Here is a 57,671-nt window from a genome sequence, read left to right on the forward strand (position 1 = left end):
ACGCGAAAACCTGGCCCGGCCGCGGCTCGCTGACGTCGGTGAGCGAGACCGTGCGCCCGTCGACGATGAGCGAGCCCTCGCGCTGGAGCCGGGAGACGTCCGGGCCGCGCACCCCGGCCGCGGCCAGCGCTTCAGGCAGCATGCGGACGCCGTCCGGCTCGGCGAAGCGGTAGCCGTAGCAGTCGATGCGGTGGTCGAGGGCGTACGCCGACAAGGGACCGTCCAGCAGGCCCTCGCCGGTCACCGGCAGCTCGACCAGCTCCGCGCGCTCGTGGAACGACGTCGAGTGCCGCAGCCGGTCGAAGTACACCTGGCCGGACGCCGGGTAGTGACAGCGCACCGGGTGCGCGACGGCGTCCATCGAGAAGCGCTGGATGACCCCGGCCAGGCCGAGGCTGTGGTCCCCGTGGAAGTGGGTGACGCAGACCCTGGTCAGCGCGTTCGCGGCGACGCCGGCGTGGATCATCTGCCGCTGCGTGCCCTCGCCGGGGTCGAAGAGCACCCCCTCGCCGTCGAACCGCAGGAGGTAGCCGTTGTGGTTGCGGTGCCGCGTCGGCGTCTGGCTGGCCGAGCCGAGCACCACGAGCTCGCGCCGTGACATCCCGACATCTTCCCCCGGCGCGCCCCGGCCGGCCACAGAATTGATCTTCGAACGACGACGGCCGCCCGGAGTTTATTCCGGGCGGCCGTCATGATCGAAATTGCGGTGCGAATGCGAGCGGATACCAGAAGTGACCGCCCGCGCAATTATTGTTAAATCCGCGCTACCGATTCCTTAATACCCAGTACTTCCCGATACCAATACGCGGCTTCGGCCAGCCGGACGTCCAGGCCCGGCCCCGGGGACTCGCCGGTGCGGGCCCAGACGCGGCTGCTCTCGTACCAGTGATCCCGCGTGAGCAGGGAGTACTGGTGCTCGCTCAGCCAGGCCAGCGCGGCTCGGGTGCGGGCGCGGTGCTCGTCGAGCCGCAGGTCGGCCGCGGGAAGCGGCAGGTCGAGCGCCTCGCAGACCGAGGTGAGCAGGCTCCGCACCCGCACCGGGCGCGGGTCGGCCGCGTGGAACACCTCACCGGCCCGCCCCAGCCCCGGGTCCAGCGCGAACGCGGCGATGACCTTGGCCAGGTCGCCGGCCGCGATCACCGACGTGCGCGCCGACCCGCCCTCGGCCCAGGCCGGCACCGCGCGCAGCCACCGCACCAGCGTGGGGACCACGTGCCGATCCCCCGCGCCGTAGACCAGGTGCGGCCGCAGGACCACCCCGCCCGCCTCCCGGACCAGCCGCTCGGCCGCCAGCCTGCTCCGGCTGGTGGCCGACGACGGGTCCGTGACCAGCGCCGATCCACCCGGGGCAGCCACGTCGTCCGGCAGCCGCACCGATTCGGTGGCTCCGCGGTGGTCGCCGTCGCGGTAGACCGCGCAGGTGCTCAGGTAGAGCGGCCGCCGCACGCCGGCACGGCGGGCCTCCGCGAGCAGGTTCCGGGTGCCGTCTTCGTTGACAGCGGTGCACAGGTCCGCGTCCCCGCCGATGTGGGAAGCCAGGTGCACCAGGGTGGTGACCCCGGTGCACACGCCGGCCAGGCCGGTGGCGTCGGTGAGGTCACCGCGCCACTCGGCCACGCCCGCGCCGGCCATCCACGCCGGCATCGGCCGCCGGACGAGCACGCGCAGCCGCGCGCCCGCCCCGCGTTCCACCAGCTCCCGCACCACGGCCGCGCCGATGAAGCCGTTCGCGCCCGTGACCAGGATGTCCGTCTTACTGTCCGCCCCCAGGCCGGCAGTCATGACAAGCGCATCGCCAGCGTGCCGACGGCCGCGGTGTCCCCGTTCTGCTCGAACACCACCCGCACCACGCGGGCGCCGTCCGCGGCCACCTCGAGCTCTTCGGCCGTGATCAGGCAGTCGGCGTCGAACTCCACGTACGACTCGAACTCGAACTCGGCCCGCACGGGCAGCGCGGCCGGGTCGCCGACCTGCAGCAGGGCTGTCTGCCGGGCGGCCTCGGCCAGCACCATCGCCGGCACGTGGTCCACCACGTGGTCGAACAGCACCGCGTGGTCCGGGTCGAACCGCAGGGCCAGCACCCCGGGCACCTCGGTCTCCGCGACCAGCACGTCCCCGGTCCGGTCCCGGCCGACCAGCGCCGGCTCGACCGTGGGCAGCACCCCGGCCTGGAACGGCGTCGCGGCGAAGTGCTCACCCCGGACCCGCCGGTAGACGGCCGAAGACACGCAGCGCCAACGGTCCGACGCGGTGCCGATGTGGTGGCCGTCGCGGAAGCAGTCGAAGTCGAAGCGCATCCCGGCGACGTTCTTCCCGCGCGCCTGGACGTCGTGCGCGGTGGCCCGCAGGACCACGTCGACCGGGCGGCCCACGGTGGCCAGACCGGCCTGGTCGACGTCGTAGGTCTTCCAGTCGGACAGGAAGCTGTAGCCCATCGGGACGCCGTACGCCCGGTGCGCGATCAGCAGGCCCGCCTGCCGGACCGTCTCGGCGTACAGCAGCGGGTCGTGCGAAGCCGGTGTGAGCGGGCCGAAGAAGCTGTGCCGGCGCGGCCACTGCGCGCCGATCTCGAAGCGGCCCTCGCCGAGAATGTTCAGATCGGTGACGAAGACTTCCGAGACGGCCGCGCGGTGGACGAGATTGCGCGGGATCGTCTGCTGGAAATCCACCGACCGTCCCGGCGGCAGTTCGTCACCGGTAGTGGCCAATTGTGTGCGGACAGGATGGGTCAAAGTGTCGACCATGTCAGTCCTCCCAGAAAGCTTTCCCCAGTTTCCCCAGTACCTTTCAATTTCTAGCCGAATCGGCCGCACAAAACCATACCTACCTACCGGTTTTTTTCTCTGGCTCTCCGCGCCTCGGCGTCGTAGACTGTTCACTTGACGTCGGGGGCGGCACCGCCGGTCCCGACCACGCAAGCACGGAAGGGGCAGGACGTGGCTCGCCAGGAACGCGCGGAGCAGACTCGCAAGGCCATCCTCGAGGCAGCGGCCTCACGGTTCGACGCGGTCGGCTTCCTCGGCGCGAGCCTGTCGGACATCCTCGCCGAGGCCGGGGTGACCAAGGGCGCGCTGTACTTCCACTTCAAGTCCAAAGAGGACCTCGCCGAGGCGCTCATCCAGGAGCAGTTCGGCGTGCTGGACGGCGTGCCGGAGATGGACGACCCGGGCCTGCAGACGGTGATCGACTGGTCCCGCGACGTCGCGATGGGCCTGCAGTACGACGTCCGGGTGCGAGCGGGCATCCGGCTCGTCATCGAGCAGGGCACGTTCGTCGCCCCCGCCGGCAACGCCTACAAGCAGTGGATCGACACGCTCCACGGCTGCCTGCTCGCGGCGCGCGCGGCGGGCGACCTCCGCAAGGAGGTCAACCCGCACGACCTCGCCCAGCTCGTGGTCGCGTCCTTCACCGGGATCCAGCTGAGCTCACAGGTGCTGACCGGCCGGGCGGACCTGCTCGAACGCGTGACCTTCATGTGGCGCACCATCCTCAGCTCCGTGGTGCCCCCGCGCCGGCTGCACAAGTTCCACCTCGAGGGCACTCCCCAGCCGGCGGAAACCGCTTCCGCCTGAGGCGCACCGGAGCCGCCCGGCCTGTGCTCAGCCGCGAATGCCCGGCGCCACCGCGGAAAGCCACCCCGGCGAGGCCGGATCGATCAGCCGCCACAGCTCGATCAGCGTGCGGGCCAGGTCGACGTCCGGGTCGATCGTCCCGCTCGCGACCACCGCCTCCAGCCCCACGCAGGTGACGACCAGCAGCAGGGCCACCGTGTCGGACGGCGCCTCGCCGGCCAGCTCGCCCGCCTCGTGCGCGTCGGCCACGTACTGGCGCACCCGGGCGAACCAGGCCCGCGAGAACGCCACGTACCGCTCGTCCTTCGAGCCCATCTCCCGGGTCAGGCGGAAACTCGCGCCGACCTTCGGCTCGGTCTCGAGCCAGCCCATCAGCGCGTGACCGAGCACCGCGAGCCGCCGCAGGGCGGGCAGCGAAGCCTGCTCCCGGTGTTCGACGTGCTCGTTCAGCACCGTGACGGCGGCCTGCTGGACCTCGTCGCAGATCTCGTCCTTCGAGGAGAAGTGGAAGTACAGGCCACCCTTGGTGATGCCGGCCTCGCGCGCGATGTCCACCATGCTGGTGGCCGCGTAACCGTCACGGTGCAGCAGCACGGCCGCGGCGTCCAGCAAGAGGAGCCGGGTCTGCTCCGCGCGCGCCTGCTTGGTCACCGTCGTTCCCATCTCCTCGGGCCGGCCCGGGGGCGAACCCTGGCCAGCTCAGCCCTGCCATAATTACATACCAACCGCCCGGTTTACAAGCAGTCAACGGCGAAATACCGGTCACAACCGGCACTTCCTTCAGGCTAACTGCAGGTAAACAGACCGACCTCCCGGTTTTGTATTGAAAACCGACCTCCCGGTTTGATACGCTGCGCCGGTGGGACCAGTCACACGGCCGGCGAGATGGGGGCGCTGGGGGCGCCGCCGGCCGGGTCCCCGCCGACGCGGACACCGGAGGACAGCACTCATGATGAACTACGAAATACTCGGGCAGATCAGAGTCAGCGGCCGTCCCGGTGTCAGCGCGCCACGGGCCCGCAAGATCGAGACGCTGCTGGCGGCATTGCTGGCCAAGAACAACCAGGTGGTGACCACCGAGCACCTGATCGGCGAGATCTGGGGCGAGAACCCGCCGGCCCGGGCCAGCGCGGCGCTGTACGTCTACGTCTCGCAGCTGCGGAAGCTCCTGCGCGGCACCGGAGAATCCGATGAGAGCCCGGTGGTCACCAGCCCTCGCGGCTACTCGCTCCACGTCGGCATCGACGAGCTCGACGCCGACCGCTTCACCCGCCTGTACCAGGAAGGCCGGGCCTTGCACTGGGACCGCAGCTACGGCCAGGCCGCCAAGGTGCTGCGCCAGGCCGCGGACCTCTGGCGGGGCGAGGCCTTCGGCGGCTTCACCGACTCCCCCGACGTGCAGGCCTATGCCGCGCTGCTCGAAGAGAGCCGGCTGGAGTGCCTGGAACTGCTGATGGAGACCGAGCTGCTGATCGGGCGGCACCGCGAGGTGGTCGGGCAGCTCTCCGCGCTGGCGAAGGAGCACACGCTGCGCGAGACCTTCTACGAGTACCTGATGACCGCGCTCCTGCGGTCGAACCGGCGGGCCGAGGCGCTGGAAACGTTCGCCTCCGCGCGGCAGAACCTGGTGCAGCAGCTGGGCATCGAGCCCGGCAGCTCGCTGCGGAAGCTGCACCACAGCATCCTCGTCGGCGAGCTGTCGGACGCGGTATAACCAACCGCGATACCCACGGCCCGGCTCCCGCCACCAGCGGAGGGCCGGGCTGTTTTCGTTGCGCGCCAGGACTCGTGAGTGTTTATGCCGGTTAGAACCGGCATAAACACTCACGAGTCAGCTGCGGAACACCGACACCACGGGGCCGCCGCACTCGACCGGCTCGCCGTACCAGCCGCCCCAGCGGCTGTCGAGCGCCAGGTCGGCCAGCTCCGCCATCAGGTCCAGCTCCGCGGGCCAGACATACCGGGCGGGCACCTTCGCGCCGGTGAGCAGGATGGTCTGGCGGATGCTGTCGACCCCGGCCACCCAGACGTCCGCGGCCCAGCGTTCCGGATCCGGCTGCTGTCCCTGGACCACCAGCGCGCCGCCGGGCCGCAGCAGCCGGCTCAGGCGCCGCATCAGGCGAAGCTGCTCGCGCTGCACGGAAAACCGGGTGAGCGCATCCGCGGGGACGTACACGACGTCGTACCGCAGGCCGGTCGGCAGGCCGTGCCCGAGATCCGCGGCGGTGACCGCGTAGCCCTCCCCGGCCATCGCGTCGGCGACCGAGCCGCCGCCCAGTGCCAGCACCCGCCCGCCGTGGCGGGCCACGCGGTCGGCGACCTCGGCGAGGAACGCCACAGCGCCCGCGGGGTCGTCGGCCAGCGGCGCCAGCCACGCTTCGAGCACGTCGGCCGGCTTCTCGTCGATGCGGGTCGGCATCACGCCACCTCACTTCACGGAACTGGTCTTCTCTTCACGAAGTCCCTTGGTCACCCAGCGTGCTCCAGCGACCTAAAGTCGACCTTGTGGGCGCACGCCAAAGGGCGGCCCGCGCGTGGCGGGCCGCCCTTCGCCGGTGGTGCCGGGAGATCAGCCGTTGGAGCGCTGGTGGAACTTGCGCACCGCGAAGAACGCGGCGAGCGCCGTGATGCCCACCCACCAGGCCAGCGCGAGCCAGCCCGTGGAACCGAGCGCCGTGCCGTTCATCAACGCGCGGACCGCGTCGATCAGCACCGTCACCGGCTGGTTGTCGACGATGACGCGGAGCACCCCGGGCATCGACGCCGTCGGCACCAGAGCGCTGGTGGCGTAGGGGATGAAGACCAGGATCATGCCGAGGCCGCTCGCGCCCTCGACGGTCTTGGCGATCGAGCCCAGCAGCGTGGCGAGCCAGAAGATGCCTGAGGCGAACAGGGCCAGCAGGCCGATCGCGCCGAGCCAGCCGAGCACGCCGCCGCCCGGGCGGAAGCCGATCGCGAGGCCGATCGCGACCATCACCACGAGCGAGAGCAGGCTGCGCAGCACCCCGGCGACGACGTGGCCGACGAGCACGGCCGGGCCGGCCATCGGCATCGAGCGGAACCGCTCCACCAGCCCGTTGGTCAGGTCGGAGGCGACGCCGACCACGGTGGTGGTGGAGTTGAAGCCGATGCTGACCACGACCAGGCCCGGCACCAGGTAGTCCACATAGGCCATGCCGGGCAGGTTGATCGCGCCGCCGAACATGAAGCGGAACAGCAGGAGCAGCACGATCGGCAGCGAAACCGCTTGGATCAGCATCTCCGGGTTCCGGGTGATGTGCTTGACGTTGCGGCCGATCAGCACCCGGTAGTCGGACAGCGCCAGCGCGAGCGGGGACCGCCGATCCGGCGTGTCGGGGATCTGCTTCCCCACGGTCTCCTCGGACAGGGTCTGGGTCATCGCTTCTCTCCCGCGGTTCCGGTAAGGGTGGTGAAGACGTCGTCCAGGGTCGGTTCGGACAGCTCCAGCCCGATGGTCTCCAGGCCGGCGTCGGCGACCTGGTTGAGCACCCGCCGGACCTCGGCGGGCTGGTCGATGGCGATGCTGACGGCGGTGTCCAGCAGCACGCCGCCGGCCACCTGGTGGGCCCGGGCGGCCTCGGCGGCCGTCGCGAACTCGAGCTTCAGCCGCTCGGAGCCGACCTTGCGCTTGAGCTCCGCCGCGGTGCCCTCGGCGACCACGCGGCCCTTGTCGATCACCGCGATCCGGTCGGCCAGCTGGTCGGCCTCGTCGAGGTACTGGGTGGTGAGCAGGATCGTGGTGCCGCTCTTGAGCAGCTCCCGGATCGCGTCCCACATCGCCGAGCGGCTGCGCGGGTCGAGGCCCGTGGTGGGCTCGTCCAGGAACAGCACCGGCGGTGAGGTGATCAGGCTGATCGCCAGGTCGAGCCGGCGGCGCATGCCGCCGGAGTAGGTCTTGACCTGCCGGTCGGCCGCGTCGACCAGATCGAACTGCGCGAGCAGCTCGACGGCCCGGGTCTTCGCGGCGGCGCCGGACAGGTGGAACAGCCGCGCCATCATCTCCAGGTTCTCGCGGGCGGTGAGCAGTTCGTCGACGGCGGTGTCCTGCCCCGTCAGGCCGATCTGCTCGCGCACCTTGCGCTTGCGCCCGGCGACGTCGTGGCCGTTGACGGTCACGGTGCCGCCGTCGGCGTCCAGCAGGGTGCTGAGGATCCGCACCGTGGTGGTCTTGCCGGCGCCGTTGGGCCCGAGCAGCGCGAACATCGTGCCGCGCTCCACGTTCAGGTCGACGCCTTCCAGGACGTCGACGTCCCCAAAGGACTTGCGCAGCCCCCGCGCTTCGATCGCATAGCCGGTGACCATCGGTTTACCTCTCCTCGTTCGGGTCGAGATCGAAAACGAACTTCTCGCGTCGGAAACCGGCAAGGAGCCCGGAAAACTGTCCGTGCCAGTGGACCCCACCGCGCCGGGGCGCGGCAATAATGGCCGGGTCGCGCGGATCTAGGGGTGGACTAGTCATCGTCGCCGCCGCCGATCGCCATGCTGATCAGCGCGTCGGCGTCGAGATCGTCGATCGTGGCCGCCTCCACGGCCTCGGGCTCCGCGCCGGTGTCTTCCGGCAGCCGGACCCCGGCCAGCTCCAGCAGGCCGTCCAGGAGCCCGGCAGAGCGCAGCTGTTCCAGCGACAGGCCCGCCAGTGCGTCGCGGACTCCTTGCTCGGTAACGGTTCCCGCCGGTTCGGCGGTCTCCTCGCCGACCAGCTCGCCGGCCAGGTGCCCGGCCAGGATCCGCGGGGTCGGGTAGTCGAAGATCAGGCTGACCGGCAGCTTCAGCCCGGTGACGAGGCTGAGCTTGTTCCGGAACCCGGTCGCCGACAGGGAGTCGAAGCCGACCTCGTTGAACGAGCGGTCCGGCTCCACCGCCTCCGGCCCGGCGTGCCCGAGCAGCGCGGCGGCATGCGTCCGCACCAGGGTGAGCACGGTCGGGACCCGCTTGTTCACCGGCAGCCCGGCCAGCTTCTGCGCGAGGGACTCGCTTTCCTCGGCCGTGTCCTGGGCCGCACGACGGCCGGGTGTGCCGGCGAGGCCGCGCAACACGGCCGGGAGGTCGTCCTCGCCCGTGCCCGCCAGCACCCGGGTGTCGAGCGCGATCGGGACCAAGAGGGCCTCGGCCGAGCCCGTCGCCGAATCCAGCAGCCGCAATCCATCCTCAGTGGACAGTGGGGTGATGCCGGTCTCGCCGATGCGGTGCGCGTCCGCGTCCTCCAGCGCCTCGCCCATGCCGTCGGCCCAGAGGCCCCAGGCCAGTGAGCTGCCGGCCAGTCCTTCGGCCCGGCGGCGGACCGCCAGCGCGTCGAGGAAGGCGTTCGCCGCCGCGTAACTGCCCTGGCCCGGCGCGCCGAGCACCCCGGCGGCCGAGGAGAACAGCACAAACGCCGTGAGGTCGGCTTCGCGGGTCAGCTCGTGCAGTGTCAGTGCCGCGTCGGCCTTCGGCCGCAGCACGGTGTCCAGGCGTTCCGGCGTCAACGACGTCAGCACGCCGTCGTCGAGCACACCGGCGGCGTGCACGACACCGCGCAACGGCGCGTCCGGGGAAACCTGGGCCAGCAAAGCCGTTGCCGCATCACGGTCGGCCACGTCGCAGGCAGCCAGGGTGACGTCGGCGCCCAGGCCGGCCAGTTCGTCCCGCAGTTCCGCCGCGCCCGGGGCATCGGCCCCGCGACGGCTGGCGAGCAGCAGGTGCCGCACGCCGTGCTCGGTGACCAGGTGCCGGGAGACGGCGCGGCCCAGCGCACCGGTGGCGCCGGTGACCAGCACCGTGCCCTCGGCGTCCCAGACCGGCTGCCCCGCCGCGTCGGCCGCCCGGGCCAGGCGCGGCACCAGCACCGCGCCGGAGCGCAGGGCCACCTGCGGCTCGTCCGACGCCGACACCGCGGCCAGCGTGCGGCCGGTCGGGGTGCCCGGGCCGAGGTCGACGAGGGCGATGCGGCCCGGGTGCTCGGCCTGCGCCGAGCGCACCAGACCGGCCACCGCGGCACCGACCGGGTCGGGGTTCTCCCCCTCCTCGGCCGCCACCGCACCGCGGGTCACGACGAGCAGCGATCCGTCCGGGCGGCCCAGGAATCCCTGCAGCAGAGCCAAAACCCGGTACAGCTCGGTGTGCACGTCGTCGCCACCCGCCGGCAGCACGAGCAGGCCGCTGGCCCCGGCGAAGTCCGCCGAAGCGTTCGCCCCCAGCGCGTCGGTGAGGCCGAACAGGTCGGCGCCCACCACGGTCCAGTCGGTGACCTCCGCGACGGCGTCGAGGTCGGTCTGCTCCCAGGCCACGCGGAACAGCGAGTCGCCGCCGCCCGCCGCGACCGGCTGCGGGACCGCGGACATCGGCCGCAGCAGCAGCGAGCCCACCGAAGCGACCGGCGCACCGGCCCCGTCGGCGATGTCCAGCGACACCGCGCCGGTACCGACCGGCCGGACGTGCACCCGCAGGGTGGTCGCCCCGACCGCGTGCAGCCGGACGCCTTCCCAGGCGAACGGCAGCGCCGGCTCGTTCCCGGCCGCGCCGGAGACGCCGATGGTGTGCAGCGCCGCGTCGAGCACCGCCGGGTGGATGCCGTAACGGTCCACATCGGACACACTGGCGGGCAGCTGGATCTCGGCGAACGCCTCACCGTCACGCTTCCAGGCGGCGACCAGACCGCGGAACGCTTCCCCGTACGCCAGGCCGTCGGCGGCCAGCTCCTCGTACGTGCCCTCGAGCCGCACCGGCTCGGCGCCCGCGGGCGGCCAGGCGGTGAGGTCGAACTTCTCCGCCTTGCCGGCCTTCGCCAGCCGTCCGGTGGCGTGCCGCGTCCACGGAACGCCCTCGGCCGCGCCTTCCGGCCGCGAGTGCACGCTGAACGCCCGCTCACCGCCCGCCGCGGCCGCGCCGACCGCGAACTGCACCCGCACGCCGGAGCGCTCGGGCAGGACCAGCGGGTACTCCAGGGTCAGCTCTTCCAGCCGCGGGCAGCCGGCCTCGTCGCCGGCGCGGATCGCCATCTCGACGAACCCGGTGCCGGGGAACAGGATCGAGCCGCCGACGACGTGGTCGGCCAGCCACGGGTGGCTGCCGACCGAAAGCCGGCCGGTGAACAGCAGCCCGTCGGCGTCGGCCAGGTCCAGGACCGAGCCCAGCAGCGGGTGGTCCTCCTGGCCGGGTGCCGACGCGGTGCTCTCCATCCAGTAGCGGCTGCGCTGGAACGGGTAGGTCGGCAGCCCGACCGGACGGGCGCCGGTCGGCTCGTACACCGCGGCCCAGTCGACGTCGACGCCGCTGACGTGCAGCTGAGCGAGGCCGGTCAGCGCGGCCACCGCCTCGTCCTGTTCCTTGTGCAGCAACGAAGCGAGCACCAGTCCTTCGGGACGCTCGTCGAGGCAGCCGTCGGCCATCGCCGTGAGCGTGGTGTCCGGGCCCAGCTCCAGGAAGCGGGTGACGCCGTCGGCCGCGGCGCGGGTGACCGCGTCGAGGAACCGGACGCCGGCGCGCACCTGCCCGACCCAGTACTCCGGCGACGTCAGATCGGCGGGCGCGCCGGTGACGGTCGAGAGCACCGGGATTCGCGGCTCGGCATAGCTGAGTCCTTCGGCGACGGCACGGAACTCCGCCAGCATCGGGTCCATCAGCCGCGAGTGGAACGCGTGCGAGACGCGGAGTTGCTTGGTGCGCTCGAACTTGGCAGCCACCGCGGCCACGGCTTCGGCCGCACCCGAGATCACCACGGCGCTCGGCCCGTTCACCGCGGCGATGTCCACGGTGTCACCGGCGGCCTCCCGCACGGCCTCCGGTGTCGCGTCGATCGCCACCATCGCACCTCCCGCGGGAAGCGCCTGCATCAGCGCGCCGCGGGCGACCACGAGCTTCGCCGCGTCGGCCAGCGAAAGCACCCCGGCGCAGTGGGCCGCGGCGACCTCGCCGATCGAGTGCCCGGCCAGCACGTCGGGCTTGACGCCCCACGACCGGGCCAGGCGGAACAGCGCGACCTCCAGCGCGAACAGCGCGGGCTGGGTGTACCGCGTCTCACCCAGTTCCTCACCGCCGTTGATGATCTCGCTGATCGGGCGGTCGAGGTGGTGGTCGACAGCAGCGCAAGCCTCGTCGTACGCCGTGGCGAACACCGGGAACTGCTCCGCGAGCCGCGCGCCCATCCCGGCGCGCTGCGAACCCTGGCCGGCGAACAGGAACGCGGTGCGCCCGCCCGCGGTGGCGACACCGCTGACAACGCCGCGCGTCTCCTCCTCGTCCACCAGCGCCGCGAGGCCGCGGACGAACTGCGGCGAGCGGCTGCCGATCAGCACGGCGCGACGGTCGAACGCGCTCCGCGTGGTGGCCAGCGAGAGGCCGATGTCCGCGAGGCTGCCGTCCGGCTCCTCGTCCACATAGGACATCAGCTGCTCGGCCTTGGCCTTCAGGGCCGCGGCGCCGCGACCGGAGACCGGCCAGGCGACCGGGCCGTCGTGCTCGGGCACGCCGCCGCCGGTGACCTCGCGGCGGTCGCCCTCCTCCAGGATCACGTGGGCGTTGGTGCCGCTCACGCCGAAAGACGAGACGCCGGCCCGGCGGGTGTGCCCGTTCGGCAGCCACTTGACCGGCTCGGCCAGCACCCGGACCGCGCCCGAGGACCAGTCGATCTCGGTGGACGGCCGGCCGACGTGCAGCGTCGCGGGCAGCTCGCCCTGGCGCATCGCCATCACCATCTTGATCACCCCGGCCGCGCCCGCCGCGGCCTGGGTGTGGCCGATGTTCGACTTGACCGAGCCGATCCACAGCGGACGGTCGACGGCGGCCTCCTTGCCGTAGGTGGCCAGCAGCGCCTGGACTTCGATCGGGTCGCCCAGCTTGGTGCCGGTGCCGTGTGCTTCGACGGCGTCCACATCGGACGGAGCCAGCCCGGCGTCGGCCAGTGCCGCGCGGATCACGCGCTGCTGGGCCGGGCCGTTGGGCGCGGTCAGGCCGTTGGACGTGCCGTCCTGGTTGACCGCGCTGCCCTTGAGCACCGCGAGCACCGGGTGGCCGAGGCGGCGGGCGTCACTCAGGCGCTCCAGCACGACCACGCCGGCGCCCTCGGACCAGGTGGTGCCGTCGGCGTCGTCGGAGAACACCTTGCACCGCCCGTCGGCCGCGAGGCCCTGCTGGCGGCTGAACTCGACAAACGTCTCCGGCGTCGCCATCACGGTGACGCCGCCGGCCAGCGCCAGCGAGCAGTCCCCGCTGCGCAGCGCCTGCGCGGCCATGTGCATCGCGACCAGCGACGACGAGCAGGCGGTGTCCACGCTGACCGCGGGGCCCTCCAGCCCGAGGGTGTAGGACACCCGGCCGGTGACGATCGAGCCGGCGCTGTTCGCGCCCACGTAGTCGTGGTACTGGACGCCCGCGTACACGCCGGTCGGGCTCCCCTTGAGCGAGGCCGGGTCGATCCCGGCGCGCTCCAGCGCCTCCCAGCACGACTCGAGCAGCAGCCGCTGCTGCGGGTCGATCATCGGGGCTTCCTTCGGCGAAATCCCGAAGAACGTCGGGTCGAAGTCTCCCGCGTCGTAAACGAAACCGCCGCGGGCGACGTACGTGGTGCCGGGCCGCCGGCCGCTCGGGTCGAGCAGGCCGTCGATGTCCCAGCCGCGGTCGGCCGGGAAGTCGCCGATGGCGTCGCGGCCCTCGGCGACCAGCTCCCACAGCTGCTCCGGCGAGCTGACCCCGCCGGGCAGCCGGCAGGCCATGCCGACGATCGCGATCGGCTCTTCCGTCAAGGCCTCCTTACCTACCTTGGACGCGGGTAAGGAGTCCTTGACGTCAGTGAACCCAGCCACCTCCGAGAGCAGGTGGCCCGCCAAAGCCGACGGCGTCGGATGATCGAAGATCAGCGTCGCGGGCAGCCGCTGGCCGGTGGCCGCGGTGAGCCCGTTGCGCAGCTCGATCGCGGTGAGCGAATCGAAGCCGAGCGACTGGAACTGGGCCGACGGCTCGATCTCGTGCGCCCCGCGGTAACCGAGCACAGTGGCGGCGTGGCCGCGCACCAGCTCCAGCACGGCGTCACCGCGGTCCGCCTCGGGCAGGGCCAGCAGCCGGGACGCGAACGAGTCCTCGGTCGCCGTGGCAGCACCGGCGGCGACCCGTCGCCCGGCCCGGCCGACCAGCTCTTCCAGGATCTTCGGGATCCGGTCGAGCCGGCGCAGCGTGGGCAGGTCCAGCTTCGCCGGGACCACGGTGGCCTGCCGGACGACCAGCGCCCGGTCGAACAGCGCCAGTCCCTCCACAGTGGACAGCGGCACGACCCCGCTCGACGCGAGCCGCGTGACCTCCTCGGCCGAGAGCGTGCCGCCCATGCCGCCGACCTCGCCCCACAGGCCCCAGCCCAGAGACAGCCCGGGCAGGCCGTGGGCGACGCGGTGCGCGGCGAGGGCGTCGAGGAACGCGTTCGCGGCGGCGTAGTTGCCCTGGCCGGGCGCGCCGAGCACGCCGGAGACCGAGGAGAACAGCACAAACGCCGAGAGCGCGGTGTCGCGGGTCAGCTCGTGCAGGTTCAGCGCGCCGTCGACCTTGGGCCGCAGCACGGTGTCGACGCGCTCGGGCGTGAGCGCGGTGACCACCCCGTCGTCGAGCACCCCGGCGGCGTGGACCACCGCGGTGAGCGGGTGCTCGGCCGGGATGGTGGCCAGCACCGCGGCGAGCGCGGCGCGGTCGGCGACGTCGCACTGCGCGACCTCGACCGCCACCCCCAGCTCCCCGATTTCGGTGGCCAGCCGCGTCAGCTCCGGTGTGCCCCGGCGGCTGAGCAGCAGCAGGCGGCGCACGTTGTGCTCGGTGACCAGGTGCCACGCGAGCTTGCCGCCGAGCGCGCCGGACGCGCCGGTGACCAGCACGGTGCCGTGCGGGCAGAAGTACGCGGGCTCGGTCTCCGGCGCCGCGCGGACCAGCCGCGGCGCGAGGAGCGCCCCGAGGCGGACCGCGGCCTGCGCCTCACCGGCCGCGAGTACCTGCGGCACCACGGCTTCGGCGACGGATTCGGCGTCGAGGTCCAGCAAGACGAACGCGTCCGGGTTCTCCTCCTGCGCGGAGCGCACCAGGCCCCAGGCGGCGGACGCGGCCAGGTCGGTCACGTCCGCGCCGCCCACCGAAACCGCGCCGCGGGTGACGACGACCAGGCGGGCGTCGTCGGCGTGGCCGGTCGCCAGCCAGTCCTGCAGCCGGGCGAGCACGCGGTGGGTCAGCGAGTGCGTGTCCTCCGTGCTTTCGTTGGTGCACTCGAAGATCTCGACGTTCGAAGTGTCCACAGTGTTCATCATGGGCTCGGGCACGAGCGCCCGCTGCCACTCGACGCGGTACAGCGGCGGACCGGCGTCGACCGGCGTGGTGAACGGGCGGAACACGGCCTCCGCGACGGCGGCGACCGGCGCGCCGGTGGCGTCGGCCAGCGTGATCTCGAAGCCGTCATCGGTGGTCGGCACGAACCGCACCCGCAGTGCGGACGCGCCGGTGGCGTGCAGCTCGACCCCGGTCCAGCAGAACGGGACCAGGCCGACGCCGCCGTCACCGCCGCCGGCGACGCGCAGGGCGTGGGTGCAGGCGTCGAGCGCGGCCGGGTGCAGGCCGAAGCGCTCGGCCTCGCTGTCCTCGGGCAGCGCGACCTCGGCGAACACCTCGCGGCCCCGGCTCCACACCGCGCGCAGCGAGCGGAACAGCGGGCCGTAGCTGAGGCCGGTGTCGGCGAAATCGTCGTACAGGCCGTCGATCGTGACCGGCTCGGCCCCGACCGGCGGCCACTCGGTCAGCGCGGAGCCACCGCGCTGTGACTGCGGCCCCACCGTGCCGGCGGCGTGGGAGGTCCACTCGCCGGCTTCGTCCTCCAGTCGCGAGTGGACGGTCACGGGGCGGAGGCCGTCGTCGCCCGCGGCGCCGACGGTCACCTGCACCTGCACCCCGCCCCGGTCCGGGACGACCAGCGGGCTGCCCAGCGTCAGCTCTTCGATCCGGCCGGCGCCGACCTGGTCGCCGGCACGGACCACCAGCTCCAGGAACGCGGTGCCGGGCACGGTGACGACGTCGCCGAGCCGATGCCCGGCCAGCCACGCGTGCGTCTCGACCGACAGCCGGCCGGTGAGCACCACCCCGTCGGTGTCGGCGAGCGCGACCGCGGCACCGAGCAGCGGGTGCCCGGCCGAGGTCAGGCCCGCGGCGGCCATTTCGTCGCGGTTGGCGCGGGCGTCGATCCAGTAACGCTGGCGCTGGAAGGCATACGGCGGCAGGTCGACCCGCTGGGCGCCGCGGCCGGCGAAGACCGCGGCCCAGTCCGGCACCAGGCCGCTGACGAACAGTTCGGCGAGCGCGGTCAGCGCGGTGGGGGCCTCGGGCCGGTCCTTGCGGAGCACCGGGACCACCACAGCACTCTCGGTGCTCTGGCGCACCAGGGCCGACAGCACCCCGTCCGGCCCGACCTCGACGAACCGGCCGACGCCCTGGGCAGTCAGCGTGGTGATGCCGTCGTGGAAGCGGACGGCGGCGCGGACCTGGTCCACCCAGTAGCCCGGGGTGGCCAGGTCGACCTCCGCGCCGACGGTGGAGACGATCGGGATCACCGGCTGGGCGTACGTCAGCGTCTCGGCCACCGCGCGGAACTCCGCCAGCATCGGCTCCATCAGCGGCGAGTGGAACGCGTGCGAGACCTTCAGCTTCGAGGACTTGCGCCCCTCGAACTGCGCGACCACGGCGGCGACGGCGTCCTCAGTGCCGGACAGCACCACCGAGTCCGGGCCGTTGATCGCCGCGATGCTCACGTCGGCGGTCAGCACCGGCGAGACCTCGTCCTCGGTCGCCTGCAGCGCGACCATCGCGCCTCCGGACGGCAGCGCCTGCATCAGCTTCGCCCGCGCCGCAACGAGTTTCGCGGCGTCGGCCAGCGACAGCACGCCGGCGGCGTGCGCGGCCGCCAGCTCGCCGATCGAGTGCCCCAGCAGGAAGTCCGGCTTGATCCCCCACGAGGCGAGGAGCCGGAACAGCGCGACCTCGATCGCGAACAACGCGGGCTGGGTGTAGCCGGTCTGGTTGATCAACCGGGGCTTGCCGTCAATCACTGTCTTGAGTGGACGGTCGAGGTGCGGGTCCAGCTCGGCGCAGACCTCGTCCAGCGCCTCGGCGAACACCGGGAACGCGGCGGCCAGCTCGGCCCCCATGCCGGGCCGCTGGGCGCCCTGCCCGGAGAACAGGAACGCGGTCTGCCCTTCGACCTGGGTGCCGGTCACCAGGCCCGGCGCGGTCTCGCCCGCCGCGAGCGCGGCGACGGCGGCCTTCGGGTCGTCGGACAGCACCACTGCGCGGTGCGAAAGCGGCGAACGGGAGGTGGCGAGGGAGAAGCCCAGGTCCAGCGGCGACTGCGCCAGCGCTGACATCTTAGATGCCAGTCCGGTCGCCGCTGACATGTTAGATGCCACTTCGGCGGCTGACATCTTAGATGCCAACCGGCCGGCCTGGGCCTTCAGCGCGGCGGACCCATGGCCGGAGAACGGCATCGGCACGGGCAGGTCCGCGGGCCAGCTCGGTGCGGTGGGCTCGACAGTTCCGGTCTCCGTGGCGTCGGGCGAGGGGGCCTCTTCGACGATCACGTGCGCGTTGGTCCCGCTCACGCCGAACGACGAGATCCCGGCCCGGCGGGGACGGCCGTCCGCCGTCCACTCGCGCGAGGAGCGCAGCAGCTCGACATTGCCCGAAGCCCAGTCGACCTCGGTGGACGGCTCGGTGACATGCAGCGTTTCGGGCAGCAGCCCGTGGCGCAGGGCCATCACCATCTTGATCACGCCGCCGACGCCGGCCGCGGCCTGGGCGTGGCCGATGTTGGACTTGATCGAGCCCAGCCACAGCGGGGCGCCCGGGCGGTCCTGGCCGTAGGTCGCGAGCACGGCCTGGGCCTCGATCGGGTCGCCCAGGGTGGTGCCGGTGCCGTGGCCCTCGACCGCGTCCACATCGGACGCCGAGAGCTGCGCGTTCGCCAGCGCCTGCCGGATCACGCGCTGCTGCGAGGGCCCGTTCGGCGCGGTCAGGCCGTTGGACGCGCCGTCGGAGTTCACCGCGGAGCCGCGGACGACCGCGAGGACCGGGTGGCCGTTGCGGCGGGCGTCGGAAAGCCGTTCGAGCAGCAGGGTGCCCGCGCCCTCGGCCCAGCCGGTGCCGTCGGCGCTGTCGGAGAAGGCCTTGCACCGGCCGTCGGCGGCCAGGCCGCGCTGGCGGCTGAACGCCAGGAACGGGCCGGGGCGCGACATCACCATGACGCCGCCGGCCAGCGCCAGCGAGCAGTCCCGCTGCCGCAGCGACTGCACGGCCAGGTGCAGCGCGACCAGCGACGAAGAGCAGGCCGAGTCGATCGTGACGGCGGGGCCCTCCAGGCCCAGCGCGTAGGCGATCCGGCCGGAGATGACCGAGCCGGCGTTGCCGGTGCTCAGGTAGTCCTCGACCTCACCGGCGAGCACCGAGGGCGGCAGCTCGTCGTAGTAGTCCTGCCCGCCGCTGCCGATGAACACGCCGACCTGCTGCTTCGCCAGCGAGTGCGGGGCGATGCCACCGCGTTCGATGGTCTCCCACGCCAGCTCCAGCACCAGGCGCTGCTGCGGGTCCATGGCCAGCGCCTCACGCGGCGAGATGCCGAAGAACGGCGCGTCGAACCGGCCCGCGTCGTGGACGAAACCGCCCTCGCTGACGTAACTCGTGCCGGGCGCGTCCGGGTCGGCGTCGAACAGCGTGTCCAGGTTCCAGCCGCGGTCGGCCGGGAAGCCGCCGATCGCGTCACGGCCCTGGGCCACCAGCTCCCAGAGGTCCTCGGGCGAGCGCACGTCCCCGGGGTACCGGCAGCCCATCGCGACGATCGCGATCGGCTCGGCCCCGGCGGCCTCGACCGCGCGCAGCCGCTCCCGGGTCTCCTGGAGGTTCGCGGTCACCCGCTTCAGGTAGTCGACCAGCTTGCTTTCGTCAGTCATCTTGGGAACCCTCTTGTCGCTCCGGTGGTCCTGCTGGGTGGAATGCAGCGGATGACGCTTTCGCTTCGCTGAGTGCGGGGGAAGCGTCATCCGCTGCACCCGGCGCGGCGCTCAGGCGCCTAGCTCGTTGTCGATCAGGGCGAATAGTTCGTCGGTGGTGGCGGATTCGAGGGCGGCGCCGGCGCTGCCGCCGGCGAGCGTCTGGTGCAGCGTGGTGACCATCGCCTGCAGCCGGGCGACGATGCGGGACCGGTCGATCTCGGCCGCGTCCAGCCCGGCCGCGACGGCCTCCAGCCGGTCCAGCCCGACCTCCAGCGGAACCTCCACGACGCCCTCGCACAGCTGCGTCCACAGGTGCTCGGCCAGCGCCTGCGGGTTGACGTGGTCGAACGCGACGGTGGCCGGCAGCTTCAGCCCGGTCGTGGCGCCGAGCCGGTTGCGCAGGTCGACGGCCGTCACCGAGTCGAAGCCCAGCTCCTTGAACGCGCGGGCCGGCTCGACCGCCGAACCGGCGTCGTACCCGGCGACCACGGCGACCTGGCCGCGCACCAGCTCCAGCAGCGTCCGCTGCTGCTCGGCCGGGGTGAGCGAGGCCAGCTGTCCCTTGAGATCGCCGGTCGGCTCGGCCGGGCCGGCCTCGCCGGTGTCCGCGGCCACCTCGGGCAGCCCGCGCAGCAGCGGCCGCGGCCGGGCGAGCTGGTAAACGGGCGCGAACGCGGCCCAGTCGATGTCCGCGACCACCAGCTGGCTCTCGTCGTGGTCCAGCGCCTGGCCCAGCGCCTCGGCGGCGAGCCGCGGGTCCATCTCGGCCAACCCCATGCGGCGCAACAGATCGCTCGCCTCGGGATCGACCATGCCCCCGCCGCCCCAGGAACCCCAGGCGATCGAGGTCGCGGTCTTCCCGGCCGCACGACGGCGGCGGGCGAGCCCGTCGAGATAGGCGTTGCCCGCGGCGTACGCGGGCTGACCCGAGGTGCCCCACACGGCGGCGCCCGAGGACATCAGCACAAACGCGTCCAGCTCGGTGTCGCCGAGCAGCTCGTCGAGCAGCGCGGCACCGGTGACCTTGGCGCGCGTGGCGGCGGCGAACTCGGCCGGGGTGACGTCGGCCAGCAGCGGCTCGCCGGTCAGCACTCCGGCCGCGTGCACGACGGCGGACGGCGGGTGCTCGGCCAGCAGGGCTTCGAGCGCCGTACGGTCCGAAACATCACAAGCCGCGACGGTGACCCGCGTGCCCGAAAGCTCTTCGACCAGTTCCCGCGCGCCAGGCGCGTCGAGCCCGCGGCGGCTGGTGAGCACGAGGTGTCCGGCGCCGCGCCCGGCGAGCCAGCGGGCGATGTGCGCGCCGACCGCGCCGGTGCCGCCGGTGACCAGCACGGTGCCGCTCGGCTGCCACGGCTCGGCCGCGGTGCCGGCGAGCGGCGCCCGCACCATCCGCCGGGCGAACACGCCGGACGGCCGGAGCGCCACCTGGTCTTCACTGTCCACACCGGACACGACGGCGGCCAGCCGGGCCGCGTCGTCGGCGCCGGTCACGTCGACCAGACCGCCCCAGGTGCCCGGCCGGTCGAGCCCGGCGACCGTGCCGAGTCCCCACACCGCCGCGGCGGCCGGGTCGGCGTCGGAGAACGCGTCCACCGCGACGGCGCCGCGGGTGACGACCCAGGCCGGGGCGTCGACGGCGGCGTCCTGCAGGGCCTGCAGCAGCGTGATGGTCGCGGCCACCGGAGTGGTCAGCGCCGGGCCTTCCGGGTGCTCACGGGTGTCGAGCGCCAGCAGCGACAGCACGCCGTCGAACGGCCGGAGCGCGGTTGCCTCCGCGACCGCCTCGGCCAGCTCGGCGCGTCCGGCGGGCGCGATGACTCGCACGACGTCACCCTGCTCGGCGAGCGCATCGGCCAGCTCGGCCGCCTCGGGCACCCCGGCCGGCAGGAGCACGAGCCACGCGCCCTTGAGCCCACCGGAGACACTTCCCAGCGGGGCCCACGAAACGCGGTAGCGCCAGGAGTCCACCGTGGACAGTTCGGTCCGGCGGCCGTGCCAAGCGGCCAGCGCCGGGACGACCTCGGCGAGCGGCGCGGCTTCGACGCCGAGCCGGGCCGCGAGCGCGTCGACATCGCCACCGGTGACGTCCGACCAGAACTCCTGATCGGCCACCGGAGCGACGGCCGGCGGCTCGGCGGCGGACTCCTCCTCGAGCCAGAAACGCTTGTGCTGGAACGGATAGGTCGGCAGATCGGCCAGCCGGCCGGCGGGCACCAGCGAGGTCCAGCCGACGGAGCCGCCGCGAACCGCGTACTCGGCCATCGACGTGGCGAACCGGACCAGGCCGCCCTCGTCGCGGCGCAGGGTGCCGACGACGGCGCCGGCGTGCCCGGTCTCGTCCAGCGTCTCCTGGATGCTCATCGCCAGCACCGGGTGCGGGCTGACCTCGATGAACCGGGCGTAGCCGGCCGCGGCGAGCTTCGCGACGACCGGGGCGAAGCTGACCGTCGTGCGCAGGTTGGTGAACCAGTAATGCGCGTCCACAGTGGATTCACCGACCGGCTCTTCGTTCACCGTCGAGGTCATCGCGACGGTGCCGAGACGGGGCTCGATCGGGCCGAGGTCGGCCAGCAGCCGATCGGACAGGTGCTCGACGTGCGCGGAGTGCGAGGCGTAGTCCACCGGCACCCGCTTGGCGCGGAAGCCCTCCGCGACCAGCTCGTCCCGCAGCTGGTCGAGCGCCTCGCCGTCACCGGACAGCACGGCCGAGGTCGCGCCGTTGTCGGCGGCCAGGGAGATCCGGCCGTCCCAGGCGGCCAGGCGGTCGCGCAGGTCGGCCGCGGACAGCCCGGCGGCGAGCATCCCGCCGCCCCGGCCGCCCAGCACGTCGCCGATCGCCTTGCTGCGCAGCGCGACCACCCGGGCACCGTCCTCAAGCGACAGTGCACCCGCGACACTCGCGGCGGCGATCTCGCCCTGCGAGTGGCCGATCACCATGTCCGGTTCGACGCCGTGCGCGCGCCACAGCGCGGCCAGCGAGACCATCACCGCCCACAGCATCGGCTGCACGACGTCCACCCGGTCGGCGGGCGGCGTGCCCGGCTCCCCGCGCAGCACGGCCAGCACCGACCAGTCCACGAACTTCCGCAGCGCCGCGTCGCATTCGGCCAGCCGCTCGGCGAACACCGGCGACTGCCCGAGCAGCTCGATCGCCATGCCGGTCCACTGCGAGCCCTGGCCCGGGAACACGAACACGGTCTTGCCGCGCACGTCGGCGGTGCCGGTGACCACGTCGGGCCGCGACCCGCCGGCGGCCAGCGCGCGCAGGGCTTCGGCAGCCTGCGCGCTGTCTTCGGCGAGCACCACGGCGCGGTGGTCGAAGGACGCGCGCCCCGCGGCCAGCGTGTACGCGACGTCGTCGAGAGAACCGCTGACCTGCTTGGGAAGCTCAGTGGAAAGCTGCCCGGCGGCCTCGGCCAGCGCGGCCGGGGTCTTCGCCGAGAGCACCAGCGGGGACACGACGGACGACGGGCGCTCGTCGATCTCGCTGTCGGTCGCCTGCTCCAGGATGACGTGCGAGTTGGTGCCGCTGACCCCGAACGACGACACCGCGGCCCGGCGGGCCCGGCCCACCTCCGGCCACTCGCGCGGCTCGGTGAGCAGCTCGACCGCGCCCGCGGTCCAGTCGACGTGGGTCGAGGGCGTGCCGACGTGCAACGTGCGCGGCAGCCGGCCGTGCCGCAGCGCCTGCACCATCTTGATCACCCCGGCGACCCCGGCGGCGGCCTGCGGGTGCCCCATGTTCGACTTGATCGAGCCGAGCAACAGCGGCTCGCCCGTGGTGCGCCGGCCGTAGGTCTCCATCAGCGACTGGGCCTCGATCGGGTCGCCGAGCGCGGTGCCGGTGCCGTGCGCCTCCACAGCGTCCACATCGGACAGTGACAGGCCGGCGTCGGCCAGCGCCGCCTCGATCACGCGGACCTGCGAGGGCCCGTTCGGGGCGGAGAAGCCGTTGCTGGCGCCGTCCTGGTTCACCGCGGAGCCACGCAGCAGCGCGAGGATCCGGTGCCCGTTGCGCCGGGCGTCGGAAAGGCGCTCCAGCACGAGGACGCCGACGCCCTCGGCCCACGACGTGCCGTCCGCGTCGTCGGAGAACGACCGGCTGCGCCCGTCGGCCGCGAGCCCGCGGCGGCTGCAGAAGTCGACGAACATCTCGGGGGTGCCCATCACGGCGACGCCACTCGCCAGCGCGAGCGTGCAGTCGCCGCGACGCAGGGCCTGCGCCGCCAGGTGCAGCGCGACCAGCGAGGACGAGCACGCGGTGTCGACCGACACGGACGGGCCCTCGAGCCCGAGCGTGTAGGAGACCTGGCCGGAGACCAGGCTGCCGTCCGGGCTGCCACCGCTGTAGTCGTGGTACATCACGCCGGCGTAGACGCCCGTCGGACTGCCCTTGAGCCCGTGCGGGTCGAGCCCGGCGCGCTCGAACGCCTCCCAGGAGGCCTCCAGCAGGATGCGCTGCTGCGGGTCGGCGCGGCGCGCGTCACGCGGGCTGATGCCGAAGAAATCGGCGTCGAAATCCGGTGCGTCGTAAAGGAACCCACCGTGCCGCGTGTAGGTCTTGCCGGGGCGCTCGGGGGTCGGGTCGTACACGCCCTCGACGTCCCAGCCCCGGTCGGCGGGGAACTCCCCGATCACGTCGCGGCCCTCGTCGACCAGGTCCCACAGGTCGTCCGGCGTGCGCACGCCCCCGGGGTACCGGCAGCTCATCCCGATGATCGCGATGGGCTCGGTGTCCCTGGCCTCCAGCTCGTGCACCCGCCGGCGGGCCTGCTTCAGGTCGGCCGTCGCGCGCTTGAGGTAGTCGCGGAGCTTGTCCTCGTTCCCCATGGGTTGCCCGTTCATGAGATGCCCAATTCGTCGTCCAGCACGGCAAAAAGCTCGTCATCGGTGGCACCGCCGAGGTCTTCGGCAGCGCCTTCGGCAGCAGCGTCGTGTGCGTCGGCCCACTTGCGGACCAGTGCGTCGAGCCGGGCGGTGACCTTCGCGGTCGACCCGTTGAGCGAACCGGCGGCGCCGCCGAGCAGCGCTTCGAGCCGGTCGATCTCGGCGAGCAGCGGGTCCGCCGCGCCGCGCGCCGGGCCGAGCAGCTCGTGCAGCCGCCGCGCGAGGCGGGACGGCGTCGGGTGGTCGAAGACGATCGTCGCGGTCAGCTTCAGCCCGGTCAGGGCTCCCAGCTGGTTGCGCAGCTCCACCGAGGTCAGCGAGTCGAAACCCATCTCCTGGAACGCGCGGTCCGGCTCGACCGACGCCGCGGAGCCGAACCCGAGCACGGCCGCGACCTGATCCGCGACCACGCTCAGCAGGAACGCCTCCCGTTCGGCCTCCGGCAGCTTGCCCAGGCGAGTGGCGACCGAGCCGCCCGGGCGGGCCGCGCGTCGAGGCGCCGCCGGGCGGACCAGGCCGCGCAACGTCGGCGGCAGCGCATCCGTGCGGGCGCGCAACGCCGCGAAGTCGAGCTTTACCGGCGCCAGCACCGGTTCCCCGGCGACGAGGCAGGCGTCGAGCAGAGCCAGCGCGTCGGCCGTCGCCATCGGCGGGGTGCCGAGACGGCGCAGCCGGCGGAAGTCGGCCTCGTCGAGTTCGCCGGCCATGCCCCCGTCTTCGGCCCAGGCGCCCCAGTCCAGCGACACCGCGGCCTGGCCCTGGGCGCGACGGTGATGAGCCAGCTCGTCGAGGAACGCGTTCGCGGCGGCGTACCCGGACTGCCCGGCGGCCAGCACCGTGCTCGCCGCGGAGGAGAACAGCACAAAGGCGTCCAGGTCGCGGGTCAGCTCGTGCAGGTGCCAGGCGCCGTCGACCTTCGGGGCGAACACGCGGTCCAGCTCTTCGGCGGTGAGCGCCTCGACGCGCCCCGCGGCCGGAACCCCGGCTGCGTGCAGGACTGCGGTCAGCGGGGCGTTCGCGGGAACGCCGTCGAGCAGGCTCGCGACGGACGCGGCATCGGTGACGTCACAGCTCGCGATGGCGACCTCGGCCCCCAGCGCCGTCAGCTCCTCGCTCAGCTCGGCCGCCCCCGGCGCCCCAGCGCCACGACGGCTGGTGAGCAGCAGGCGGCGGACGCCGTGCCGGGTCAGCAGGTGCTTCGCGACCACCGCACCGAGACCGCCGGTGCCGCCGGTGATCAGCACGGTGCCGTCGGGATTCCAGCCCAGCTCGCCCGGCTGGGCGGCCGCGGCGGCGAGCCGGGGCACCAGGACCCGGCCGTCGCGCACCGCCGACTCGGGCTCCCCGGTGGCCAGTGCCGCTTCGAAGTCCGCACCGTCGATCAGCACGAACCGGCCGGGGTTCTCGGCCTCGGCCGCGCGGACCAGGCCCCACACCGGGGCGATCGCCGGGTCGACGTCCTCACCGGCCACCGAGACCGCGCCGCGTGTGACGACCGCCAGGCGCGCTTCGCCCTCCTCGGCGAGATGCTGCTGAATCGCGGCCAGCACCGACTCGGCGGCCTTGCGCGCGGCAACCGGCACCGGCCCGTCCGGAGTGGACACTTCGAAGACTTTGGCGGCCGCGGGATTTCCGGCCTCGGCAGCGGGCTCCCACCTCAAGTGGAAGAGCGAAGTCGGCGCCAGCTTGTCGAGTGAGACCGGGCGGGCGGCCAGCGACTCGACCGACAGCACCGGGCCGCCGGTGGCGTCGGCGATCTGCAGCGTGATCGTGTCGGCCCCGGTCGGCGACACCCGCACCCGCAACGCCGAAGCGCCCGTCGAATGCAGCGTCGTGCCGCTGAAGGCGAACGGCAGCATCGGCCGGGCCTCACCGTCCCGCGGCGCCGGGCCGAGCAGCTGCGCGTGCATCGCGGCGTCGAGCAACGCCGGGTGCAGGCCGTAGTCGCGGGCCTCGGCGCCCTCGGGCAGGGCGACTTCGGCGTACACGTCATCGCCGTCGCGCCACATCGCGCGCAGGCCCCGGAAGGCCGCGCCGTAGTCGTATCCCAGCTCGGCGAGCACCGAGTACGGGTCGGCCAGCTCCACCTCGACGGCGCCGGCGGGCGGCCACTCGGTGAGGTCGAACGACGGCGTCACGGCCTCGTTGCTCACGAACCCGGTGGCGTGCCGGGTCCAGGCGTCCTCGCCGTCGGGTCGCGAATGGACAGTGACGCGCCGGCGTCCGGTGTCCTCGGCAGCTTCCACAGTGACCTGAAGCGCCGCGCCCGCGCCCTCGGCGAGAGTCAGCGGCGCCTCCATCGTCAGCTCTTCGAGGCGCGTGCAGCCGACCTCGTCCGCCGCGCGGTGGGCCAGCTCGACAAACGCGGTGCCGGGCAACAGGATCGTGCCGAGCACTACGTGATCGGCCACCCACGGCACGGTTTCCGCGGACAGCCGCCCGGTCAGCACCACGGCGCCGGTGTCGGGCACGCGGACGACGGCACTGAGCATCGGGTGCCCGGCGGGCAGCTGGCCGTGGTCACCGGCGTCCCCGGTCACGCTCGTGACCGGCAGCCAGTAGCGGGTGCGCCGGAAGGCGTAGGCCGGCACTTCGACACGGCGGGCACCGGCGTAAAAAGCGCTCCAGTCCACCGGAATCCCACGGGTGTGCAGGGTCGCGAGCGCGGTGACCACGGTGCGGGCCTCGTCCCGGTCGGCGCGCTGGGCCGGGACGAAGGCCAGTGCCTCGTCGTCCAGCGCGGTCCGGCCGGCGGCGGTGAGCACGGCGCCGGGCCCGACCTCGAGGAAGGTCTCGACCCCCTCGCCGGCCAGCGTGCACAGGCCGTCGTGGAACCGGACCGCCCCGCGGACCTGGTCCACCCAGTACTCCGGCGTGTTCAGATCCGCCCCGGCGCCAACCGTCGAGACGATCGGGATCACCGGCTTCGCGTAGCCGAGTTTCCGCGCCACCGCGCCGAACTCGGCCAGCATCGGCTCCATCAGCGGCGAGTGGAACGCGTGCGAGACCTTCAGCTTCGAAGACTTGCGACCCTCGAATCGCGCCACCACGGCGGCGACGGCGTCTTCGGCGCCGGAGAGCACAATGGACCCCGGGCCGTTGATCGCCGCGATGCTCACCTCGGCGGTCAGCAACGGCGTCACCTCGGCCTCGGTCGCCTGCAGCGCGACCATCGCGCCACCAGGCGAGAGCGCCTGCATCAGCTTCGCCCTGGCGGCCACGAGAGTGCAAGCGTCGTCGAGCGAGAACACCCCGGCCACGTGCGCGGCCGCCAGCTCACCGATCGAGTGCCCCAGCAGGAAGTCGGGCCTGACGCCCCACGACTCGAGGAGTCGGAAGAGGGCGACTTCGACGGCGAACAACGCGGGCTGGGTGAAACCGGTCTGCCGCAGGGCTTTGCCGTCTTCAAGAACCGTCCGCAGTGGACGGTCCAAGTGCGGGTCCAGCCCGGCGCAGACGGCGTCCAGCGCCTGCGCGAAGACGGGGTACTTCGCGGCGAGCACCGTGCCCATTCCGGCGCGCTGGGCGCCCTGGCCGGTGAAGAGGAAGGCCGTCCGGCCGGAGCGACGCCGGTCGCGGACCACACCGGGCGCGTCGGCGCCGGCGGCGAGCGCGGTCAGCCCGGCGAGCAGCTCTTCCCGATCGGCGCCGGTGACCACCGCCCGGTGGTCCAGCGCCGAACGGGTGGTGGCGAGGGAGAAACCGATGTCCGCCAACGAGTCCGCGGGGTGCGCGGCGAGCCGCTCGGCCTGCGCGGCCAGGGCGTCGGCGGAGTCCGCGGACAGCGGCCAGGCCGCCACCGGCACCTCGGCCGGCGCCGTCACCTCCGGCGAAACCGGCTCGGCCTGCTCGATGATCACGTGGGCGTTGGTCCCGCTGATCCCGAACGACGACACCGCGCCCCGCCGGGGACGGCCCGTCTCGGGCCATTCCCGGGCCTCGGTCAGCAGCTCGACGGCGCCGGCGGACCAATCGACGTGCGGCGAGGGCGCGTCCACGTGCAGCGTTTTCGGCAGCACGCCGTGGCGGAGCGCCTGCACGACCTTGATCACCCCGCCGACCCCGGCGGCCGCCTGGGTGTGGCCGAGGTTGGACTTGAGCGAGCCGAGCCGCAGCGGCTCACCAGGCCGGTCCTGCCCGTAGGTCGCCAGCAGGGCCTGGGCCTCGATCGGGTCGCCGAGTTTCGTGCCGGTGCCGTGGCCTTCGACCAGGTCGACGTCGGCGGTGCTCAGGCCCGCGGACGCCAGCGCCCGGCGGATCACCCGCTGCTGCGCGGGTCCATTGGGGACAGTCAGGCCGCTGGACGCGCCGTCGGAGTTCACCGCGCTGCCGCGCACGACCGCGAGCACCTCGTGGCCCAGCCGCCGGGCGTCGGAAAGGCGCTCGACCACCAGCACGCCGACGCCCTCACCCCAGCCGGTGCCGTCGGCACCGGCCGCGAAAGCCTTGCAGCGGCCGTCGTCGGACAGGCCGCGCTGTTCGCTGAAGTAGACGAAGGTCTCGGGTGTCGCCATCACCGTCACGCCGCCGACCAGCGCCATCGAGCAGTCGCCGCGGCGCAGCGCCTGCGCGGCCCAGTGCAGCGCGACGAGTGAGGACGAGCAGGCGGTGTCCACCGAAACCGCGGGGCCCTCGAGCCCCAACGCGTACGCGACGCGGCCGGAGACGACGCTGCCGGCGGCGGCGTGGCCGAGGTAATCGTGGTACATCACGCCGGCGAACACCCCGGTGCTGCTGCCGCGCAACGTCTCGGGCACGATGCCGGCGCGCTCCAGCGCGGTCCAGGACGTCTGGAGCAGCAGCCGCTGCTGGGCGTCCATCGCGAGCGCCTCGCGCGGCGAGATGCCGAAGAACTCCGGGTCGAATTCCGCGGCGTCGTAGAGGAAACCGCCCTCACGGGTGTTCGTGGTGCCGGGCCGTTCCAGCGACGGGTCGTACAACGCGCCGAGCGGCCAGCCGCGGTCGGCCGGGAAGCCGCCGATCGCGTCGGTGCCGGTGGCGACCAGCTCCCAGAGGTCCTCGGGCGAGTCCACCCCGCCGGGGTACCGGCAGGCCATGCCGACGATCGCGATCGGCTCGGCCTCGCGCTGCCTGGTCTCCTGCAGGGCCAGCTTGGCCTCCCGCAGGTCCGCGGTCGCGCGCTTGAGATAGTCGAGCAGTTTGCGCTCGTTTTCGGCACTCACGCCATTACCCCCATTCCGGCGGATCGCCGATCAATGGCGGTACGGAAAACGCCGCAGGAGCAGAAATCGATACTCACGTAATCGACCACCTAACCGCGAGACCTCGTGAACGGCTACCGCGCCACGTCGAAAACGCTACCGAGGTCCTTTTGGCGGCCCCACCCCTAACGGCCCCACAATCAGCGGGTGAGCTGCGCCGCGATCTCGCGAGGAGCGGGCAGCGCGGTGATTTCGTCCCGCAGGGCGCTCGCCCCGGCACGCAGCGTTTCGCCGGCCACCAATTGCCGGATCAGGCCGGTGGAAGGGGCCTCGTCGACCAGCCCGGCCCCGGCCGTTTCCACGCGCCGGGCGAGTACTGACCCGGTGAGCGAATGCTGCGGCAGCCCGTGCGCCGCCGCGGCCAGCGCCAGCTCCGGATCACCGTCGTGGATCACGGCCGCACACGTCGGCAGGAGCGCGGCCGGCGGCGCGGAGTCGACCAGCCGCACGTTCGCGGGCACCGTCGTCCCGGCGGGCAGGTTCGCGGTGTCCGCCGCGCAGACCACCTCCAGGTCGGTCCCCGCGACGGCGTCGAAGACAGTTCCGAAGAGCGCGGCGTCGGACAGGGACAGTAGCACCCGGGCGCGCCTTGCCTTGCGGCGCAACCAAGTCGGCACCTCGACCGGGCCGAAGTACGGCACATGCCGTACCGGGTGGACGGCACCGCCGCCGGCGCGGAGCGAAGCGGGAACCGTGTCGAACGTCGTGTCGGCGTCACTCGCGTCCGGCTCGTCCAGCGCGCCGAGCAGACGCACCGCGACCGCGTCGACGGCGCGGGCGGCAGCCGTTCCGGCGGGCGCCTGGCCATCGGAGACCACCACCCCGGGCCGCCACAGCTTCGCGAATTCGGCGAGCGCGGCCGATTCGGCGAGCGTGGCCTCGTCCCCGCTCTCGAGGTCCACCGCCACGGTGGCGGTGCGCAGGATCTCCTCGACGAACGACGGCCGTCCGGCGATCTTCACGTCGTGGCCGGCGGTGCGCAGCGCCCAGGCGAGCGGCACCAGGTTGCGCAGACGGGCGGGCGACGACGGAGCGGCCAGCAGTACTCGCATGGAATTCACTCCAGAAAAGGAAACCGGGCCGCACCCGGTGCGGATAGTCGAATTCGAGACTATCCACGCCGGAGCGGCCCGCGTACCCCTACAAAAATCACTGCCCGGGCAGGGTGACCGCCTCGATCGGGCTGCGCCGCATCGCCAGCCGCGCGGAAAGCGCGGTGACCGGCCAGACGATCAGGAATACCGCGAGCACCACGCCCAGGAATACCCAGATCGGGCCGGACGGGATGATCTCGCCGGTGCTGATCGCCATCGGCAGCACGGTGAACAACGAGATGACGATGCCGAGCACCAGCCCGGTCACCGCGACGATGCCGCCCTCGATGAACAGCATCCGCCGCACCTGCCCGCGGTCCGCGCCGGCCAGCCGCTGGGCGCCGAACTCCCGGCGGCGGGCGAGCACGGCCACCGCCAGCGTGTTCACCGCCGCGATCGCCGCGTAGGCGATGGCGAGCACGGCCAGCAGATAGTTGATCATCGCCTCGACGTCGGCGCTGGCCTGGAAGTTCTGGGTCAGCGCGCTGTCGTCGCCGACGCTCACGCCCGGCCAGCCCTTGGCCTTGTCGCCCAGCGCGGACACCAGGTCGGCCGGGTCCGTGCCACTGGCCGCCTTGACCAGCACCTGCGCGGGCAGGCCGCTGGTGGTGTGCGCGGTGAGCAGGTCGGCCGGCAGCACCATGCTCGCGTAACTCGACGGGCTGTCGAGCAGCGCGACCACGCTCACCGGGGCCTGCGCCCCGTCGCCGAGCCGCATGGTGATCTTGTCGCCCAGCTTGATGCCCAGGTCGTCGGCGACGCTCTCGGGCAGCGCCACCGTGGAGCCGATGAGGTTCTTCAACGACCCCGACGTCACCGTGGTGGACAGCACCGAGCCGGCCTGGTTCTCGGCGGAGACGCCGAGCAGGCGCAACGGGTCGCTGCCGTTGCCGTCGTAGGGCTGCTCGATCCAGCCGGAGCTGGTGACCAGCGGCGAGGCCGTGCCGACCCCGGGTGTGCTGCGGATCTGCGCGACCAGGTCCGGCGAGATGCCGCCGGTGCCGGTGCTGACCACGGCGTCGGCCTGCAACTGGTCGGCGTACGCCGCCACCTGGGCCTTCTGCGCCGTGGTCTCCGAGTACACGTTGCCGAGCGCGACCGCGCTGGCGAGCGTGATCGGCGTGAGCGCCGCGGCGAAGGCCACCGCGCGGGCCCGGGAGTTGATCACCGCGAGCGTGGCGTCCTTGCCCGCGACCCGGCGGATGAACGGGCCGAACCGGTCGGCCACGTACGCCATGATCTCCGGCCCGAACAGCGCCACCGCGATCGCGCCGGTCAGCACGGCCGGGCCGCCGATCGCCGACGCCGTGTCGGCGGGCATGAACACCGTGGTGGCGGCGAGCAGCACCGTGGCGGCCGCGAACACCAGCGCGCCCATGCGGCGCAACGGATTCACCTTCGCCCCCGGGATCGCGGCCTCGGCCAGCGCCTGGATCGGCCGGGCCCGCGCCGCGGCCAGCGCCGCGAACCAGGCCGCGCCGTAGGTGATCGCGAGCGTGGCGACGATCCCGCCGGCGAACGCGATGATGTCCTGCCGGAACGCCAGCTCCCCGGGCACGATGCCGATCGACTGGCTGGTCGAGAAGATCTGGTTGCCGATCAGGCTGCCGAGGAACGCGCCGCACACCGCGGCGACCGCGCCGACCGCCATGGTCTCGGCGAGCACCATGCGGTGCACCTGCTTCGGCGTCGCCCCGGTCGCGCGCAGCAAGGCCAGCTCCTGCTGCCGTTGCCGCACGGTCAGGCTGATCGTCGCCGAGACCACCAGCGCCATGACCACCAGCACCATGCCGCCGAACACCGCGGCGAGCAGGATCAGCGGCAGCTGGCTGGCGTCCACGCCGAGGAACTCGGCCGCGCCGCGGTCGTCCCCGGTCAGCACGCTGACGCCCGGGACCTGGTCCGCGATGCGCCCGGCCAGCTCACCGGCGTCCACGCCGTCGGCCGGGAACACCCCGACCAGGCCGACCCGGCCCTGGTGCGTGGAGAAGCGCTGGACGTCGCCGGCCGAGAAGAAGAACGCGGGCGCGGTCACGGTCTGCGCCGGCTCGGCGATCCCGGCGACGGTGAAGCTCTGCTTCTGCCCGTCCACGGCGAGATCGACGGTTCCGCCGGACTTGACCCCGGCCGCGCCCGCCGTGGCTGAATCGAGCACGACCTGGCCCGGCGCCTGGGGCTGGCTGCCTTCACGAAGCTGGTAGCCGCCGAGCGCGGCGGAGTCCCAGCCGTGTCCGGAAAGGACGGACGAGCCGGAGTCCTGTTGCGGGGCACCGCCTTTCAGCAGCGCGGCGGCGAAAGACACGTCCGGCACCGCGCTGCGCACCCCGGGCACGGCGGCGATCTTCGCCACCTGGTCCTCGGGCAGCCCGGCGCGCTCGGCGTACGGCACCACCTGGGACTCTTCGTCCGGCAGCTTGAACCCGGCCGAGCCGCCGACCACCACCGGCACGGACGCCAGCCGCTGCGGCTGGGCCTGCAGCACGATCGCCGTTTCGAACAGCCCGGCGCACGCGATCAGCAGCCCGCAGCCGATCAGGATGGCGACGAACGACGCCAGCGACGCGGCCGCGCGGAACCTCAGGCTCGACAGCGCCAGGTTGAGGATCACCCGCCGCGAACTCATCCCTGCCCCCGGGCCTGCTTGGCCTGGGCGCCGAGCTGCGCCAGGGTGGCCGCGACCGCTTCGACGCTCGGGGTGGCCATCTGCGTCACGATGCGACCGTCCACCAGGAACAGCACAGTGTCCGCATAGGACGCCGCCACCGGGTCGTGCGTGACCATGACGATGGTCTGGCCCGCGCTCACCAGCTCGCGCATCAGCGTGAGCACCTCGAGCGCGGTGTTCGTGTCGAGCGCGCCGGTCGGCTCGTCGGCGAACACCACCGACGGGCGGGCGGCGAGCGCGCGGGCGATCGCCACGCGCTGCTGCTGGCCGCCGGACAGCTCGCCCGGGCGGTGCTTGACCCGCTGGGACAGCCCGACCCGCGCGATCACCTGGTCCACCCAGGCCTGGTCCGGCTCGCGGCCGGCCAGCAGGGTCGGCAGCGTGACGTTCTGCTCCACGTTCAGCGCGGGCATCAGGTTGAACGACTGGAAGATGAACGCGACGTGCTCACGGCGCAGCACCGTCAGCTTGGTCTCGCTCTTGCCCTTCAGGTCGGTCCCGACCAGCGTGACGCGGCCGGAGGTCGGCTTGTCGAGCCCGGCCGCGCAGTGCAGCAGCGTGCTCTTGCCGGAGCCGGACGGGCCCATCACCGCGGTGAAGGTGCCCGCCGGGAAGGAGACGGAGACGCCGGCGAGCGCTTCGACCGCGCTGTCGCCGGAGCCGTAGGTCTTGTGCACCGCGTCCAGCTGGACCGGCGACTCGACTGAGGTCATCGTGGGCACGTCGTTCACTCCGTTCCGCCCCGCGCGCCGCGGCGAGCCGGGTCGAGGTACCACCACAGGGCGAGGGCCGCGCCGCCGATCCCGATCGTCCACAGCCAGAACGGCGATTTGAACGACATGCTGATCACGGTCATGAGCAGCCAGATGATGAACTGCACACCACTGACCACGGCCCAGATCACGGTGACGATCCGCCGGGCGGCGCCACTCGACGAGCGGGTTTCTTCGGTGCTCTCCGGCATGAGGCCCCCCATATCGGCGACGGCGGAGTGGACGGACTAATTGTGTAAGGCTTACACAGTTTAGCGGACCCGGGCCGATCAGGGAAGCCACCCCACCGCGGCCCGGTTCAGCGGGTGTCGCCGGCCGTCGCGCGCAGGCGGCGGTCCCAGTCGCGCACGCCCCAGATGCCCGCGACCAGCACGCCCCCGCCGAGCAGCACCCAGATCAGCCAGAGCGGGTCCCACTGGCCGCCGATCGCGCCGATGAACAGCCAGATCAGCACGTTCACGCCGCCGACCAGCGCCCACAGCCGGGCCGCGAGCCCCGGCGCCGCCTCCAGCAGGGCCGGGGCGGCCTCGCCGGAGCGGCCCTCGACCGCCACTCGCAACGCCGTCCTGGTGGTGGCCAGCCGGACGCGCGCCAGCCGCCGGGCCGCCTCCTGGCCGTCCAGCTGCCCGGTCGAGCGGGCGTGCTCGATCTCGGTCTCCGCCAGCTTCCGGTCCAGCTCGGTCACCCGGCCCAGCCCGAACCGGTTGGTCTCGCTCACGTCCGCTCGCCCCCAGCCCCGATTAGTGTAAGACTTGCACAGTTTACTGAAGGAGACTGCGGAGCGATAGATGCCGACTCAAGACGATCCCGTGGACCTGCCACCGGGGCTGCGTCCCGCGTGGCTCGCCGCGCCGCGGCCCCGGCGCGGGCCCAAGCCGGCGCACACCGTCGCGCAGGTCGTGGCCGCGGCCGTCGAGCTGGCCGACGAGGAGGGCCTGGCCGCCGCGTCACTGCCCAACATCGCCGCCTCGCTCGGGCTGAGCACCAACGCGCTGTACCGCTACGTCGGGTCGAAGGACGAGCTGGTGGTCCTGCTGGCCGACGCCGGCTTCGGGCCGCCGCCCGACGGGCTGGTCTCGGCCGGCGACTGGCGGGCCACCATCCGGGCCTGGACCCGGGCCGCGCTGGAGCGCTACCGCACCCGGCCGTGGCTGCTGGACGTGCCGTTCCGCGGCGGCGCGGTCACCCCGCACCGGCTCCGCTGGACCGAGCTGCTGCTGGCCGCGCTCGACGGCGCCGGACTGTCCGATGTGGACGCACTGGGCTGTGCCCAGCTGGTGGCCGACTTCGCCCGCACCACGGCCGAGCGCCGGCGCGCCCTCGACGACCCGGACTCGGCCGACGCCCCCGCGCGGACCGCGCAGCTGCGCGAGTTCCTGCAGCCGCTGCTCGCCGAGCGGGACTACCCGCGGCTGGCCGCGCTGGCCTCGGCGGGCCGCTATCCCGCGACCAGCACGGTGGAGTTCGGGCTCGACCGCGTGCTCGACGGCATCGCCGGGCTGCTCGCCCCGTCCCGGCCCTGACCCCCGCGCCGCCCAGGCTGCTCAACCAGAGCCGAGCTGGACGAGGCCGGCTGCCGACATCGGCAGCCAACTCCGCCAACCACACAGAGCACGACGGCCCAGCCACGACCACCGGCACCCAACTCCGCGAATCAAACAGAGTCGAGCCAGCCGCCGACGGCCTCGGCGGTCGTCCCGGCGTCGGCGTCGACCAGGCTGAAGTGGTCGCCCGGCACGGTGACCACCGTGTCCGCGCGGTGCCAGGTCGTGCGCCAGGTGCCCGGGTCCTCGCCGTCGCGCGCCGGCTCGCCGCCGGTGGTGAAGCGGCGGTCCGGCCGGACGAGCACGGTCGGCGCCGCGACGTCGGCCAGCTCGACCTCCTCCAGCAGGCCCAGGTAGTGGGCCATCGCGGTCAGCTTGTCGCGGTCGAACGGGCCGTACTGCTCCTCGCGCTCGATCATGCCCGCCGCCATGTCGGCCACGGTGTCCGCGGTAGCCTCGCCGCCGCCGTCCATTTCGTAGCTGTCGAGCAGGACCACGGCCGCCGGCGCGAGGCCGGCCTTCTCCAGCCGCGAAGCCAGCGCGTACGCCAGCACACCGCCGGAGGAGTAGCCGAGCAGCGCGTACGGCTGTCCGTCCGCGCCGAGCCGCACGCTCTCGGCGAGCACGTCCAGCATGGCTTCGACGTCGGCCGGCACCAGCTCACCGGTCAGGAAGCCGGGCGTCGGCAGGGCCGAAAACGCCCGGCTGCCACGGAACTGGGCCGCGAGTTTCGCGTACTGGTACGCGCCGCCCATCGCCGCGGGCGGCGGCACCGCGAGCAGGCGCGGCGCCGCCGGTCCGGCGGCCAGCTCCAGCGGCCGGGGCGGCTCGGCCAGGTCGGCGACTCCGGCGAACTTCGGCCGGAGGTTCGCCGCCGCGCCGAGCAGCGCGATGCCGTCCTCCACCCGGCCGCCGCGGACCGCGTCGAAGAACATCTCCTTCACCGGGTCGCCGGCGGCCGGGGCGGTGCCGGTTCCGGTGAGCAGGCCCAGCAGGTGCTCGGCCAGGCCCGCCGGGGTCCGGTGGTCGAACACGACCGACGCCGGCAGCTCCACCCGGGCCATCTCCGAGATCACGTTGCGCAGCTCGACGGCGGTCAGCGAGTCGAAGCCGAACTCCAGGAAGTGCGCGTCCGGGTCGATCACGTCCGTCCCGTCGTACCCGAGCAGCGCCGCGGCCTGGTCGAGCACGAACTGCCGCAGCCCCTTCTCGGTCAGCTCCAGCGCGCCGGTCTCCTCGACCGGTGCCTCCACGACCGCCCGCCGGGTCCGGGCTGTGGCCCGCTTGGCGGTCCCGGCCGTCTCCGAAAGCTCGGCCCGCCGCAGCACCACCGACCCGGCGGCGGCGACCGGCGCGCCCGCACGGTCCGTCAGCAGCAGGGAAACGGCGTCGTCGCCGATCGGCGTGAGCCGGGCCCGCAGCCGGGCGGCGCCGGTGGCGAAGAGCCGGAAATCGGTCCACTCCGCCGGAACCCCGTCGATCGCGGCCACAGTGGACAGTGCGGTGGCGTGCAGGGCCGCGTCGAGCGCGGCCGGGTGCAGCCCGAACCGGTCGGCGCCCATGCTGGCGTCGAGGTCGAGCTCGGCGAACACCGAGCCGTCCGCGACCCAGGCGGTGCGCAACCGGCGGAAGCCGCGGCCGTAGTCCAACCCGGCGTCGGCGAGCAGGCCGTACAGCTCGGTGACATCGGCGGGGACCGCGCCGGCCGGGGGCCACTGCGTCAGCGGCTCCGGCTCGGGGCCCTCGTCCGAGACCAGTGAGCCCTCCGCGTGCCTGGTCCAGTCGCCACCCTGTCGCGAGTGGACGGTCACCGGCCGCTGCCCATCGTCGCCGGGCTCGCCCACGACCACCTGCAGCTGCGTCTTCTCCTGGCCGAGCACCAGCGGCGCGCCGGTCACCAGCCGGGCCAGCCGACCGCAGCCGACCTCGTCGCCGGCCCGGATCGCCAGCTCGACGAACCCGGCGGCCGGGAACACCGCGGTCCCGCTGACGCGGTGGTCGGCCAGCCACGGGTGGGTGGCCGTCGACAGCGAGCCGGTGAGCACGACCGTCGAGGAGCCGGCCATGGTCAGCACGGCCCCGACGAGCGGGTGCTCGCCGGAGTCCAGGCCGCTGGAGGAAAGGTCGCCGGTCGCCCGGCGGGCCTCCATGTCGACCGACGGCCAGTAGCGGCTGCGGTGGAACGCGTAGTCCGGGAGCGCGATCGTGTTCGCGTGGCGGCCGGTGAACAGCCGCCGCACGTCGAGCCCGGCGCCGGTGACGTGCAGCCTCCCGGCGGCCAGCAGCGCGGACGCCACCTCGGGCCGGTTCTTCCGTAACACAGAGACAAAGGCGACGTCGTCGGTCTCGGTCAGCGCGGCTTGCGCCAGCGCCGTCAGCACCCCGTCGGTGCCCAGTTCCACGAACCGCGTGGCACCGGTCGCGCGCACGGCGTCGGCGAACAGGACCGTGCCACGGCAGTTCGCCACCCACTGCTTCGGGTCGCGCAGCTCGTCGGTGACGGCGGTGCCGGTCACGGTGGACACCACGGCCAGCCGCGGCTCGTCGTAAGTGAGCTCCTCGGCGATCTCCTCGAGCTCCTCCAGGATCTCGTCGAGCAGCGGCGAGTGCACCGCGCAGCCGATCGCGAGCCGGTTGGTGCGCCGGCCCAGCTGCGTGAAGTGTTCGGCGACGGCAAGGACTTCGCCCTCCTCGCCGGACACGACCACGGCCTTGGGCCCGTTCACCGCGGCCAGCGCGGCGCCCGCGCCGAGCAGCGGCGTGACCTCGGCGGCGTCCGCCTCGATCGCGACCACCGCACCGGCCGGCATCTCCGCCATCAGCTGGCCGCGGTGCGCGACCAGCTTGACCGCGTCCTCGAGCGAGAGCACCCCGGCCAGGTGCGCGGCCGCGATCTCGCCGACGGAGTGGCCGACCAGCACGTCCGGCCGCTGGCCCCACGACTCCAGCAGGCGGAACAGCGCCACCTCGAAGGTGAACACCGCGGCCTGGCTGAACTGGGTCCGGTCGAGCAGCTGCGCGCCGACCGAGCCCGGCTCGGCGAACATCACCTCGCGCAGCGAGCGGCCCAGGTGCACGTCGAAGCACTTCGCCACGCGGTCCAGCTCGTGCGCGAACACCGGGAAGGCCTCGTACAGCCCGGCGCCCATGCCGGCGCGCTGGGCGCCCTGGCCGGGCAGCAGGTACGCGGTGGTGCCGCCGGAGCGGGCCCGTCCGGTCACGACGTTCTCCGGCGAAGCACCGTCCGAAGTGGACAACGCGGACAAGGCGGCCCGGACCTGCGCGAGGTCGGCGCCGACCACGGCGGCCCGGTGCGAGAACAACGGCCGGCGGGCGGCCAGCGAGTACGCGACGTCGAGCAGTTCCGGCGACGGGCCGGCCTCGAGCAGCTTCAGCAGGGCGCGCGCCTGGTCCGGCAGCGCCGCGGCGGTCCGGGCCGAAAGCACGAGCGGCGGCAGCTCCCCACCGGGGTCCGCGACCGGCTCGGCGGCCGCGACCGGCTCGACGGGCGCCTGCTCCAGGATCACGTGCGCGTTGGTCCCGCTGTAGCCGAAGGCGGACACCGCAGCGCGGCGGGGACGGTCGACGACGGGCCAGTCGCGGGTCTCGTCGAGCAGCCGGACGGTGCCCGCCGACCAGTCGACGTCGGCGGTCGGCTCCGTGACGTGCAAGGTCCGCGGGAGCACGCCGTGCCGCATCGCCCCGACCATCTTGATCACGCCCGCGACGCCGGCCGCGGCCTGGGTGTGCCCGATGTTGGACTTGACCGAGCCCAGCCACAGCGGCCGGTCCGCGGGCCGTCCCCGGCCGTAGGTGGCGAGCAGCGCGGTGGTTTCGATCCGGTCGCCGAGCGGGGTGCTCGCGCCGTGGCCCTCGACCACGTCCACTTCGGACGCTTCGAGCCCGGCGGTGGCCAGTGCCCGGCGGATCAGCCGCTCCTGGGCCGGGCCGCTCGGCGCGGTGAGGCCGTTGGACGCGCCGTCGGCGTTCACCGCGCTGGCCTTGACGATCGCGAGCACTTCGTGGCCGTTGCGGCGCGCGTCGGAGAGCCGTTCGACGACCAGCACGCCGACGCCCTCGCCCCAGCCGAAGCCATCGGCCGCGGCGGAGTAGGGCTTGCAGCGCCCGTCGCGGGCCACCGCGCCGTCCACGAACTGCGCGAACGGCGCCGGTGAGACGAGCGCGGAGACGCCGGCGACCAGCGCCAGCGAGCAGTCACCGGCGCGCAGTGCCTGCGTCGCCTGGTGCAGCGCGACCAGCGAGGACGAGCACGCGGTGTCCACCGAGACCGCCGGTCCCTCCAGCCCGAAGGCGTAGGCGACCCGGCCGGAGACGACGCTGCTCAGCGCACCGGAGCCGCGGTAGAGGCCGCCGCCCTGGGTCAGCGCGTCACCGGGGTCGTAGTCGGTCTGCATCACGCCGACGAACACCCCGGTCGTGCTTCCCTTGAGCGACAACGGGTCCAGGCCCGCGCCCTGCAGCGCGACCCAGGAGGACTCCATCAGCAGCCGCTGCTGCGGGTCCATCATCACGGCTTCGTTGGGGCTGATGCCGAAGAACGCCGCGTCGAAGTCGGTGGCGTCGGGCACGAACCCGCCCTGCGGCGGCCCGCCGTCCGGTGCGACCTGCTCGATCCAGTGGTCCATGTCCCACGCGCGGTCGTCCGGGAAGTCGCCGATGCCGTCGCCGCCCGCGGCGACCAGGCGCCACAGGTCTTCCGGCGTGGCGACCCCGCCGGGGAACCGGCAGGCCATGCCGACGATCGCGATCGGCTCGTCGGTGCTCGCGACGGCCGGGCCGTCGGCCACCGCGCCGTCGTCCGCGGCATCCCCCAGCAGCGATTCACGAAGGTGCTCCGCCAGGTCGCCGGCGGTCGGGTAGTCGAAGACCAGCGTGGCCGTCAGGGACAGCCCGGTGGCCTCGTTGAGCGTGTTGCGCAGCTCGACCGCGGTGAGCGAGTCGAAACCGAGGTCCTTGAACGCGCGGTCGGCGTCGACCACGTCGGCCGAGCCGTGGCCGAGCACCGCGGCGGCGTGCTGGACGACCAGCTCGCGCAGGTGATCCAGCCGCTTCTCCGCGGGCAGCCGGATCAGCTTGCCCAGCAACGAATCCGCACCGGCTTCCCGGTCGGAGACGGTGCGCCGCGCGGTCGGGACGAGGCCGCGCAGCAGGTCCGGTACCCCACCGGCGTCACGCCACGCGGGCAGGTCCAGCTTGATCGGCACGTACACGTCACCACTCGCGCCGACGGCCGCGTCGAAGAGCGCGAGGCCCTCCTCCGCGGTGAAGGCGCCGAGCGCGCGTTTGCCGTGAGTCTCGCCGGCCATCCCGGCATCGGACTCCCACATGCCCCACGCGAGCGAGTGCGCGGGCTTGCCCTCGGCGCGGCGCCGGGTGGCGAGGGCGTCGAGGAAAGCGTTGGCGGCGGCGTAGTTGCCCTGGCCCGGCGCGCCGAGCACACCGGCGGCCGAGGAGAACGTGACAAACGCCGTGACGTCACCGGCCAGCTCGTGCAGGTGCCAGGCGGCCAGTGCCTTCGGGTTGAAGACGCGGTCGATCCGCTCGGGGGTGAGCGACGGCAGCACGCCGTCGTCGAGCACCCCGGCAGCGTGTACGACGGCGGTGACCGGGTGCTTCTTCAGCAGCGCGCGCACCTTCGCGCGGTCGGCGAGGTCGGTGGCGACCACCTGGGCCTGCGCCCCCAGTTCTTCAAGCTGGGCAACGAGTTCGGCCGCACCGGGCGCGTCCGCGCCGCGCCGGCTGACCAGCAGCAGCTTCTTCGCCCCCTGCCGGGCAAGGTGCACGGCGACGAGCCGGCCCAACGCGCCCGTGCCGCCCGAGAGCAGCACCGTGCCGTCACCCCAGCGCAATGTCGTGTTCGCGGGGTCCGGCAGAGCGCCGTCACCCCAGCCGGACGCTGCGGTCGCAGGGTCCAACGCGGTGCGGGCCAGCCGCGGCGCGTGCACCACACCGTCCACAATGGACACCGAGGACTCGTCGGCGGCCGAGATCGCGGCGAGCTGCCCCGGCGTCGCGTCGCCGTCGACGAGCACGATGCGGCCCGGGTTCTCCACCTGGGCCGAACGCACCAGCCCGGCGACGGCGGCCCCGGCCAGATCGCCGTGGGTCACCACGAGCAGGCGGCCCGATTCCGCCAGCCGGGCCTGGAGCTCGGACAGTGCATTGTGGACGGCCTTCTTCGCGGCCGCCGCGTCCTTTCCGGGCTTCACCTCGTACACCGTGAAGTCGGGCGACGCGGGCGCGTCCGGCAGCGCGATCGGGACCAGGTCCACCCGCAGCAGCGAGTCCGTGCTGCTCGGCACCGCCCGCGCGGCGGCCAGCTGCTCTTCGCTGATCTGGCGCAGCTTCAGCTCACCGACCCGCGCGACGGGCGCGCCAGTGGAGTCCGCGAGCCGCAGCTCCACGGCCTGCGCCCCGGTCGGCCGGATGTGCACGCGCAGCGTGGCGGCGCCGGCGGCCAGCAGCTCGACGTCGGACCACGCGTAGGGCAGGGTCGTGCCCTCCCCAGCGGCCGAGCTGAGCCCGACGGCGTGCAGCGTCGCGTCGAACACCGCGGGGTGCAGGCCGAAAGCCTCGGCGCCGAGCCGGTCCTGCTCGGGCAGCGCGACCTCGGCGTACACGTCTTCGCCGACGCGCCAGGCCGCGCGCAAGCCCTGGAACACCGGGCCGTACGCCATGCCGTGCCCGGCGAGCATTTCGTACATGCCCTCGAGGTCGACCGTCTCGGCCCCCGCCGGGGGCCAGGCGCTCATGTCGAACGTCGCGCTGTCGGAAAGCGCGGCCAGCCGGCCGTCGGCGTGACGCACCCACGCACCGGTGGTGGCGAGATCGTCGGGACGCGAGTGGATGCTGATCGGCCGCGAGCCGTCCTCGGCCGGCATGCCGACGCGCACCTGGATCCGGGCCGCGCCCTTCGCGGGCAGCACCAGCGGCGCGTGCAGCGTGAGGTCTTGGACCCGGCCGCAGCCCGCCTCGTCCCCGGCGCGCACGGCCAGCTCGACAAAAGCCGTGCCGGGCAACAGGATCGCGCCGCCGACCACGTGGTCGTTCAGCCACGGGTGCGTGGCCGCGGAGACCCGGCCGGACAGCACCAGCCCGTCGGCGTCCGCGAGCAGCGTCGCGGCGCCCAGCAGCGGGTGGTCCACCGGGTCGAGGCCGGTCGACGTCACGTCACCGGAGTCCGAGGCGACCTCCAGCCAGTAACGCTGGTGCTGGAAGACATACGTGGGCAACGCGGCCTGCCCGGCACCGCGCGCGGTGAAGTGCGCGGACCAGTCCGGCACCACGCCCCGCACGTGCAGCGTCGCCAGCGCGGTGGCGAGCGCGACGTCCTCGGCGACGTCACGCCGCTGCGCGGGCACGGCGACGGCGGAGTCCGCGGCCGACTGCGGGACCACGGCGGTGAGCGGCGCGTCCGGGCCCAGCTCCAGGAAGCGGTTGACGCCCTCGGCCCCCAGCGCGCGGACCGCGTCGGCGAACCGCACCGGCTGCCGGACGTTGCGCACCCAGTACTCGGGATCGGTCAGCTCCGCGGAAACCTCGGCGCCGGTGACGGACGAGACGACGGTGAGCGCCGGCTGGTGATAGGTCAGGCCCTGGGCCACGGCGCGGAACTCCGCGAGCATCGGCTCCATCAGGCGCGAGTGGAAGGCGTGCGACACCCGCAGCTGCGTCGTCCGGCGCCCGTCTTCGGCGAACTTCGCGGCCACCGCGAGCACGGCGGCCTCTTCCCCGGACAGCACCACCGAACGCGGGCCGTTCACCGCGGCGAGGTCAACCGTCCCTTGTGGATCGTGGGCGGCCACCTCCTCGGGCGTGCCCTCGACGGCGACCATCGCGCCACCGCCCATTTCCCCGCCGCCACCCTCGACGGAGTCACTGCGCGACGCGTTCCTGGATCCAGGCAGCGCCTGCATCAGCTGCCCGCGCGCGGCGACCAGCGCGGCGGCGTCCGCCAGCGACAGCACCCCGGCGCAGTGCGCGGCGGCCAGCTCGCCGATCGAATGCCCGCACACCGCGTCGGGCACCAGGCCCCAGGACTCGAGCAGGCGGAACAGCGCGACCTCGAACGCGAACAGCGCGGCCTGCGTGTTCCCCGTCTGCGCCAGCGCGTCGGCGTCGTTGTTGATCACTTCGCGGATCGGACGGTCCAGGTGCTTGTCCAGCTCGGCGCAGGCCTCGTCGTACGCGGCGGCGAACGCGGGGTACGCGGCCGCCAGCTCGCGGCCCATGCCGGCCCGCTGGGAACCCTGGCCGGAGAACAGGAAGGCGGTGTTCACCTCACCGCGCGCGACGCCGGTGACCGCGCCGGGCGCGCCGTTCGCGAAGGCGGTCAGCGCGGCGAGCAGCTCGGTGTGGTCACGACCGACGACGGCGGCGCGGTGGTCGAGGTGCGTACGCCCGGCCGCCAGCGTGCGGGCCACGTCGAGCACCGGCAAACCCGGCTCAGCGACCAGGTGCTCCGCCAGCCGCACGGCCTGCGCGCGCAACGCTTGCGGCGTCCGGCCGGACAACACGAACGGCACCGCGGCCAGGCCCGCCGCAGCACCGACAGCAGCAGGACCGCCAACCCCGGCAACACCGTCCGCAGAGAGCACAGCGTCCGGCGCCTCCTCGAGGATGATGTGCGCGTTCGTCCCGCTCAGCCCGAAGCACGAAACGGCGCCACGGCGCGGATGCCCGTTGCGCGGCCACTCCCGCGCCTCGGTGAGCAGCTCGACCTGCCCGCTCGCCCAGTCGACGTGCCGGGTCGGCTGATCGACGTGCAGGGTCCGCGGCAGCACGCCGTTGTTCAGCGCCAGCACGATCTTCAGCACCCCGGCGACGCCGGACGCGGCCTGCGTGTGGCCGAGGTTGGACTTGATCGAGCCCAGCCGCAACGGGCTGTGCTCCGGGCGGCCCTGGCCGTAGGTCGCGAGCAGCGCCTGCGCCTCGATCGGGTCGCCGAGCTTGGTGGCGGTGCCGTGCGCCTCGACGACGTCGACCTCCTCGGCCGCGACGTTCGCGTTGGCCAGCGCCTGCCGGATCACCCGCTGCTGGGCCGGGCCGTTGGGCGCGGTCATGCCGTTGGACGCGCCGTCCTGGTTGATCGCGGTGCCGCGCACGAGCGCGAGCACGGGGTGGCCGTGGCGGCGCGCGTCGGACAGGCGCTCGACGAGCAGCATGCCGCAGCCCTCGGACCAGCCGGTGCCGTCGGCGGAGTCGGCGAACGCGCGGCAGCGGGCACTGCGCGCGAGCGTGCCGTCGAGGGAGAACTCGACGAAGGTGCGCGGCGTGGACATCACCGAGACGCCGCCGGCCAGCGCCAGCGAGCACTCGCCGGAACGCAGGGCCTGCACCGCCAGGTGCAGCGCGACGAGCGAGGACGAGCACGCGGTGTCGATCGTCACCGCGGGTCCTTCGAGCCCGAAGGTGTAGGCGAGCCGGCCGGAGATCACGCCGGACGAGCCGTAACTACCCTGGTAGTTGTGGTACATCGTGCCGGCGAACACGCCGGTGCGGCTGCCCTTCACCGAGTGCGGCGCGATGCCCGCCCGTTCGAAGGCCTCCCACGAGGTCTCCAGCAGCAGCCGCTGCTGCGGGTCCATCAGCAGTGCTTCACGCGGGCTGATGCCGAACAGGTCGGCGTCGAAGTCGAGGGCGTCGTGGAGGAAACCGCCTTCGCGCACGTAACTGGAGCCGGGGCGCTCACCGGTGGGGTCGTAGATCCGGTCGAGGTCCCAGCCGCGGTTCGCCGGGAACTCCCCGATCGCGTCGACCCCGCCGTCGAGGAGCCGCCAGAGGTCCTCCGGCGTGTTGGCCCCGCCCGGCAGCCGGCAGGCCATGCCGACGATCGCGATCGGCTCGCGCGCGGCGTCGGTCAGCCGGCGGTTCTTGTCCCGCAGCCGTTCGGTCTCCTTCAGCGACGCCCGGAGCGCACCGACCAGTTTTTCCTCGGAGTTGCCCACGTGTCCTCGTTCCTTCCACGCCACTTAACGCCGGACCGAGGTGACGATACGAGCGCCGCGGTCGCCCGACCCACCCCTAACAGCCCCAGGAACACCGGCCTGACGCGGCCGCCAAGGTCCGCTTTAGACGGTCTTTAGGGGTTGTCGCTGCCACCCGGGAATGTCAGATTTCCTTCAGCTTCAAGGATTTCTCGCACTTCACGAATGTCACCGTGCTCGGAGCTCGCCGAACAGACTGGGGAATCGGTATGCACAGGAAAATTCGCAAACTGCTGGTCGTGGGAGCGCACGGCGACGACGAGACGCTCGGCGCCGGCGGCACCATCGCCCGCCTCGCCGACGAGGGCGTGGTGGTGTCGCTCTGCATCCTGACCAACGACGACGGCTCGCGCTCGGCGACCGGCGCCGGCGTCACCAACCGCACCTCCGCGATCGAGCTGGCGGCGAAGACGCTGGGGGTCGAGCGCGTGAGCATCAGCGAGTTCGGGGACAACCGGCTCGACGCCATCAGCCACCTGGAGCTCAACCGCGTGGTGGAGCGCGAGGTCCGCGACTTCGAGCCGGACACCATCCTGACCACCAGCATGTGCGACCTGAGCACCGACCACTCGCTGGTCAGCCGGGCCGCGCGGGTCGCGGGCCGGCCCGGCAAGGGCAGCGTGCAGGAGGTGCGCACGTTCGAGATCCGGTCGGCCACCGACGTCGGTGAGGCTTCGGGCCTCCCGGTCGCCTTCCGGCCCAACTTGTGGCAGCGCCTCGACGAGACGCACCTGGAGCGCAAGCTCGAAGCGCTGCGGGCGTATGGCAAGGAGCTGGAGCCGTGGCCCAACCCACGCAGCGAGCGCGGGGTCCGCGCGCTCGCCGAATACCGGGGCTCGCAGGTTTCCGCCGGCCTGGCCGAGGCCTTCGAAATCGTCCGGATCGTCCACTGAGGACCGTTTACGGGGGTGCCGATCCCGCCGTTCCCGAGAGACCATTACTTGCCGTGCCAGAAACGGGTGACCAGGAATGACCAGTACTGTCGCTGAATACGAAACCATCGCCGAACTGAACAAGCTGACCTCCGTCGCGGTGATCGGGATGGGCTACGTCGGGCTGCCGACCGCGCTCGGCCTGCACGCCGGCGGGGTCGGGGTGATCGGCATCGACCTGTCGCAGAACCGCCTCGACGCGATCCGCTCCGGCGAGGTCGACCTGATCGAGAGCGACCACCGCCGGCTCGAGAAGGCCGTGCACCAGGAGGACTTCCAGCTCACCGCGGACTCCGCCCGGATGGCCGAGGCCGACGCGGTGCTGGTGTGCGTGCCGACCGGGCTCGACGAGTACCTGATGCCGGACCTCGGCCCGCTGGAGAGCGCGTGCGCGGAGCTGATCGCCCACGCGCGGGCCGGCCAGACGCTGATCCTGACCTCCACCAGCTACGTCGGCACCGCCCAGCGGCTGCTGGTGAAACCGCTGGCGGCCAAGGGTTTCAAGGTGGGCCGGGACATCTTCGTCGCGTCCAGCCCGGAGCGGATCGACCCGGGCAACGTCACGCACACGCAGGCCGAGACGCCGCGCGTGCTGGGCGGCACGACCCCCGCGTGCACCGCGATGGCGCAGCGCGTGATCAACGTGCTCACCCCCGCGGTGCACTGCGTCAGCTCGCCGGAGACGGCGGAGATGACCAAGCTGTACGAGAACACCTTCCGCGCGGTGAACATCGCGCTGGCCAACGAGTTCGCGGAGATCAGCGACGGCTTCTCGATCGACCCGATCGAGGTGATCGACGCGGCGGCGAGCAAGCCGTACGGGTTCATGGCCTTCCACCCCGGCCCCGGCGTCGGCGGCCACTGCATCCCCTGCGACCCGCACTACCTGCTGTGGCAGCTGCGCGCGACGCAGAGCAACGCGCCGCTCGTCACGCAGGCCATGCACGCCATCGCCGAACGGCCGAAGCAGGTCGTGGAGCGGGTGCAGAACACGCTGTCCAAGGACGGCAAGGGCCTGGCGGGCGCGCGGGTCGTGGTCGTCGGCGTGACGTACAAGCCCGGAGTGCAGGACGTGCGCTCGTCCTCGGCGCTGGACATCATCGACCTGCTCGCCGCGAAGGGCGCGAAGGTCGGCTACTACGACCCGCTCGTGCCGAACGTGCGCGTCACCGGCGGCTCGCTCGACAGCGTCGTCGAGCCGGACGGCGGCGACTGGGACATCGCGCTGATCCACACCGTCCAGCCCGGCCACGGCTACGACTGGCTCGGCCAGGTCGGCACCATCGTCGACGCCACCTACCGCTTCGACCCCGCGCTCTTCGGCAACTGACATGAGATCCGCGGCGCTCCGCCGCGGCCCCGGAAAGACTGAGACCCGCGGCGCTCCGCCACGGCCCGGAACAGACTGAGAGAGGACTACCAGTGCGTTACCTCATCACCGGCGGAGCCGGGTTCATCGGCTCCCACCTCACCGAGCACCTCCTCGGCCTCGGCCACGAGGTCGTCGCCCTCGACAACCTCAGCACCGGCACCCTCGACAACCTCGCCGGCGTCGCCGGGCACGCGGGCTTCCGCTTCGTCCGCGGCTCGGTGACCGACCCGGCCGCGGTCGAGTCCTGCATGGCCGGCATCGACGCGGTGTTCCACCTCGCCGCCGCGGTGGGCGTGTTCACCATCCTGGACAAGACGATGGAGAGCCTGCGCACCAACCTGCACGGCACCGAGAACCTGCTCGACGCCTCGCTGCGCCACGACGTGCCGATTCTGGTGGCCTCCACCAGCGAGATCTACGGCAAGAACACCGCCGACGGCCTGACCGAGGACGCCGACCGGATCATCGGCTCGCCGCTGAAGAACCGCTGGTCCTACGCCGAAGCCAAGGCGCTGGACGAGACCTTCGCCCACCTCTACGCGGTGGAGCACGGCCTGCGCACGGTGATCGTGCGGCCGTTCAACACCGTCGGCCCGCGCCAGACCGGGCGGTACGGCATGGTCATCCCGCGGTTCGTCACGCAGGCGCTGGCGGGCGAGCCGATCACCGTCTTCGGCGACGGCCAGCAGACCCGCTGCTTCTGCCACGTGCACGACGTGGTGCCCGCGCTGGTCGCGCTGCTGTCCGACGAATCCGCGTACGGCAAGGTGTTCAACCTCGGCAGCACCGAGCAGACCACCATCTCGCAGCTCGCCGAGCGCGTGATCACCAAGACGGATTCCGAAAGCGTCATCGCGAAGGTCCCGTACGAGGAGGCGTACGGCGAAGGCTACGAGGACATGCAGCGCCGCATCCCGGACTGCAACCGCGCGTACAACCAGATCGGCTTCGTCCCGACGCGCACCCTCGACGACATCATCGACGCGGTGGTCGCCGACCGTCGCCCCTGATTGCTCTTTCACGCGAGGAAGGCCGCGTCCCGTTGGGGGCGCGGCCTTCCTCGCGTGCTCAGTGCGCGGCGTTCAGCCTCAGCCCACTGCCACGCCGCCGAGCTTGCGGTACACCCGGTTGAGGTGCTCGCGGACCGCGTTCGCGGAAACCCCCAGAGCCTCCGCGATCGCGTCGATCCCCGTGCCGGCCGCCGCCAGCTCGGCCACCCGCAGTTCGACCTCGTCGAGCATCACAACCCGCTTTCGGCGCCGGCCAGTTCGTTCGCCAGCGCGGAGCGGCCGGGCACGCCGAGCTTGCGGTACACCCGCGTCAAGTGCTGTTCCACCGTGCTCACGGTGATGTACAGCGCCTCCGAGATCTGCCGGTTGGTCCGCCCGTGCGCCGCCAGCTCGGCGACCCGCAGCTCCGCCTCGCTCAGCGCCACCGGGTTCCCCGTCCCGCCGTCCGGCTCCGGCGCGGCCGTGACCGGCCGTGGCACCGGCCTCGGCGCCGGTGCCCGGGACGCCGCCGAGGACGCCTGCCGCGGCACGTGCACCGGCTTGACCAGGCCGGCCGAGCGTTCCGCCCGCTGGCCCAATTGGTTCAGCGTCCGCAGGGTTTTCGCCAGTTCCAGCCGGTCGCCGGACGCCTTGAACGCCTCGGCCGCACGGTTGAGCAGCCCGGGGCGCGCCGCGCTGTCGCCCGCGAGGGCCAGCACCCGCAGGGCCGAGCCCTGGGAGTAACTGTCGGTCGGGGCCGAGCAGCCGAGCTGCTGCTTGGCCAGCTCGACGGCGAGCGTCGGGTTGCCCAGCCGCAGGTTCGCCTCGGCGAGATCGGTGCGCCAGGGCACGATCGCCGGCAGGTCGAGATTCCGCTCCCGCAGGATTCGCTGGCACTGCTGGAAATCGCTGACCGCGGCGAGCCCCCGGTTCGTCGCCAGGTGGAACTGCCCGCGGGCCCGCAGGTAGCGGACGCCGCCCAGAGTCGTGAACACCACGTCCGGCACCGGGCGCCGCAGCACGGCGGCCGCGGCCTTGAACGCGCCGGCCGCGGTGTGCGCGCTCAGCAGCGTGGCCAGCGGGTAGCTGATCGCGACGCCCCAGTTCGGCGCGTCCAGCAGTGCCAGCGCGCGGGCGGCCTGCTCGGTCGCGGCGGCGACGTCGCCCCGGCGCAGCACCAGGCTCGCGCCGAGCGCGTCGAGCATCGCCTTCCACGTCACCGCGCCGCGGTACTCGGCCTCCTCGCCGAGCGAGGTGCACCAGCCCTCGGCCCGGTCGGCTTTCCCGTCGTAGGCCAGCGCCAGTATCGCGGTGGCCAGCGCCTCGAGCGAGGTGTCGGAAAGCCGGCAGTTCTGCAGAATCCGCTCCGCACAAGCGGAAGTCGCCTCGCCGCCGCCGGTACGCCAGACCGCGCCGAGGGTGTTCGCGGTGTGCAGCCACGGGTCGCCGGACTCGGGCACCGCCGTTTCGGCCAGTGCGGGGGTGACGCCGTAATGCCACTGCCCGGCCAGGCTCAGCTCGGCCGCGGTGCGCGGGTCGAGCGGCTCGACGTCGTCGCCGAGCGCGGTGAACGCGCGCTCGAACGTCTCCCGCTCGCCGAACCACAGCGACTGCCGCACGAGCGCGATCCGGTCCGACTGGTCCAGCTGGTCCCCGCCCCGGCGCAGGCATTCCAGGTGCGGCGCCGCCGCGGCCGGGTTGACCCGCCAGGTGATCTTGGCCAGCAGCTGGGAAATCGTCTGCTGCTCCCACTTCGCCGTCGAAACGGACGCGGCCAGCTTGAGGCACCGGGTGGCGAAGTCGACGTCGTCGCCGAGCATCACCTGTTCCGCGGCTTCGACCAGCACCGGCAGCGCCCAGTCGGCTGCCGCTTCGCCCGCCGCGACCAAATGCCGGGCGACGTCCGCCGCGGCCAGGCCCCGGGCGTGCTTCACCTCGGCGGCCCGGACGTGCAGCCGCACCTTCTCCGGCCCGCGCAGCCCGCCCACCACGGCCGCGGCGGCCGGCCGCTGCCGGAACCGGACGCCGGTGACCAGGCCGCTGTCGGCCAGTACTCCGGCGGACGCCTCGGCGTCGAGCGGATCGACCCCGGCGACGGCGGCCACGGCGTCGGTCGTGACGTCGGTGTCCAGCACCGCGATCGCGGTCGCCACCTCGCGCAGCGGCGAGCCGTAGCGGTGCAGCAGGCGCTGGACCGCCTCGGAGTAGGCGAGGCCGACCCGGCTGTCGTCGGCGTCGCCGCGGTAGGCGTCGAGCAAAGCGTTGACCAGCAACGGATTCCCGGCGGTCAGCTCGTGGATCCGCTCGGGCACGCCGTCGTGGCCGGCCGCCGCGACCAGCTCCGCGATGGCGGCCACCGAAAGCGGCGTCAGCTGCACGTGCCGGTGCGGCTGGGCGGCGAACGGCAGCCCGTCCCCGGTGTACCAGCTGTCCGGGTGGCTCAGCACGAGCAGCAGCGAGGACGAGCGGGTCCGGCGCTGCAGCCGGAGCAGCAGCCGCGCGGAAGTCTCGTCCACGTGGTGGAGGTCGTCGACCGCCACCAGCACCGCGCGTTCGCGGGCCAGCCGGTGCACCGCGCTGGCGAGACCGGCGATCCGCTCGTCCGCGTCACCCTCGGTGAGCGGCCCGGTGACGGCCCTCGGCAGCGCTGGCCCGGCCAGCAGCTGGTCGATCACCCCGCCGTCCACGTCCCGCTCGTCGGCCGCGCCGGCCGCGGTGAGCGTGAGGATGCCCAGCTCCCTGGCCCGCGCCACCACCCGGTTCTGCACCTGCGACTTGCCGCTGGCCGGTCCCCCGCCGACCAGCACGGTTTCCCCCGCGCCGGCGTCGCACTCGATCAGTAGCCCCTCGATGAACGCCAATGCCTCCTGCGGATCGTTTCGGCGGTTCTGCCCCCAGTTCACGCCCATGGTCAGCTCCTCGACGCAGGCGGTCATCTTCCTGCCCTGACGACGGTTCCAGCCGTGCCCTAAGTGCAGCCAACCGCGATCTAAAGTCACCCGAAGGGGCGTCTTGACTACGGACTGTCGCTACCGCTAAAGGCGCCCTTGGCCCAAGAGCTAGGGGTTGCCGGGCCGCCGCGCGCCCCGAAGACTTCCTGAACTGTGACTGCCGTGAACGAGACTTCGAGCCGATGGATCCGGCGCTTCCACCAGGCGGGCGACGCGCGCGTGCGGCTGATCTGCCTGCCGCACGCGGGTGGTTCGGCGACCGCGTACTTCCCGTTTTCGCGCGCGGCCGTCGCGGCCGGGCTGGACGCCGACGTCGTCGCCGTGCAGTACCCGGGACGCCAGGACCGTCGCGCGGAGCGGTGTTATGACGACGTCGGCGAGATGGCCGACGCGATCGCCGAGGACCTCGGCCCGTGGTCCGACCGCCCGCTGGCGCTGTTCGGCCACAGCATGGGCGCCACTGTCGGCTACGAGGTGGCGCGCCGGCTGGAGGCCCGGGGCGCGGATCTGCTGGGCCTGTTCGCGTCCGCCTGCCGGGCGCCGTCCCAGCAGCGGATCGAGTACGTCCACCAGCGCGACGACGACGGTCTCATCGCCGCGCTCAAGGAGCTGAGCGGCACGGACAGCGCGGTACTGGGCGACGACGAGCTGTTGCGCATGGTGCTGCCCGCCGTCCGCGGGGACTACACCGCCGTGGAGACCTACCGGCACGACGGCGGGCCCGAGCTGGTCTGCCCGATCCAGGTGCTGGTGGGCGACACGGACCCGGTGACCGACCTGGCGGAGGCGGCTGCCTGGCGCGCGCACACGAGGAGCGCCTGCGCCGTGGAAGTCTTCCCCGGCGGCCACTTCTACCTGAACGACCGGCTGGACGCCGTCCTGACCACGGTGGCGGCGAGGCTGCGCGAGTGGCTCGGGTAGGGGTGAGGAAACCCCACCTCGCCTTCAGGTGCGGGCCCCATGGTTCCGCGGGCCCGGATTCGCGAAACTGGTTACAGCAAACAGAACAGCCCCGGAACCACCAGCCCTCGGAGGAAGTCATGATGGCGATCCAGACCGCTCCCGGCGTCACCCAGCGGATGCTCCCCAACGGCCACCTCGAGCTGTCCTGCCGCGCCACCTGCCGCCAGGTCGAGTGCGAGCCCGTCGCCGCCGCCATGTGGATCGCCCTCAAGCAGCACAACGGCGACGTCGACCGCGCCGCGGACGTCCTGTCCGCCCTCTGGGAAACCGACACCGAAGACACCCGCTACGACATCATCGCCCTGGCCGGCTCGCTCTGCTCCCTGGGGTTGCTGACCGAGGTCTGAGCTTCGGGCTCGGGTTGGTTTCTTGAGACTTCCGACTTGGATCTTGGCTTGCTGGTGTTGTCGCCCTGGAGGCTTGCCGGCCTCGAGGCTCGCCAGTCTTGAGGCTCGCCGATCTTGCCAGCTTGAGGCTTGCAGGTCCTGAGAGCCGCCGGTCTTGCCACTTTGAAGGCTCGCGGGTCTTGCCACTCGAGGTTCGCAGGCCTTGAGACGTTTGGCTTTGCCGGTCTTGCCGCTTGAGGTTTGCCGGTCCTGAGACCTGCCGGCTTTGCCGCCATGCAGACTCGCCGGTCTTGCCGATCTCGACACCCGAGGTTTGCAAGTCTTGAGACTCGGGATGCTCTCGGGCGTGGTCGCCGCTTCGGCCGATCCGCCACCGTATCCACCCTGTGCCACCGTATCCACCCTGTGCCAACGTTTCAGCCGCGAGCTGACTTCCGCCGCACCACCACCGCCGCCATCTTCGCGCCAACACCACCGCTGCCGCGCGACCACCACCGCACCACAGCATCGCGACCGTCGCCGTCGCCACGCGGCCACCACCGCACCACGACCGTCGCCACGCGGCAACCGCCTAACGCCGCAAGTCGCCACAGCCCACCACCGCCACGCGGCCACCGCCGCCGCACCGCGACCGCCGTGGCCGCCGCGCGACCACCGCCCAAGGCCGCGAGTCGCCACCGCACCGCACCACATCCCGCTTCACCGGTGCGCTACCCCCCGGATCGACACAGCAACGCTGCTCCACATTCCTTCATCCGATGCAATCCCCCCGCCCCCCCGTCTCCGACACACCAGCACCCATCCGGTTTCCCCACTACCGCCCCAAAATCGCGCCCTCCCTCCACTGATCCTGTCCCCAGCGTACTCGGCAACACGACCTCCAGTCCCGTCGAAGTCCTTTGTGGACACACTTATCCACATCACCCGATCGATATCGTGCACATGTTCGACCACCGCCGTAACCTGTACCTATGAGCTACTCCGAAGACCTCTGGCAGGTCAACGAAGCAGCGCTGGCGGCCAGTCTCACCGACTCCACAGCGCGAATCCGCCGCGCCGAAGCGGAGCGGCTGGAAACGATCGCGGAAGTCGCCCGGCGCGGCGTTGCGCGGCTGTACGGGTACCGGTCCTTGGCCTCATGGCTGATGGACCTGCTCGGTATTTCCCGCAGCACAGCGAACAAGCTCGTCCGGCGCGCCGGTGCCCTCTACCCCGGTTCGCACGTCGACGGATCCGAACTCCCCGCGCTGGCCCCGCATACCGCCAAGGCTGCCGCGGAAGGACGCCTCGACAACGAAAAGATCGACGCGATCCTCTTGGCGCTGCGCAAGATCCCGGCAGAACACCGTGCGAGCACGGAAGAGATCCTCGTGCGCTTGGCCGGCACGTCGACCCATCGCGAGATCACCGTCGCGGCGGAACGCATCCTCGCGCATCTCGACCCCGATGGCGCCGAGCCTCCGGGCGACGAGCCGGCCCCACCCCGTCGTGAGCTGTCCCTGCACCGCCGCAAAGACGGTTTCTGGCGGATCTCCGGCCTGCTCGACGAGCTGACCGGCACGAAAACGCGCGCTCTGCTCGAAGCGTTGGAGTCCCAGCGCGGCACAACAGCCGAGGGCACCGTCGCCCGCCGAGGTCCCGACAGCGGCCGCGAAATTCGTGCCGACGCGTTCGCGGATCTCGTCGACCTCGCACTGGTTTGCCCCGACCTGCCCGCGCACGTGGGTGACCGGGCCACCGTGGTGGTCACGGTCGACCTGGCCGACCTGGCCGCCGCGACCGGTCAGGCAACTCTCGACGCGACGGGCAAGATCAGCGCGAGCCGCGCTCGCCGGCTGGCCTGCGACGCCCGGGTCCTGCCCGCGGTGCTGGGAACGAAAAGCCAGGTACTCGACCTTGGCCGCAGCAAGCGCATCATCAGCTCTGCCCAGCGGCAAGCACTGTCCTTACGCGACCGTGGTTGCGCGTTCCCGGGCTGTCGAAGACCGCCGAAGCACTGCGAGGGCCACCACATCGTCCATTGGGCCAACGGCGGCACCACCGACCTCGACAACCTGGTGTTGCTCTGCAGCTACCACCATCATGTCCTGCACGACGCCGGGTGGAAGGTCCGCATCGCGCCCGACGGGCTGCCGGAGTTCATCCCGCCGGTTCTGCTCGACCCGGCGCAACAGCCACGACGCAACATCAACCATGTCCCCCTGGCGGCCTGACGGCGTGGTGAAGGGCCGCCTGTGGGGGGGGGTCCAGCCGGGGGTCTTCCCCGCCGTTCAGCCCTTGGCCTCCAGTTCCTCGTCCAGCAGGGCGAACAGCTCGTCGGCGGTGGCTTCCTGCAGGTCGTCGCCGGCGGAGTAGGCGGTGATCAGGGCCGTCAAGCGGGCCACGACCTTCGTGCGGCCCGCCTCGTCCAGCACCGCTTCCCGCAGGGCCGCCTCCAGCCCGGAGAGCTGGGAGTCCACCGGGGACGACGCGTCGGCCAGGCCCTCGCCCAGGAACTCGGCGAGCGCGGCAGCCGACGGGTGGTCGAAGATGAGCGTGGCCGGCAAGCGCTTGCCCGTCACGGTGTCCAGCCGGTTGCGCAGCTCGATCGCGGTCAGGGAGTCGAAGCCCAGCTCGATGAAGCCCTTGCGCGGGTCCACCGCGTCGCGCTTCTCGTGGCCCAGCACCACCGCCGCCGTGCCGCAGACGAGGTCGAGCAGCGCCCGGCCCCGTTCCGCGGCGGGCAGCGCGGTGATCCGCGACCACGAGTCGTCGACGACCTCGGCGCGACGCCTGGCCGTGCCACCACGCGCGGCACCAGAAGCAAGGCCGCGCAGCATGGCCGGCACGTGTGCGTCGGCCCGCAGGCCGGACATGTCCAGCCGCACCGGAACCAGCGACGGCTGCGCGGTGCCGAACGTCGCGTCGAACAGTTCCAGCCCGTCCGCGAACGACAGCCCGAACACGCCCGAGCGGGCCATCCGGATCAGGTCCGTTTCGGCCAGCTCGCCGGACATGCCGCCCTCGGACCACAGCCCCCACGCCAGCGACACGGCGGGTTTGCCGAGCGCGGCGCGATGGTGGGCCAGCGCGTCGAGGAACACGTTCGCGGCCGAGTAGTTGGCCTGGCCCGCCGCGCCGAGCGTGCCGCCGGCCGACGAGTACAGCACGAAGGCCGCCAGGTCCAGCTCCGCGGTCAGCTCGTGCAGGTGCCACGCCGCGTCCACCTTGGGACGCAGCACGGTGTCCATCCGCTCGGGCGTCAACGCGAGCAGCACACCGTCGTCGACCACGCCGGCCGTGTGGATCACCGCGGTCAGCGGGTGCTCGGCCGGCACGCCGGCGATCAACGCCGCCGCAGCCTCGCGGTCGGCCAGATCGCAGGCCTCGATCGTGACCGAGGCGCCCAGTTCCGCCAGCGAGGCGGTCAGCTCCGCCGCCCCCGGGGCCGCCGCACCCCGGCGGCTGGTGATCAGGAGGTGGCGCACCCCGTACGCGGTCACCAGGTGCCGCGCGATCAGCTGCCCGAGCACCCCCGTGCCCCCGGTGACCAGCGCCGTTCCTTCGGGGTCAAGCGAAGCCGGGCTCTCCGGTGCGGGCACGAACTTCGCCAGCCGGTGCACCAGGACCGCACCGTCCCGGACGGCGACCCCCGGCTCGTCGGCGTACATCGCGCCGAGCACCGAGCCCAGTGGCAGCTCGCCGCCGTCGAGGTCCACCACCATGAAACGGTCCGGGTACTCCAGCTGCGCGGTCCGGATCACGCCCCACAAACCGGCGTGCGTCAGGTCTTCGGCGCCCTCTTCGGGCCGGGTGGCGATCGCGCCGGCCGCGGCCACGACCAGCCGTGACGCCGCCAGCGCCTCCTCGCCCACCCACGCCTGCGCCAGCGCCAGCAGCCGGTGCACGGCTTCCCGCGCGGCCTGCGGCGAAGCCGATTCCGGCGCCACGAACGGCGCGAACACCACGTCCGGCACCGCCGCCCCGCCGTCGACCGCGGCCACCAGGCCGGCCAGGTCCACATAGGACTCTCCCGGCAGGCCGAACGCCGGGCCGCCCAGCACGGCGCACCGCCCGGTCGCGGCGGCCTCACCCGGCCACGGCACCCAGTCGACGCGGAACAGCGAGTCGTCCACGGCCGAGCGCGCCGCCGGGGCGAACGCGTCGGCCGCGATCGGCCGCAGTGCCAGCGATTCCACGGTCAGCACCGGCGCGCCGGCCGGGTCCGTGGCCGTCAGCGAGACGGTGTTCTCGACCTCCGACGAGATCAGCACCCGCAGGCTCGGCGCCCCGGCCGCGTGCAGCGAAACCCCGGACCACGCGAACGGCAGCACGGCCTCGTCCGCGGTCGGCCCGGCGAGGCCGATCGTGTGCAGCGCGGCGTCCAGCAGCGCCGGGTGCAGGCCGAACGCGCCCGCGTCCACGTGCTCGGGCAACGCCACCTCGGCGGCCAGCCGGTCGCCCGCGCGCCAGGCCCGGCGCAACCCCGCGAACACCGGCCCGTAGTCGAAGCCCTGAGCGGCCAGCTCGTCATAGCGCTCGGTCACGTCGATCTCGACCGCGCCGGGCGGCGGCCACGACACCGGCGAAGAGGTCGGCGGGGCCGAAGGTGACAGCCAGCCGCTGCCGTGTTGCGTCCACTCGTCCGACGGCCCGTCGTCCGGCTGCGAGTAGATGCCGAGCGAGCGGCGGCCGGACTCGTCCGCGGCGCCGACCACCACTTGCAGCCGCGTCCCGCCCTGCTCAGGCAGGATCAGCGGGGCCGCGAGCGTCAGCTCGTCCAGCCGGCCGCAGCCGGCCTCGTCACCGGCCCGGATCGCCAGCTCCACGAACGCGGTGCCGGGGAACAGCGCCGAGCCCTGCACCAGATGGTCGGCGAGCCACGTCTGGGTCCGCAGCGAAAGCTTGCCGGTGAGCACAACACCGCCGGAATCGGCCGCCACCACGACGGCGCCCAGCAACGGGTGTCCCGCGTCGAGCTGCCCGACCTCGGCGACCCCGCGGACGCGGGCGCCGGTCGGGTTCTCCAGCCAGTAACGCTTGCGCTGGAAGGCATACGTCGGCAGCTCGACCACCGCGCCACCGGCGTAGAACGCAGGGAAGTCCACAGTGGAACCGCCGACGAAGAGCGTCGCGACCGCGGCGGCCGCCGACTCGGCTTCGGGACGGTCCTTGCGCAGCACCGGCACGAACGTCGCCTGCTCGTCCGCGCCCAGGCAGGTCTGCCCCATCGCGGTGAGCACCGCCGAAGGACCGACCTCGACGAACGTGGTGACGCCCGCGTCGAGCAGCGTGCGGACCCCGTCGGCGAACCGGACGGCGTCGCGGACCTGCCTCACCCAGTACTCCGGCGAGGCCAGGTCGGCGTCGGGGGA

Annotated in this window: 25 protein-coding genes and 3 pseudogenes (2 of these 28 only partly in view); 9 read left to right on the plus strand and 19 right to left on the minus strand. The window is 72.9% G+C overall.

What is annotated here, in order from left to right; genetic code table 11:
• From OG371_RS05330 to OG371_RS05340, 3 genes are all read right to left on the minus strand, one after another.
• A protein-coding gene (locus tag OG371_RS05330; protein WP_329066126.1) for a ribonuclease Z crosses the window boundary here: on the minus strand, positions 1-601 show its 5' portion. 308 nt of this gene lie to the left of the window's left edge; 601 of the gene's 909 nt are visible here — the first part of the coding sequence; its start codon is at positions 599-601; its stop codon lies off the left edge, out of view.
• Between the two features lie 152 nt (positions 602-753).
• Positions 754-1,782 (minus strand): NAD-dependent epimerase/dehydratase family protein, encoded by a 1,029-nt coding sequence (locus OG371_RS05335; protein WP_329066128.1) that lies wholly within the window; start codon positions 1,780-1,782, stop codon positions 754-756.
• Positions 1,779-2,669 (minus strand): ScbA/BarX family gamma-butyrolactone biosynthesis protein, encoded by an 891-nt coding sequence (locus OG371_RS05340; RefSeq protein ID WP_329066130.1) that lies wholly within the window; start codon positions 2,667-2,669, stop codon positions 1,779-1,781. Before OG371_RS05340 ends, OG371_RS05335 begins: the two co-directional genes overlap by 4 nt.
• 267 nt (positions 2,670-2,936) lie before the next feature.
• On the opposite strand from OG371_RS05340, the gene OG371_RS05345 reads away from it, so the two are divergent.
• Positions 2,937-3,572: a ScbR family autoregulator-binding transcription factor gene (locus OG371_RS05345; protein ID WP_329066133.1), complete on the plus strand. Its 636-nt coding sequence runs from the start codon at positions 2,937-2,939 to the stop codon at positions 3,570-3,572.
• 27 nt (positions 3,573-3,599) lie between these two features.
• Here OG371_RS05345 and OG371_RS05350 read toward each other — a convergent pair whose 3' ends face one another.
• On the minus strand, positions 3,600-4,235 hold the full coding sequence (locus tag OG371_RS05350; RefSeq protein WP_329066135.1) for a ScbR family autoregulator-binding transcription factor: 636 nt from the start codon (positions 4,233-4,235) through the stop codon (positions 3,600-3,602).
• 286 nt (positions 4,236-4,521) lie between these two features.
• Between OG371_RS05350 and OG371_RS05355 the strand changes: the two genes are divergently transcribed.
• A complete protein-coding gene (locus tag OG371_RS05355) occupies positions 4,522-5,286 on the plus strand; it encodes an AfsR/SARP family transcriptional regulator (protein WP_329066137.1) in 765 nt (254 codons plus the stop codon).
• A gap of 117 nt (positions 5,287-5,403) precedes the next feature.
• Here OG371_RS05355 and OG371_RS05360 read toward each other — a convergent pair whose 3' ends face one another.
• The 11 genes and pseudogenes from OG371_RS05360 to OG371_RS05410 form a co-directional block, all read right to left on the minus strand.
• On the minus strand, positions 5,404-5,991 hold the full coding sequence (locus OG371_RS05360; RefSeq protein ID WP_329066139.1) for a hypothetical protein: 588 nt from the start codon (positions 5,989-5,991) through the stop codon (positions 5,404-5,406).
• Between the two features lie 150 nt (positions 5,992-6,141).
• On the minus strand, positions 6,142-6,972 hold the full coding sequence (locus tag OG371_RS05365) for an ABC transporter permease (protein WP_329066141.1): 831 nt from the start codon (positions 6,970-6,972) through the stop codon (positions 6,142-6,144).
• The gene (locus OG371_RS05370) at positions 6,969-7,895 is read right to left on the minus strand and encodes an ATP-binding cassette domain-containing protein (RefSeq protein ID WP_329066143.1); all 927 of its coding nucleotides are present in this window, start codon (positions 7,893-7,895) and stop codon (positions 6,969-6,971) included. Before OG371_RS05370 ends, OG371_RS05365 begins: the two co-directional genes overlap by 4 nt.
• A gap of 149 nt (positions 7,896-8,044) precedes the next feature.
• Positions 8,045-18,526: pseudogene (locus OG371_RS05375) on the minus strand (type I polyketide synthase); the annotation flags it as partial.
• Positions 18,527-18,637: 111 nt separating this feature from the next.
• Positions 18,638-23,428, minus strand: a complete 4,791-nt coding sequence (locus tag OG371_RS05380; RefSeq protein ID WP_442876146.1) for a type I polyketide synthase — start codon at positions 23,426-23,428, stop codon at positions 18,638-18,640.
• A pseudogene (locus OG371_RS05385) lies at positions 23,413-28,635 on the minus strand (type I polyketide synthase); the annotation flags it as partial. The gene OG371_RS05380 and the pseudogene OG371_RS05385, both read right to left, overlap by 16 nt.
• A 185-nt stretch (positions 28,636-28,820) precedes the next feature.
• On the minus strand, positions 28,821-29,732 hold the full coding sequence (locus OG371_RS05390) for a nucleotide disphospho-sugar-binding domain-containing protein (protein ID WP_329066152.1): 912 nt from the start codon (positions 29,730-29,732) through the stop codon (positions 28,821-28,823).
• Positions 29,733-29,829: 97 nt separating this feature from the next.
• Positions 29,830-32,397, minus strand: coding sequence for an ABC transporter permease (locus OG371_RS05395; protein ID WP_329066154.1), 2,568 nt, complete (start codon positions 32,395-32,397; stop codon positions 29,830-29,832).
• Complete coding sequence (locus OG371_RS05400) at positions 32,394-33,152, minus strand: ABC transporter ATP-binding protein (protein ID WP_329066155.1); 759 nt, start codon at positions 33,150-33,152, stop codon at positions 32,394-32,396. The genes OG371_RS05395 and OG371_RS05400 overlap by 4 nt, the downstream gene beginning before the upstream one ends.
• A gap of 14 nt (positions 33,153-33,166) precedes the next feature.
• Positions 33,167-33,403, minus strand: coding sequence for a hypothetical protein (locus OG371_RS05405; protein ID WP_329066156.1), 237 nt, complete (start codon positions 33,401-33,403; stop codon positions 33,167-33,169).
• Positions 33,404-33,510: 107 nt separating this feature from the next.
• Positions 33,511-33,930: a hypothetical protein gene (locus OG371_RS05410; protein WP_329066158.1), complete on the minus strand. Its 420-nt coding sequence runs from the start codon at positions 33,928-33,930 to the stop codon at positions 33,511-33,513.
• A 70-nt stretch (positions 33,931-34,000) separates the two neighbouring features.
• Between OG371_RS05410 and OG371_RS05415 the strand changes: the two genes are divergently transcribed.
• Positions 34,001-34,735, plus strand: coding sequence for a TetR/AcrR family transcriptional regulator (locus tag OG371_RS05415; protein ID WP_329066160.1), 735 nt, complete (start codon positions 34,001-34,003; stop codon positions 34,733-34,735).
• A gap of 131 nt (positions 34,736-34,866) precedes the next feature.
• On the opposite strand, the pseudogene OG371_RS05420 reads toward OG371_RS05415, so the two are convergent.
• Positions 34,867-44,718 (minus strand): annotated as a pseudogene (locus OG371_RS05420) (SDR family NAD(P)-dependent oxidoreductase); the annotation flags it as partial.
• Positions 44,719-44,972: 254 nt separating this feature from the next.
• Here OG371_RS05420 and OG371_RS05425 point away from each other — a divergent pair.
• The 3 genes from OG371_RS05425 to OG371_RS05435 all read left to right on the plus strand — a co-directional run bounded on the left by OG371_RS05425 (position 44,973) and on the right by OG371_RS05435 (position 48,077).
• A complete protein-coding gene (locus OG371_RS05425) occupies positions 44,973-45,656 on the plus strand; it encodes a PIG-L deacetylase family protein (RefSeq protein WP_329066164.1) in 684 nt (227 codons plus the stop codon).
• A gap of 76 nt (positions 45,657-45,732) precedes the next feature.
• A complete protein-coding gene (locus tag OG371_RS05430; RefSeq protein WP_329066167.1) occupies positions 45,733-47,025 on the plus strand; it encodes a nucleotide sugar dehydrogenase in 1,293 nt (430 codons plus the stop codon).
• 92 nt (positions 47,026-47,117) lie between these two features.
• Positions 47,118-48,077 (plus strand): NAD-dependent epimerase/dehydratase family protein, encoded by a 960-nt coding sequence (locus tag OG371_RS05435; RefSeq protein WP_329066169.1) that lies wholly within the window; start codon positions 47,118-47,120, stop codon positions 48,075-48,077.
• A gap of 78 nt (positions 48,078-48,155) precedes the next feature.
• Here OG371_RS05435 and OG371_RS05440 read toward each other — a convergent pair whose 3' ends face one another.
• Positions 48,156-48,308 carry a LuxR C-terminal-related transcriptional regulator gene (locus OG371_RS05440; protein ID WP_329066170.1) on the minus strand — a complete coding sequence of 51 codons (153 nt, stop codon included), beginning with the start codon at positions 48,306-48,308 and terminating at the stop codon, positions 48,156-48,158.
• Positions 48,308-50,992, minus strand: coding sequence for a LuxR C-terminal-related transcriptional regulator (locus tag OG371_RS05445; RefSeq protein ID WP_329066171.1), 2,685 nt, complete (start codon positions 50,990-50,992; stop codon positions 48,308-48,310). Before OG371_RS05445 ends, OG371_RS05440 begins: the two co-directional genes overlap by 1 nt.
• A 177-nt stretch (positions 50,993-51,169) precedes the next feature.
• On the opposite strand from OG371_RS05445, the gene OG371_RS05450 reads away from it, so the two are divergent.
• The 3 genes from OG371_RS05450 to OG371_RS05460 all read left to right on the plus strand — a co-directional run bounded on the left by OG371_RS05450 (position 51,170) and on the right by OG371_RS05460 (position 54,530).
• Entirely contained in the window at positions 51,170-51,928 is a 759-nt protein-coding gene (locus OG371_RS05450) for a thioesterase II family protein (RefSeq protein WP_329066172.1), read from the plus strand.
• A gap of 122 nt (positions 51,929-52,050) precedes the next feature.
• Positions 52,051-52,317 (plus strand): hypothetical protein, encoded by a 267-nt coding sequence (locus OG371_RS05455; protein ID WP_329066174.1) that lies wholly within the window; start codon positions 52,051-52,053, stop codon positions 52,315-52,317.
• A gap of 971 nt (positions 52,318-53,288) precedes the next feature.
• A complete protein-coding gene (locus OG371_RS05460; protein WP_329066176.1) occupies positions 53,289-54,530 on the plus strand; it encodes an HNH endonuclease signature motif containing protein in 1,242 nt (413 codons plus the stop codon).
• A gap of 57 nt (positions 54,531-54,587) precedes the next feature.
• On the opposite strand, the gene OG371_RS05465 is transcribed toward OG371_RS05460, so the two are convergent.
• Positions 54,588-57,671, minus strand: the 3' portion of a protein-coding gene (locus tag OG371_RS05465) for a type I polyketide synthase (RefSeq protein ID WP_329066178.1). Its footprint extends 2,289 nt past the window's final position; 3,084 of the gene's 5,373 nt are visible here — the last part of the coding sequence; the start codon falls outside the window, past its right edge; it ends in the stop codon at positions 54,588-54,590.

The sequence above is a fragment of the Amycolatopsis sp. NBC_01480 genome (assembly GCF_036227205.1).
Classification (GTDB): domain Bacteria; phylum Actinomycetota; class Actinomycetes; order Mycobacteriales; family Pseudonocardiaceae; genus Amycolatopsis.

Excerpts from the sequence above, each read along its gene's own strand:
- OG371_RS05335 (WP_329066128.1), bottom strand. The coding sequence starts at position 1,782 with ATGACTGCCGGCCTGGGGGCGGACAGTAAGACGGACATCCTGGTCACG.
- OG371_RS05350 (WP_329066135.1), bottom strand. The coding sequence starts at position 4,235 with ATGGGAACGACGGTGACCAAGCAGGCGCGCGCGGAGCAGACCCGGCTC.
- OG371_RS05355 (WP_329066137.1), top strand. The coding sequence starts at position 4,522 with ATGATGAACTACGAAATACTCGGGCAGATCAGAGTCAGCGGCCGTCCC.
- OG371_RS05360 (WP_329066139.1), bottom strand. The coding sequence starts at position 5,991 with ATGCCGACCCGCATCGACGAGAAGCCGGCCGACGTGCTCGAAGCGTGG.
- OG371_RS05365 (WP_329066141.1), bottom strand. The coding sequence starts at position 6,972 with ATGACCCAGACCCTGTCCGAGGAGACCGTGGGGAAGCAGATCCCCGAC.
- OG371_RS05370 (WP_329066143.1), bottom strand. The coding sequence starts at position 7,895 with ATGGTCACCGGCTATGCGATCGAAGCGCGGGGGCTGCGCAAGTCCTTT.
- OG371_RS05390 (WP_329066152.1), bottom strand. The coding sequence starts at position 29,732 with ATGCGAGTACTGCTGGCCGCTCCGTCGTCGCCCGCCCGTCTGCGCAAC.
- OG371_RS05395 (WP_329066154.1), bottom strand. The coding sequence starts at position 32,397 with ATGAGTTCGCGGCGGGTGATCCTCAACCTGGCGCTGTCGAGCCTGAGG.
- OG371_RS05400 (WP_329066155.1), bottom strand. The coding sequence starts at position 33,152 with ATGACCTCAGTCGAGTCGCCGGTCCAGCTGGACGCGGTGCACAAGACC.
- OG371_RS05405 (WP_329066156.1), bottom strand. The coding sequence starts at position 33,403 with ATGCCGGAGAGCACCGAAGAAACCCGCTCGTCGAGTGGCGCCGCCCGG.
- OG371_RS05415 (WP_329066160.1), top strand. The coding sequence starts at position 34,001 with ATGCCGACTCAAGACGATCCCGTGGACCTGCCACCGGGGCTGCGTCCC.
- OG371_RS05425 (WP_329066164.1), top strand. The coding sequence starts at position 44,973 with ATGCACAGGAAAATTCGCAAACTGCTGGTCGTGGGAGCGCACGGCGAC.
- OG371_RS05430 (WP_329066167.1), top strand. The coding sequence starts at position 45,733 with ATGACCAGTACTGTCGCTGAATACGAAACCATCGCCGAACTGAACAAG.
- OG371_RS05440 (WP_329066170.1), bottom strand. The coding sequence starts at position 48,308 with ATGCTCGACGAGGTCGAACTGCGGGTGGCCGAGCTGGCGGCGGCCGGC.
- OG371_RS05445 (WP_329066171.1), bottom strand. The coding sequence starts at position 50,992 with ATGACCGCCTGCGTCGAGGAGCTGACCATGGGCGTGAACTGGGGGCAG.
- OG371_RS05455 (WP_329066174.1), top strand. The coding sequence starts at position 52,051 with ATGGCGATCCAGACCGCTCCCGGCGTCACCCAGCGGATGCTCCCCAAC.
- OG371_RS05460 (WP_329066176.1), top strand. The coding sequence starts at position 53,289 with ATGAGCTACTCCGAAGACCTCTGGCAGGTCAACGAAGCAGCGCTGGCG.